Raw genomic sequence first — 57,671 nt, 5'->3', positions numbered from 1 at the left:
TACATTAAGAATAAAAGACGCTAACCGGGATGCTTTAGTAAAGCATTTAAGTGAACAAGGTATTCCTTGTGGGGTATATTACCCCATCCCACTTCATAAGCAAAAGGCATATTTAGATGAAAGATATAATGAGGCTGATTTTGAAGTTACCAATCAACTGGTAAAAGAGGTTATTTCATTACCTATGCATACAGAGTTAGATGACGAACAAATAGAATTTATTACTTCAACAATTATCAATTATATCAATGGATAAAATATTAGTAACAGGCGGATTAGGATTTATAGGATCTCACACAGTTGTTGAATTACAAAATGAAGGTTTCGAAGTTATTATAATTGATGACTTATCAAACTCCTCAATTAATGTATTAGATGGGATTACTGCCATAACAGGAAAAACCCCAATCTTTGAAAAATTGGATTTAAAAGACAAAGCGAGAGTTGAATCTTTTTTTGCAAAACATGATGATATAAAAGGCGTTATTCATTTCGCTGCTAGTAAAGCGGTTGGAGAAAGTGTGCAAGAGCCCCTGCTTTATTATGAAAATAATATAGCAACTTTAGTTTATATTCTTAAAGAATTAAAAAAAATGCCTGAAGCTAATTTTATTTTTAGTTCATCTTGTACCGTTTATGGTCAAGCCGATGAGCTACCTATAACAGAAAATGCACCGGTTAAAAAAGCAGAATCGCCTTATGGAAACACGAAACAAATTGGTGAAGAAATAATAAAAGATACCTGTAAAATAGCTCCAAAATTAAAGGCTATTTCTCTGCGCTATTTTAATCCTGTTGGTGCCCACGAATCTGTAAATATTGGAGAATTACCAATAGGGGTTCCACAAAACTTAGTACCATTTATTACACAAACTGCTATTGGTTTAAGAGAGCAATTATCAGTTTTTGGGGATGACTATCCTACTCAAGATGGTACCTGTGTAAGAGATTATATTCACGTTGTTGATGTTGCAAAAGCGCACGTGGTAGCCTTGGAACGCTTATTAAAAAACGAAAACAAAAGTAACTATGAAACGTTTAATCTAGGAACTGGGAAAGGTAGTTCGGTTTTAGAAGTGATTCAATCTTTTGAAAAAGTTTCGGGTAAAAAATTGAATTATAAAATTGTGGGTAGGAGAGAAGGTGATGTGATTTCAGCTTATGCAGATACTACAAAAGCCAACAAAGAGTTGGGTTGGAAAACAAAATTATCTTTAGATGATGCTATGCTATCTGCATGGAAATGGGAACAAAAGGTAAGATATTCCACAGAATAAGTTTTAAAAATCAAGAATTCTTAAAATTATTTTAGCTTATTTTTTGTTCAATATTTTTTTTCTTTTTGAAGCTGCTAATAAAAAGTATAATCATTCCAGTGGTTACAAATACATCAGCCATATTAAAGATACCGGTTTTAAAAACACCTCCTAAATCAATAAAAAAGAAATCGGTAACCGAACCATAAACTATTCTGTCAAATACATTCGCAATTCCCCCGCCAATAATACTTGCAAAAGCAAAGAGCGACCAATTATCTAAGGATTTATCTTTTAAAATATGATATAAAACAAACCCTAAAACTAAAATAGGGAGTATAAGTAATAAAATGGTTCGTAAAGGTTCTCCAAGGTCGCTTCCCATCCCCAGAAAAGCACCTTCGTTTTCAACATTCATCATAATAAAGGCATCGCCAATCAATGGGATACGTTCACTAGCTCTAGTCTCTGTTTGTCCTATAACACAGGCTCTAACAATCACTTTTGAGATTTGATCAATAGCTATTGTTAAAATAATAACTAGTGTTATAAAAACGCAGCGTTTAGATAGCTTCATTTAACTATTTGCATTTAAAGTTGCTGAAGCTGTTTGCGCTTCTCTATTAATTTTCTTAATAAGGCCTTGCAATACATTTCCTGGACCAACTTCAGTAAATAAACTAGCACCATCTTTAATCATTTGTTGTACGGACTGTGTCCATTTTACAGGTGCAGTTAATTGTAAAATTAAATTTGATTTTATTGCCATTTCATCAATGACTGCATTTGCCGTAACATTTTGATAAATAGGGCAATTTGGTTTGCTAAATATTGTATTTTCAATAGCTGCTGCCAATTCTTCGCGGGCCGGTTCCATCAATGGGGAATGAAAAGCACCACCTACGGGTAATACCAAAGCACGACGAGCCCCTTCTTCTTTCAATGTCTCACAAGCTTTATTAATGGCCTCAACTTCACCCGATATAACCAATTGTCCTGGGCAATTATAATTTGCTGCTACCACAATCCCTTCGGTCATAGCACATATTTTTTCAACGATATCATCATCCAAACCCAAAACAGCAGCCATAGTACTGGGTTGTAATTCGCAGGCTTTTTGCATGGCTAAAGCACGTTGAGATACTAATTTTAAACCATCTTCAAAATTTAAAACTCCATTGGCAACTAAAGCAGAAAATTCACCAAGTGAATGTCCTGCTACCATATCTGGTTTAAAACTATTTCCTAAGGTTTTAGCTAATATGACAGAATGTAAAAAGATAGCTGGCTGTGTTACCTTGGTTTCCTTTAAGTCCTCAGCAGACCCTTCAAACATAATATCCGTAATGGTAAACCCCAGAATATCGTTGGCTTGTTCAAATAATTCTTGTGCTAGGGGCGAGTTTTCATAGAGGTCTAAACCCATTCCTGAGAATTGAGCACCTTGACCCGGAAAAATATATGCGTGCATGTTATTTAGTTTTTGATGCTGCAAAAATAGTTATTTTATAAGAATAAATATTGCTTCACTTTAGAAACAAAATAAAGATTACAAATTACCTGTAGCGGCTTCAGCACAACGTTCCCCATCCATAGCTGCTGAAACAATACCTCCTGCATAGCCACCACCCTCGCCACTAGGATATAAGTTTGAAATTTGTGGGTGTTCTAAAGTGTTTGTTCTAGGAATACAAACTGGTGATGAGGTTCTGGATTCTACGCCTACAATATTTGCTTCTTCGGTGTAATATCCTTTCATTTTTTGTCCGAATGCTTGAAAACCCTTTCGCAATCTGCTTCCTATAAGTTTTGGTAAAAGTGAATGAAGTGGTGCCGAATTCAAACCAGGTTGATAAGAAGTTGGATTCAAAACAATAGATAATTTGCCTTCAACAAAATCGGTTAAACGCTGTGCTGGGGCTGTTTGATTTCTTCCACCCGAAGTGAATGCCAATTTTTCTAAATCTTTTTGATATTCCAATGCTTTTAAAACTCCAAAATGCTCATACTTTGGTAAATCTTTATGAACATCAATTTCTACAACAATGCCAGAATTGGCATAAAAATTATTACGCTTTGATGGCGACATACCGTTAACCACTACCTCGCCATTGGCTGTTGCCGCAGGCACTATGAAACCACCAGGGCACATACAAAAGGAGTAAACACCTCTATCATTTACCTGTTGCACCAAACTGTAAGATGCTGCTGGTAATAAGTCGTTTCGATTGCCAGTACAATGATATTGTATGGAATCTATGATGTGCTGAGGATGTTCCACTCGTACACCCATAGCGAACGATTTTGCTTCCAAAGTAATTTGTTTTTTGTAAAGCAAGTAAAAAATATCACGAGCTGAATGGCCAGTAGCTAAAATGACTTTTTCTACTGATATTTCATTTTCATTATTAAGTTGAATAGCTTTAATTTTATTATTTTTTATAATAAAATCGGTGACCCTGGTTTCAAAATAGACGTCGCCACCATATTTTAAAATAGTCTCACGAATATTTTGCACCACCTTCGGTAGTTTATTTGTACCAATATGTGGATGTGCATCAATTAAAATTTGTTCGGTAGCACCATGAAACACAAGGTTTTCAAAAATTCGACGAACATCACCACGTTTTAAACTTCGTGTGTAAAGTTTTCCATCACTATAAGTGCCAGCACCTCCTTCTCCAAAACAATAATTGGAATCTTCGTTAACTATATGGTCTTGATTGATGGCTTTTAAATCCCGTCGGCGGTCTTGTACATTTTTACCGCGCTCCAAGACTATAGGTTTAAACCCGAGTTCAATACATCGTAAAGCAGCAAACATGCCTGCAGGTCCAAATCCAACAATATGGATAGGTTTAGCTTTGGAAACATCTTTGTAATCAAATGTGTATTCGGAAGTTTTTGGAATCGGTTCTTTTATAAAAACGGCAACTTTGTAATTTAAAATAATGTTTGGTTTACGAGCATCAATAGATTTTCTAAGAACTTTAACTCCAGTAATATCTTTTTGGTCAATAGCTAATTTTAAGGCTGATTTTAAAACCAGAATATCACCGATTTCTTCCTCCTTAAGTGTAATACGAAGTTGTATTTCTTTTACCATTTGGCAAAATTAGGAAATTTAACAATAGAAATTGTTGAGTCTTTATTTTAGGGGTATGGACAAACCAATAGCAAATGCACCAGCATATTGTTCAATTGTCGGTTGGAAATAATAAGTTAATCCAACTTCAAAGTTATGATCCCGGCCTAGTTCTAATCCTAAAGAGAACGGAATGTGATAAATTATTCCACTTTTAGTAATATTGGAAAGCTCTGATAATGTCTCAAAATTTCCTATGGAGGAACCTATTCCTATTTCGGCAAAAGGCGCTATCCATGGAATGGGTGCTTTTATTCGAGCTTTTCCTCCAATTAAAAAAGCTCTTGAAGTCGCCTTGTAAGGTGTTGGGTTCTGGTTGATGTCTTTTCCGTTTGATTTCGTTAAAATCAATCCGCTGTAAGGTCTTAGGTCAAGCCAAGTTGCAATAACGAGTACAAACTCTCCTTGAAGATAAAGGCCAGAATCAATTACGTCAATACCGCCATAATAAGGGGTGCTCAATCCGTAACCAATATTAGCACTAATTGATTTTTTCTTTACGAATTGAGCTTCAATTTGAAAAGATGTTAACCATAAAATTATAAAAACTAAAATTTTCTTCATTATTGTTTTCTCTCGTAGGTAATAAACGAAAATTCATAATCATGATGTTCGTCTTTTTTATGAAATGCGTTGGCAGTTTCTGTCCAAACTTTGGTATCAATTTCAGGGAAAAAAGTATCGGCTTCAAAATTATGGTGAACACGTGTTAATTCAATTTTATCTGCAACGTCCATGGCTTGTTTATATATTTCACCACCGCCAATAATGAAGGGTTGCGTATCATTTTTTGAGGCATCAATGGCATCTGCAAGGGTGTTGACAACAACCACACCATCTGGTACTTTATAATGTTTCTGTCTTGTGATTACAATATGGGTTCTATTTGGTAGTGGTTTAGGGAAACTTTCAAATGTTTTACGTCCCATGATAATATGATGTCCATTCGTTAAGTTTTTAAAGCGTTTTAAATCGTCACTTAAATGCCAGATGAGTTGGTTGCCTTTTCCAATCGCATGGTTTTCTGCTGCAGCCACAATAATAGTAAGTTCACTTTTATTCTTTTCGCTTTTTGCTTTATTGTAAGCTTGGGTTTGTGCTAAAAGTTTTTCTTCTCTTACAAACCCATCCTTAAGTTTTTCAATGCGTTCTTGTTGTTTTGAAACCAGTTTTTCCAATTGTTGTTTTTCCCAAGCTTTTCCCATGAATTTATGAGTGATAAACACATTAAAAACATGATATACTAGTAAAAAAAGCCATATAAGAACTGCGAATAAAAACCAATCATAACCAAAAAATTTAAAATCTTCTCCAATACCCAAAAGCGTATTGGCTATTATTAAAAAAATGGCTCCAATTAAAAATATCACAAAATGTATATACAAACGTTTTTTTTGTTTAATACGTTTTTGCGCATTTTGAATGAGCTCTAATTGATCTTTATCTATTTGTGGCGTTGATTTCTTTTTTCCAAACATAGGTGTAAAATAACGGGTATAAAGTTAAGGCTTTTATTATGATAATTTAACATTAGGTTTTGGGATTATTATACTCCATTCACGCAATCGATTTCGTTTAAAACTAATTGATTATCAGATATAAACGTAATAATTTGTGTTGATAATATAATAAATATTATGCTAAAATTTTTATCAACTATAAATAATTGTTTATGGAAATTATGAAATTGATAATTTTTTTAAAGTATAGGTCATTTTTATGGGTACATGCAAATTACTTTATAAATTTGTAACGAAAAACAACACTTAAAATTAAAAATTATGTCTATTAAAAAACAATATTTAAAAAGTAAACCAGTGTGTAAAGTAACCTTTTCTTTACCCGCTGAAGACGCAAAAAAAGTATCTGTTGTAGGAAGTTTTAATGAATGGAATGCAAAAAAAGCACCACTTAAAAAACTGAAGAATGGAACTTTTAAAGGAACTTTTGATCTAGAAACAGGAAGCTCTTACGAGTTTAAGTATCTTGTAGATGGTGTTTATGTTAATGATGATGCTGCCGATGGTTATGCATGGAATGATTTTGCAGGAGCTGAAAATAGCGTAGTAAACGTATAATTAAGACTCAAAAAAATTGAAAAAGCACTTTCTTATAAGAAAGTGCTTTTTTTATATGGCCACTACGCCTTTAATATGTGGATGAGGGTTATAATCTAATAGAGTGAAATCATCGAAAGTGAAATCAAAAATATCTTTTACATCAGGATTTAATAGCATTTTAGGAAGCGGCCTAATGTCTCTGGATAGTTGAAGTTCCAATTGCTCATAATGATTGCTGTAAATATGAGCATCACCAAAAGTATGAATAAATTCACCTGCTTCGTATCCACAAACTTGGGCCATCATCATGGTAAATAAAGCATAAGAAGCAATATTAAAAGGCACTCCTAAAAATATATCGGCACTTCGTTGGTATAATTGGCAAGACAATTTTCCATTAGCTACATAAAACTGAAAAAAAGCATGGCAAGGTGGAAGCGCCGCTTTTCCATTTGCTACGTTTTCACTAAAAGATTTTGAAGTATCTGGTAAAACCGATGGATTCCAAGCCGACACCAACATTCTGCGACTATCTGGATTGTTTTTTAAAGTATGAATAACTTCTTTAATTTGGTCAATATCGTCGCTGTTCCAATTACGCCATTGGTGTCCATAAACGGGGCCTAAATCACCATTTTTATCAGCCCATTCATTCCAAATACGTACACCATTTTCAGTTAAGTATTTTATATTGGTATCGCCTTTTAAAAACCAAAGGAGTTCATAAATTATAGATTTTAGATGAAGCTTTTTTGTGGTTACCATGGGGAAACCTTCACTTAAATCAAATCGCATTTGATATCCAAAAACACTTTTTGTCCCTGTTCCTGTTCTATCGCTTTTTTCGTTACCGTATTCTAAAACGTGTTTTACTAAATCGTGATATTGTTGCATTTCATATTCAATTTCAATCAGCTAAAAATAAAAAATAAGGGTTGAATGTTAACAATTCAACCCTATATTTATTTAAAAGTTATTAACGGTTTTTAACCTATAATCATACCAGCTATTGTAGCAGATATCAAAGATGAAATGGTACCACCAATTAAGGCTTTGATTCCAAACTTTGATAAGGTTTTACGTTGTCCAGGAGCTAATGAACCAATACCACCAATTTGAATACCAATGGATGCAAAATTAGCAAATCCACAAAGCATATAGGTAGCCATTATTACAGATTTTTCGTACGTTAAGTGAATAGAGCTCCCTACATTTTTTAAGTCTGCCAATTGTATGTAGCCTATAAATTCGCTAGCTGCCAATTTAATGCCTAAAAGTTGTCCCATAAGTGCCATATCTTCTTTGGCAATACCAATAAGCCACATAAGAGGTGCAAAAGAATAACCCAATATAAGCTCTAATGATAAACTTTTATAGGTTGTATTATTGGCTATCCATGTATTTAGATTTGATACATCTCCAACCCAACCTAAAATACCATTAAACATGGCTATAAAGGCCACAAAAACCAACAACATGGCGCCAACATTTACGGCAAGTCTTAAACCTTCCGTTGTCCCATTTGCTATGGCATCTAAAAAGTTTGATCCAATTTTTTCTTGGGATACAGTCACATCTGTATTGATGGATTCTGTTTGTGGATATAATATTTTGGAAATCACAATAGCACCAGGAGCTGCCATTACAGATGCTGCTAAAAGGTGTTTTGCATAAAACAATCTTAAAACAGGATCGTCTCCACCAAGAAATCCTATATAAGCAGCTAAAACAGCACCGGCTACGGTAGCCATACCACCAATCATTACCAACAACATTTCGGACTTATTCATTTTCTCTAAATAAGCCTTTATTAATAGCGGAGCTTCGGTTTGTCCTAAAAAGATATTTCCTGCAACACTTAAACTTTCTGCTCCAGAAATTTTTAAAGCTTTGGATAATAACCAAGCCATGGCTTTTACTACTTTTTGAATAATACCTAGGTAAAATAAAACAGAAGTTAAGGCCGAAAAGAAAATAATTGTTGGTAATACTTGAAAAGCAAATATGTAGCCAAAGGTATCCATATCAACTACCAACCCTTCAAATAAAAATTTACTTCCAGCTCTAGTAAATTCTAGAACTTGAATAAATAAATTCCCAACAAATTCAAAAATATTTTTTATAAAATCCACTTTTAAAACACCAATAGCTATTATTAATTGGAATGCTAATCCAATACCCACTATTTTCCAATTAATGGCTTTTTTATTACCGCTGAAAAGAAATGCTATAAATACAAGGGAGATCATTCCTAAAACGCCTCGCCATAAACTGTCTATTGAAAACCCTTGGCTAGGAATGATGGTATTTTCTGTTGGTGTTTCTGTATGGATTGTAAATGTTTCTTGAATTAAAACATTGGGGTTATCTATCTTAATTGAATCGACTATTTCTGCTTCAAGTACTGAATTTTTTTGAACTGTATTTAATGGACTTGAATTGTCTAAATTTTGTGCTGATGTTATGGATGTGAAAAGGAAAAATAGTGCAGCACAAGACAAAAACAGTTTTCTCATAGTATATAATAGGTATTATTCTCTTTTGGAGATTTCATCTCGAATACGTGCTGCTTTTTCATAGTTTTCATTAGCAACTGCTTCATCCAGAAGGGTATGAAGTTCATCTAAGGTTTTTCCTTTAAAATTTTCGGCTGGTTTATTGGGTTCAAGCTCGTTGGCTACCAACTCATCCATCAAAATACTGTCTTGCGTTTCTTCATCTTCTTCTTTCTTTTTCGGATTTACTTTTAAATAAATACCTGCTTTGTCAAGAATATTTTTGTAAGTGAAAATGGGTGCTTGAAAACGCAGTGCTAAGGCGATGGCATCACTGGTTCTAGCATCAATAATTTCTTCAATTTTATCGCGCTCACAAATTAAACTGGAATAGAAAACACCATCAACCAACTTATGAATGATAACTTGCTTTACTACGATGTCAAATCTATCTGCAAAATTTTTAAATAAATCATGGGTTAGCGGTCTTGGCGGACTAATTTCTTTTTCTAAAGCTATTGCTATGGACTGTGCTTCGAAAGCACCTATAACTATGGGAAGTTTTCTATCGCCGTCAACCTCGTTCAAAATCAAGGCATAAGCACCATTTTGGGTTTGGCTGTAGGATATTCCTTTTATATTTAATCTTACTAAACTCATAAATTTATAAAACGCAAAGAACTGTTTAAATTAGGACTTTACCAACTGCATGATACAGTTTTAAGATAAAATGCTAATTTAAGCAGTTCAACACTACGATACAATTTATAAAAAATAATTTTATTGTTGTGCTTTAAACACTTTTAATTTTTCAATAAGTTTTGGTACCACTTCAAAAGCATCGCCAACCACACCATAATCGGCCGCTTTAAAGAAAGGAGCCTCAGGATCTGTATTGATTACTACTTTTACTTTGGATGCGTTAATACCAGCTAAATGTTGAATAGCACCGGAAATACCTACAGCTATATAAAGGTTTGATGCAACAGGTTTTCCTGTTTGCCCAACATGTTCGCTATGGGGTCTCCAACCTAAATCAGACACCGGTTTTGAACATGCGGTAGCTGCTCCTAAAACATTTGCTAATTCTTCTATCATGCCCCAGTTTTCTGGTCCTTTCAATCCACGACCTGCTGAAACCACAATTTCAGCATCGGCAATGGTAACAGTATTTGCTGCTTTATCAACTGAATCTACAGTAACCCCTAATTCCGGAATTGAAGGTGAAAAGTCTTCGGTTGACACACTACTCGTACTTTCAACTAATCCGAAAGAATTATTAGAAACACCAATAATTTTAATGTCAGTATTAATTTGTGTGTTTTCAAAAGCCTTATTTGTAAATGCTGAGCGTTTTACAATAAATGGGCTAGTACTTGAAGGTTGCGCAACCACATTCGAAGCGTAACCTGCGTTTAAGCCTATTGCTATAAATGGAGCTAAATATTTACAGTTGGCACTAGAGCTAATAACCACCACTTTAGAGCCTTCACTTTCTGCAGCTTGATTTATTACAGCTGCATAAGCATTAGCATTAAATTTATCTAACTGGGTGTTTTTTACGTTTAGAACTTTATCAACACCGTAATTCCCTAGAGCAGAAGTATCATTGGTATTTATTGCAATAGCTGTTACGGTTGTTCCTAACTGGTTGGCAACCGCTTTGGCGTATGATGCCACTTCAAAAGCAACTTTTTTAAAGGTTCCTTGTTCCGATTCTGTATATACTAAAACTGACATATATAATTATTTAAATCACTTTAGCTTCGTTATGAAGCAAATTTATTAATTCATCTAAATTCTCTGGTGACACTAAGGTTACTGCGCCTTTTGGTGCAGGTTTTTCAAATGAAACGGAAGTTGTTTCTGCATTGGTAACAATAGGCTCAACAACTGTTAGAGGTTTTTGGCGAGCCATCATAATGCCTCTCATGTTCGGGATGCGTAAATCGCTTTCCTCAACCAAACCTTTTTGTCCACCAATAACTAATGGTAAAGATGTAGAAACGGTTTCTTTACCGCCATCAATTTCTCGAATTGCTTTTGCGGAAGTACCTTCAACTTCAAGGCTTATACAGTTATTGACGAAATTTGCACCTACTAAAGCGGCAACCATTCCAGGAACCATGCCACCGTTATAATCGATAGATTCACGACCTGCAATTATCAAATCATATCCACCATCTTTTACAATATTTGCCAGTTGTTTAGCAACTGAAAAACCATCGGTTGCTGGAGTATTCACTCGGATAGCAGCATCAGCACCTATGGCCAATGCTTTACGTAAGGTAGGTTCTGTTTCAGAGCCACCAACATTTACAACCGTTACATGAGCACCTTGTTTTTCCTTAAACCACATTGCTCTTGTTAAGCCAAATTCATCATTAGGATTGATAACAAATTGGACCCCATTAGTATCAAACTTGGTGTCATTATCAGAAAAATTGATTTTTGATGTAGTGTCTGGAACATGACTAATACACACTAATATTTTCATTTTAATAGGTTTTTGAGTGTCAATTTTTTTTGTGGCTACGAAGTTAATTATTTTATTTCTAAAAATACTATGCACGCATAATAAATTTTAAAAAAATCTTTTCCAAGTGTATACCATTTATTGTTATTTTTGCTACTCGAAATAAAATAACATAAATGAAGACAATTCAATTTAGAGAAGCTATTTGCGAAGCGATGAGTGAAGAAATGCGCAGAGATGAAAGCATTTATTTGATGGGAGAGGAGGTAGCTGAATATAACGGTGCCTACAAAGCATCTAAAGGAATGTTAGATGAATTTGGACCTAAACGTGTCATTGATACCCCCATTGCTGAACTTGGTTTTGCTGGAATTGCAATTGGTTCGACTATGACCGGTAACAGGCCAATTGTAGAATACATGACTTTTAACTTTTCTCTTGTTGGAATTGATCAAATTATTAACAATGCTGCAAAAATCAGGCAGATGTCTGGTGGGCAGTTTAATTGTCCTATTGTCTTCCGAGGTCCAACAGCATCTGCTGGTCAGTTGGGTGCAACCCACTCACAAGCTTTTGAAAACTGGTTTGCTAATACACCGGGTTTAAAAGTGGTTGTTCCTTCAAATCCTTATGATGCAAAAGGGTTATTAAAAGCAGCTATTCGTGACAACGATCCAGTTATTTTTATGGAAAGTGAGCAAATGTATGGAGATAAAGGCGAAGTCCCCGAAGGTGAATATATCTTACCATTAGGTGTTGCCGATATTAAGCGTGAGGGAACAGATGTAACCATTGTTTCCTTTGGAAAAATAATTAAAGAAGCCTATAAAGCAGCTGATGAATTGGAGAAAGAAGGTATTTCTTGCGAAATCATTGATTTACGCACTGTTCGCCCCATGGATAAAAAAGCAATCTTGGAATCGGTTAAAAAAACAAATCGATTAGTGGTGTTGGAAGAAGCTTGGCCTTTTGGAAATGTTGCAACAGAGATTACTTATATTGTTCAAAACGAAGCATTTGATTATCTAGATGCACCCATCATAAAAATAAATACCGCCGATACCCCAGCACCATATTCCCCCGTTTTATTGGAAGAATGGTTGCCAAATAGCAACGATGTTATCAAGGCTGTTAAGAAAGTGATGTATAAATAATTCGTAATTAATTACGTTATATAAACTTCATTAGCTCAATTGTTGATGAAGTTTTTTTGTATTATGAACAAAACACTACTTATTGCCCTTTTTTTACTCGGAATTTCCCCCACATTCTCACAAACCAAAGTAAGTGGGTATGTTTTTGATGAATTTGATGAGCCTGTTTCATTCGCTAATGTTATTTTTAAAGGTTCAACCCAAGGCACTATTACCGATGAAAATGGACGATTTTACTTGGAATCTAACGAAACTTGGGATGCACTTACTGTATCCTTTATCGGGTATGAAACTTTAAATATTCATTTAGATAAAAAAGTAAACTATAACTTAAAATTTATTCTAAAAGAAGAAGCGTCTCAACTCGATCAGGTTTTTATTGTATCTGGTAAACAGCCAAAAAAAAATAATCCCGCTATCGATTTATTGAGGAAAATTTGGGCTAATAAGCGTAGTAATGGGTTGAAACAGTTCAAACAATATGAATATGATAAATATGAAAAAGTAGAATTCGATATCAACACCATCGATAGTGCCCTTATAAAAAGCAAACTTTTTAGAGGTATGGAGTTTGTTTTTAATCAAGTGGATACCTCGCGCGTTACAGGCAAAACCTATTTACCCATGTTTATTAATGAAGCAGTTTCCAAAGTTTACGGCGATAATATTCTAAACAAAGAAAAGGAAGATTTAAAAGGAAATAAAAATTCAGGGTTTAGCGACAATCAAGTGATTATTGATTTTGTTGACGATTTGTATTCCGATTTTAATGTTTATGATAACTATTTAAAATTCTTCGATAAAAGTTTCGTTAGCCCACTTTCCAGAACCGGTATAAACACCTATAACTATGTTTTAAAGGACAGCGCCTTTATTGATAAAAAATGGTGCTATAATATCATTTATTACCCAAGGAGAAAAAACGAGCTTACTTTTAAAGGCGATTTTTGGGTGGCCGACACCACCTACGCCATCAAAGAAATTAATATGCAAGCCTCTAAAAGTGCCAATATAAACTGGGTAAAGGAAATATACATAGAACAAGAATTTGAAGTGCTTAACGATTCCTTATTTCTTGTAAAAAGAGATTACATGATGAGTGATTTTGCTTTTAGTAAAAAAGAACAATCCAGGGGTATTTATGGAAAACGAACTACACTTTACAACAATTATAAATTTGATATTGAAAAGGACAAAAAGTTTTATGAAACTGAAGTCTATGCCTATAACAAAGATGTTTATGATCGAGACGAAAACTTTTGGGCAGAAAACCGCTTAGAAGAACTTAATAAAGATGAACAAGGTGTTTATAAAATGCTAGATACCTTAAAAACGGTTAAAAAATTTAAGCGGCTTTACAACTTGGGCAGTATTCTGTCATCAGGATATATCGAATTTAACACCTTGCCACTTGATTATGGACCCATTTTTTCAACATTTGGTTTCAATGAAGTAGAGGGTTTACGTTTACGAACCGGAGGAAGAACATATTTTGGAAGAAATGACCTTTGGCGATTAGAAGGGTTTTTGGCCTATGGGTTTAGAGACGATAAATTTAAATATGGGATTTCAGGTAAATGGTTACTCGATAAAAAAAGCCGATTGATTATTTCTGGAGGGAATAGGCGTGACGTGGAGCAAATAGGCGCAAGTTTAACAACCTCTACAGATGTTTTAGGGAGAAGTTTAGCTTCTTCTGCAGTTGTTGGCACAGGAGCAAATGACAAGTTAACATCCATAAATTTAACAAGTTTGTCTATTGAAGCAGAACCATGGCGAAATGTTATTTTCAGATTAGGTGGAAATTATAGAACGTTGGAATCTGCATCGCCTACTTTTAGTTTGGATTATAATACACCAACTGGAACCGAGTCTGAAATCAAGCAATTTGAAACGTCATTATCAGTTTCATATTTTCCAAAACGTAAAATGACGGGTTTTGGAGTAGAGCGTTTGAATGCCAATGATGATTTTGCACGATTATTTGCACAAGTATCAAAAGGAGATAAAAACCTTTTTGAAAGTGATTTTGATTACACTAAAGTTCAGTTTTCTTATATCCAGCCTTGGCAAGTTGGAGGTTTTGGTAGATTAACTACAACCGTTGAAGCTGGTAAAACCTTTGGTGAAGTGCCGCTTGGCTTGTTAAGTGTTATCCCAGGAAACCAAACCTATTTTTCAATTTACAACACGTTTTCTCAATTGGATTTTTATGAATTTGTATCTGATACTTATACGTCATTTCATATGGAACATAATTTTAATGGGCGCTTTTTCTCAAGAATTCCGTTTTTAAGAAAATTAAATCTAAGGGAAATTGTTAGTATCCGTGGAGTTTGGGGAGATATTTCACAGGAAAACATCAATCTTAGCAATACAGGTCTCCCTAATGCGATTCCGTTGATAGCGCCTTCAAATAAACCTTACTACGAATACAGTTTTGGTGTGGGCAATATTTTTAAGGTATTAAGATTAGATTTCAATTTTAGAGGAAATTATAAAGATGCTATACTTTATCCTAACGCAAGAAAATTTGGAATTACAGGAAGTTTTGGTTTTTATTTTTAAGAATTTCACAAAAAATAAAAAGGGCTTTTTAAAAAGCCCTTTTTTGTGATTTTAATACAAATCATTTGATTTGTATTATTTCTTTTCTCGTAATTTTTTTACACCAAAAGCAGTAGCCCCTAACAATAAAGCTGAAAGACCACCATCTAACGGTACAGAATCATTATTTCTGTTCCCATTGGCTCTTCCGTTGTTTGTAGTGTTGCCTTGATTTCCATATGGGTTATTCCCATATCCATTACCTTGATTGCCACCGCCAGCATTACCATTGTTATTGTTATTTACTGGTGCAGAATTGTTTCGGTGAACATGACTGTTCCCTTGCAAAGCATTTACGTTTAAGCTAAACGTAAATACTAAAATTGTAGCTAATAAGCTAAATTGTTTATAATTGTTTTTACTTCTTTTTTTCATCTTAGATGCATTATTAAGTTAAGCAAAATTATTGTGGTTACATATGATTATTTTTTATTTTCGATGTAATACATTTTAAAACTTTGAAGTGATTTTAAACCAATTTATTTGGATTTAGTATTGTCCATTATTTCTTGTTGCCTCATGGGCATGACATCTATAATGTTAAACAGGTCTATACAAGAAAGGAATCTTTTTTGCTTTAATTTAATGCCACCGTCTAATCCAATTAACACAATTGAAAAAGTGCTGTTTTTATCTTTAAAATTAACGAAAGAATTGGGTGTTTTTTCCCATTTCAGGTTTGTAAATCCGGTTCTAAAACTATCTTTTGCAATTTGGTAAATAATTAATTTTCTATTCTTTAGCCCTTTTTCATTTTTCTTTAATTCATCAATTTGTTTTTTGAAATTAGGGGCGTTAATATCTTGAGTAAAAACCAATAAAACCCTGTTTTTCCAGCGGTGGTCTGTTATTTCTTGAGACATCATAATACCTGTTTTTAAAGCTAAAAGTATTAAAGCTATTATTTTAATTCTTTTTATTCTTGAAAGCATCGAATTCACTTGGGGTGTCTTCTTTAGGGAAACTGTTATTGTTCATATTGGTATCAGCAAACTCAAAATTAGGGTCTAAATTTACTTTACTAACTTCTTTTTCTTTTATAAAAGTATGAGTGATTTCATATTCATTTCGTCTCCAAACCTCTGCTGGTAAAGTATCAATTTCTGTTGAACCATCTGTAAACACCCATTCTACAGTCACAGGCATTACTAAACCTCCAAGATTTTTTACGGTGATTTCATATATATTTTTACCCGATAATTGTTTTCTAATCTCAGGTTCATCAATTCTTGATAAAAACTGACCATAGGCAGCATCTGGGGTTGAGGTCATGGTGATTACCTCAGGACCATTGGAAAAATCTTTTGCCTCAGCATTTGTATTATTGCTATTAGCCGTTATTTTTATTTTTGAGGATTTATTTTGGTCTTCAATATTAGTGTTCTCTTCAAATACCTTAAACCATTTTACATTACTAAGTTCCATATCTACATTATCGGTTGTAAAAAACCAGCCTCTAATAAACCAATCCAAATCGGTGGCTGTGGCGTCTTCTAACGTTCTAAACAAATCGGCAGGATTAGGGTGCTTATATTTCCATCGGTTGGCATATTCTTTAAAAGCTTCATCAAAAAGTTCTTTGCCAATTATCGAATTTCGAAGCATTTGCAAACCAACAGTCGGTTTCATATAAAAATTAGCGCCAAATTGATTTAATAATTCATTATCTGAAGTCGTCATTATAGGACGTAAAATATTTTTATCACCACTCATGAACGGCACAATGCTTTTTGGTGTCGTATAATTAAAATTGGGGTAGCGTTCTTCTACGGTACGTTGGTGTAAAAAAGTATTCAAGCCTTCATCCATCCACATCCATTTCCGTTCATCGGAGCTTACAATCATAGGAAACCAATTGTGACCTACTTCATGTATAATAGTTCCTATCATGCCTGCTTTTGCACCATCACTTATTTTGCCGTCTTTATTAGGGCGTCCTCCATTAAAACTAATCATTGGGAATTCCATACCAATATTGGAAGTATTTACGGAAATAGCCACTGGATAGGGGTAATCAAATGTGGCATCGGAGTAAACTTCTAAAGCGTGCATAATGGCTTTTGTGGATTCTTCTTTCCAAACAGGAAGTCCTTCCTTAGGGTAAAAAGACATGGCCATGACTGTATTGGTTGGAAGTTTTACCGCTTGGGCGTCCCACATAAATTTTCTGGATGAGGCAAATGCAAAATCACGAACATTGGTGGCGCTAAACTTCCAGGTTTTTGGTTTGGTTGCTTTTTGCTTTTCGTTGGCTTGAGCTTCTTCTTTTGTAATAATCATTACAGGTTTGTCAAATGATTTTTTTGCTTCAGTTAATCGTTTGCGTTGTGTTTTTGCTAAAACGGATTCTTCATTTTGGAGCGTTCCAGTAGATGCTATAATATGGTCTTCGGGAACAGTAATTTCAACTTCGTAATCACCAAATTCCAGTGCAAATTCTCCCAATTTTTGAAATTGCTGATTTTGCCAACCCTCCGTATCATTATAAACGGCCATTCTTGGAAACCAATGCGCAATAAGGTAAACGGTGTTTTTATCTTCAGGAAAATATTCGTAACCTTCTCTCGATAATAAAAACATACTTCTATCAGTTATGGCATAAGACCATGAAATGGACAATGAAGTTGTTTCTCCTGATTTTAAAACGGAATTCAATTTTACTTTCATCATGGTGTTATTAACCAAGGTTTTTAGGTTATTTCCATTGCCATCTTTCACATATTTAATAGTATAACCAGCGGGGAAATTGATGGCTCTGGTTAAAAATTGCATTTGGCGGGTGGTTATGGAATCTTTTATCGCATTATTAATAGCACCAAAATCTTCATTTCCTTTTTTATTTACATTTTGTTCGAGTTGTATCCAAACATAATTTAAATCATCTGGCGAATTATTAAAATAGATTATGGTTTCTTCTCCTAAAAGGATGTTGTTTTTTTCATCAAGTGTCGCTTTTATTTTATAATTGGCACGTTGCTGCCAATAATCCCTTCCTGGAGCGCCGCTGGCTGTTCGGTAGGTGTTAGGAGGCGCAATCATATTGTCGATGGGTTCAAATTTACCTTGCCAAGGTTTAGTTTGAGAGTAGGTGGAAAAGTATGTAAAAAGACCTATTATTACTAATATATGAAAACGCATATTTTAATTATTTATTTGAGTTAGTCATGCACAATATAATAAATAATCGAGGCATTTTTTGTTAAATTCTTAATAATGCTTTTACCGTGTTTAAACTTTCTTGGAATACTTTAAAAAAAGTTGTTTTTGTTGCTTTAAGGATAAGCGTTCAGTACATTTGCACAATAAATATCATAGCAATATCCTTGATGAATAGGCTAAAAATAATTGATAATGAGCGAAAAGAAAATTAAGAAAGTAACTTTTGATGTGTTGATTGAAATACCCAAAGGGAGCAGAAATAAATATGAATATGATTTTACCTTACATAAAATCCGTTTTGATAGAACCTTATTTTCATCCATGATGTATCCAGGGGACTATGGTTTTATTCCTGAAACTTTAGCATTAGACCACGATCCTTTAGATGTTTTAGTGCTTTCAACAGAGCCCTCTTATCCCATGGTCGTTATGGAAGTGAGACCCATAGGGGTTTTCCACATGACTGATGAAAAAGGGCCTGATGAAAAAATTATTTGTGTTCCTGTTTCAGACCCTGTATGGAGTAAAAGAAGTGATATTTCAGATTTAAATCCACATCGACTGAAAGAAATTGAACACTTCTTTCAAGTTTATAAAGATTTGGAAAAGAAAAAAGTTGATGTTGGTGGTTGGGGAAATGCTCAAGAAGCTATTGATATTTATCATAAATGTGTGCAACGCTACGATGAGAGCGAACATAAGAAAAAGAGAACCTTTACAATCTAAATTATTGGATTGATAATTATTAGGCAAAAAAATGAACCATCTTTAACCAAAGGTGGTTTTTTTTATCACTTTAATTTTCCTATTTTTAGCCCCGTTAAAAAAATAATTAATTTAAACTAACTAATTTAATATGGAATTAATCGTAAAGTTTTTGCCTGCCTTTGGTGTTTTGGCGCTATTGTATGTTTTTATAAAAAGCGGCTGGGTAGCAAAGCAAGAAGTAGGGGATGCTAAAATGGCAAGAATTGCTAAAAATATTGCCGATGGAGCAATGTCTTTTTTAAAAGCAGAGTATAAAATTTTATCTGTTTTTGTTATAGCTGTTGCTATTTTGTTGTATTTCAAAGGAAGCAATGAAGTTGGCTCAAACGGCATGGTAGCGCTATCATTTATAGTAGGGGCTATTTGTTCGGCTTTAGCAGGTTTTATCGGTATGCGAGTAGCTACAAAAGCAAACGTAAGAACCACGCAAGCTGCCAAAACATCCTTAGGAAAAGCTTTAGAAGTAGCTTTTGCTGGTGGGGCCGTAATGGGTCTTGGTGTTGTAGGTTTAGGTGTTTTAGGCTTAAGTGGCCTATTTGCCATATATCAAAATATTTGGCCTGGTGCAGATAATTTAGGATTGGTTCTAAACGTGCTTTCAGGGTTTTCATTAGGAGCTTCTTCAATTGCACTTTTCGCTCGTGTTGGGGGTGGTATTTATACCAAAGCGGCTGATGTTGGAGCTGATTTAGTTGGTAAAGTAGAGGCCGGTATTCCTGAAGACCATCCTTTAAATCCTGCAACTATTGCAGATAATGTTGGTGATAATGTTGGAGATGTTGCTGGTATGGGTGCCGATTTATTTGAATCGTACGTAGGTTCTATAATTGGTACTATGGTATTAGGAGCTTTTATTATAACTCCAGATTTTGCTGGTTTAGGAGCTGTTTATTTACCTTTGGTTTTAGCGGCAGTTGGTATCATAATGTCTATAGTTGGAACCTTTTTTGTTAGAGTAAAAGATGGAGGAAATCCACAAACAGCTTTAAACATTGGTGAATTCGGTTCTGCAGGATTAATGGTAATTGCATCTTATTTTATTATAAATGCCTTGATTCCTGAAAGCGTAGAAGGATTGCCTAGTGGTGCTATGGGGATTTTCTGGGCTACTTTAGCTGGTCTAATTGCTGGTTTAGGTGTTGGTAAAATTACGGAATATTATACAGGTACTGGCACAAAACCGGTTAGCTCCATAGTACGTCAATCTGAAACAGGAGCAGCTACGAATATCATTGCAGGGTTAGGTGTTGGTATGATGTCTACAATGATTCCAATTCTATTAATAGCGGCCGCTATTTTAGTTTCTCACCATTTTGCTGGCTTATATGGTATTGCCATAGCTGCTGTGGGAATGTTGGCTAATACTGGTATTCAGTTAGCTGTTGATGCTTACGGTCCTATTTCAGACAATGCGGGTGGTATTGCTGAAATGGCTGAGTGTGATCCAGAAGTACGAGAACGTACTGATAAATTAGATGCTGTAGGTAATACAACTGCCGCTATTGGAAAAGGATTTGCAATAGCTTCAGCTGCTTTAACGGCTTTAGCATTATTTTCAGCTTTTATGAAAGTTGCTAATGTTTCTTCTATTGATGTTTCAAAACCAACGGTTATGGCTGGTTTACTAGTAGGTGGGATGTTACCATTTGTGTTTTCAGCATTATCTATGAATGCTGTTGGTAGAGCTGCGATGGCAATGATTGAAGAAGTACGTCGTCAATTTAAAGACATTCCACAATTAAAGGCTGCTTTAGAGGTTATGCGCAAGTATAATTCTGATATGAGTAAAGCTTCAAAGGAAGATAGAGCTATATTTGATGCTGCAGATGGTTATGCAGAATATGGTAAATGTGTAGATATTTCAACAAAAGCATCCATTAAAGAAATGGTATTGCCTGGTTTATTAGCCATTGCTGTTCCTGTTGCTGTGGGATTTATAGGAGGTGCTGAAATGTTAGGAGGTTTACTAGCAGGAGTAACTACTTGTGGTGTGCTTATGGCTATTTTTCAGTCTAATGCTGGAGGTGCTTGGGATAATGCTAAAAAAATGATAGAGGCCGATGGTCGTAAGGGAACAGATGCTCATAAAGCCGCAGTGGTTGGTGATACCGTTGGTGATCCTTTTAAAGATACATCAGGACCCTCATTGAATATTTTATTAAAATTAATGTCGGTTGTTGCATTGGTTATTGCGCCAAGTATTGCGCTATCATCTGATGCTGTTACTGCTTATGTTTCTGAAGGACTTAATAACGAAGTTGTAAACAATATTTCAAAAGAGGTAAAGGTGGAAATGACCAAAAATGAAGATGGTACGGTTAAGGCTATTGTTACAATCTTATCTAATGAAAATGGTGAGAAATTTACTAGTTACAAAACTTTTGAAGGTTCTGAAGAAGAGGTTAAAGCTAGAGTTCAGGCTTTAGAAAACGAAACAAAAGACTCTAGTATAACGGGACAAAGAGTCGTTGAAGAGGAGTTGTAAACTAACGTATGCAATCTTTATAAATATAAAAAACCACGTTTATAAACGTGGTTTTTTTGTACTTTTAATTCAAGTTTAAAAACATTTTATGTTTAAAAAGGATCCTCTTCAAATAATTACATTTCAAACCTATGGAACTTCTAATCATTTATACTTAAGAGGAAGAGCCATTGAAGACGAGAGTATTGATTTAGAACAAAAAGGAGCTTTTAAATTACTTTTTAATGCGTGGAAACGTTTTGAAACCGATGAGATTAAGCATACAAGAATTAAAGTTAAAGTAGGAAAGGATAAGTTTTTTTATACCCATACCGATAATAGAGGGTATTTCATTTTTGACGATAAAGTAAATAATCTTCAAAATTATTCAAATAATGAAGGTTGGATACCTTTAGAATTCTCATTCGATATTGATAATTTAAAAAGCCCTATTCAATCTGGAAATATATTTGAAGGAGAAATGCTTATTCCTTCACATAATGCAAGATTTGGAGTTATAAGTGATATTGATGACACTATTTTGCATACAGGACTGGTATCCATACTAAAATGGCGTGTAGTATTTAATACTCTTTTAACTTCAGCAGGCAAAAGAATTCCTTTAGATGGGGCGCCTCAATTTTATAATTTACTGCATAAAGGTAAAGGCGGTAATGAATCTAATCCTATTTTTTACGTAAGCCATAGTCCTTGGAATTTATATCGTTATCTCAAGTATTTTTTAAAAAAAAATAATTTTCCGAAAGGGCCAATTATTTTAAGGAGTTTTCCTATTCCTTTTTCAAAAAAACCTAATGGCCACTTACCGCAAAAGCAAAAAGAAATCATAAATCTTTTAAATACCTATCCTAAATTGAATTTTATATTGATTGGCGATAGTGGTGAATACGACCCTTATATTTACATGAATGTAGCTATGGATTATCCTGGAAGAATCATGGCTATTTACTTGATAAACGTAAATCACAAAAGGAAAATGCGTCGTGTAAAAATGTTATATGAAAATTATAAAACAACTCCAGTTTTATTGGTGGATAATAGCAAAGAGGCCATAAACCACGCAAAAGAATATGGCTTTATAGCTAAAATAGACCATTAATTTCGGCATCAATAGTATTTATAATATTCCCTAAATCTTCTGGATTATCAACAAAATCAAGTTTATCAACATCAATAATCAACAATTTTCCTTTGTTGTAACCATGTATCCAAGCTTCATATCGCTCGTTCAACCTGCTTAAATAATCAATACTGATGGAGTTTTCATACTCCCTACCACGTTTGTGAATTTGGGATACTAAATTAGGAATGGAACTTCGTAAATAAATCAAAACATCAGGACCTTGTACTAAGGATTCCATCAAATCGAACAGCGATTTATAATTTTCATAGTCTCGATTGGTCATTAAACCCATGGCATGCAGGTTAGGTGCAAAAATATGGGCATCTTCGTATATGGTTCGGTCTTGGATGATGTCTTTACCACTTTCACGTATTTGCAGAACTTGACGAAACCTACTGTTTAAGAAATAAACTTGCAGATTAAAACTCCAACGTTCCATTTGATTGTAAAAATCATCTAAATAAGGATTGTCAACAACATCTTCAAGTTGGGCTTCCCATTTATAATGTTTTGCCAATAATTTGGTGAGAGTTGTTTTTCCAGCGCCAATGTTTCCGGCAATAGCAATATGCATAGTTTATTTGATTTTTAATTGGAGTTGTTGCAAGATTTCTTGGTTGTAAATATACAAGGTTTCATTGGTTACAAAAAACTGATTTATCAACAAATTTGGCATTTTAATTGGTACTGGGACCGCGCTACTTCTTTTTAAATAAAGTAAGTTATTATCCCTTTTCAGGATGATATTTTCATTACTTTCAACCAATGTAGAATAGCCTTCGTTTTTTATTTTCAATACCAAACTGCCAAAGTAATTATACATGTACAAATACTTTTCGGTAAGCAACCAACAATAATTGTAATTACTTTTTAAATCTAAAACGGGGCTTTGCACAGGTACAGTTAGTGCGCGTGTAGTTTGCGTTTTATAATCAAAAAGTTCTAGTTTTTGTAAATCTTGATTAAAAACCCATAATGTGTTGTCAAAACCTGTTGAAATATGGGTGATGTTTTTATAGGGTGTTATGGCGTTGAAATCGATTTTAAAAATTTCAGCAAGTCTATTATCAAGAATAATAACAGTATTGAAATCTTTATAAAACAAGTTGATTTTAAGTGGATTGAATGCATTCGCTGAATGAAGCCTTCCTAGTTGAATATTGTTATAAGTAATGGTTCTGTCCAACGTTTTTTTGTTAAAAACATCATTTTCAATGTAGTAAATCGTACCGAAATTATCTATGTTTACAACGGTTTCAACTTTTAAAGGAGTTTCTTTAACAAAAGAAGTTTCAATGGTTTCTTGACCAAATATAGAACAGGATAATGCTAAAAACAGATAAAAAGTATGTTTCATTGTATTTTGAAAAATACAAAAATCAAACCAATTTCAACAAATTAGTTTGTATCCAAAACCTCTTACGTTAATAATTTCAATATTTGGGTCTTGTTTAAGTTTTTTTCTAAGCTTGGTAATAAACACATCCATACTTCTGGCATTGAAAAAGTCATCGCTACCCCAAAGTTTATTTAGAATTAACGATCTATCTAAAACCTTATTTTTGTTTTTTATTAGATGGAATAACAAATGTGCTTCACGATGGGTTAATGGCATACCATCACTATTTTTAAATTGAAGTATTTGTTTTGGAAAATTAAAGGTATATTCTCCAATTTTCATGACGCTGGAATGTTTTTGTTCAATAGTTCGGTTTAATAAATTGTTGATTCTAACAATCAATTCCTCCATGCTAAAGGGTTTTTTCAAATAGTCATTTCCGCCTACTGTAAAGCCTTCAACAACATCTTGGGTTTGCGATTTTGCAGTTAAAAAAATGATGGGAATGGTGTCATCTATGTTTCGAATTTCTTTTGCTAAAGTAAAACCGTCTTTTTTAGGCATCATCACATCTAGCACCAATAATTCTGGGTTTTCCAATTGATAGTTTTTTAATGCGATATCGCCATTTTCACAAAGTGTGACCTTAAAGTTTCTGGTTTCCAAACTTTCTTTAATAATTTGCCCCAAAGCAGGCTCGTCTTCTGCCAATAATATTTTAGTAGGATTAGTCATTAGGAAGTGAAATTTTAAAGGTTGTGAGTTTGGTTTTTAAGTCAAGTGCTATGTTGCCACCATGTTTTTCAATAATAGATTTGGTGTAATACAGCCCAATGCCAAAACCTTTTACATCATGGGTGTTACCTTTTGGGATGCGATAAAACTTTTGAAAAATACGGTTTTTATTGGTTTTGTTCAAAGAGTTTCCATTATCAGAAATTAATATTTCAACGGTGTTTCCTTTTAAAAAAAACTCCAATGAAATTTGATCGCCACCATATTTTACGGCGTTATCTAAAACATTGTTTATGGCATTTTCAAAATGGAAAACATCAATATGCAACGAAACATTTTCTAAATCAATATTTGATGTGAAAGTCTTTTCTCGATGTTGCATTTTATATCTATTTACCATAGATTCGAGGAACTCAACTATATTTATGGCTTCCTTATTCAATTCCAAAGCTTCACTATCCAATGTAGCAGTTTCCAACAATTTTTCAACCATAATATTTAATTTAGAAAGCTGGTTAGAAGACATCTCGATATATTTTTTTGTCTTTTCCTTATCGTCTATCACGTTAAAATCGCTTATACTCTCCATAGCAACGCCAATTGTAGCAATAGGAGTTTTAAATTCGTGTGTGATATTGCTTATTAAATCGTTTTTTAATTCGCCCAGTTGTTTTTGTTTTTGAATGATTTTTAAAAGATAAAACAAACAACCTATAACGGCTAAAACCAGTAAAGAGGAAATGAATATCCCAAAGAAAATACGTTTAAATACAGCAGTACTTATATTTTTAAAATAAATTTGTAGAGAACTGTTTTTGGGTAGAAAAGTTGACTTTGATGTGGCGCTAAGTAAATTGTATTTTTTATCCTCAATGGTGTCATTATTTTTAGTTTTACTCCTAAGTGATTCTGGAAATTTTTGTTTTGGTTTTTTGTAATCTAAAAAGTAATCTATCATTAAATTTTTTCGGGACAAATCAATTTTCAGTAAGCTATCAATTTGATTCACATTTAATGAATCATTGTTAATGGAAAAAACCACTTTAGTAGTTAATAATTTTATATCGTTAAAATAAGTACTATCTGGCTTGTCAATAAATTTTAGGTTATTATTTGAATCTTTTTTGGGAAGCCACCCATGAGCTTCGTTGTTTTCTAATAATAATGAATCGGCTTTTTTACCCCTAAAAATTTTTAAACCTTTTATTTTGGAGGGTTTTATTGAATCTAAGGTTTTAAATTTTTTATTGGACTCATCAATAGATTTTGATATGTTTTCCAAAAAGCCATCTTCTCCTAAAATATTATTTTTTGCTGAACCTTCAAATGTAAAACCCAAGGTGGTTTTTTCGGCTAATCCAGCATAATAATCATCTACAACTTTATCTAAACTTATTTGTACATCTTTGACCAATTGTTGTTTGTTGAAAATGTAATTCTTATAATTCCAGTAAATTTGAATGCCAATGGTACAGAGGATGACAAAGAGGATAAGATATAATATGTATTTGAATTTCAAGTCATTCATATTTCAAAAGTAAATGTTAGAATAATACAAAACTAATTGGTTAACACACGTTAACACTAGTTAACCTAAATCTTTCAAAGGGCCTTTTATATTTGTAGTATTATAACAACAAAAATTATATAAAAATGAAAAATGTATTTACAATTTTAGGTCTTTTAATAGCCACAGTTAGCTTTGGGCAATCGGCAAAGTCAACTGAAGACATGTCTGTAAGTGATATCAAAATTAATAGTTTGAAAATTTCTGTTGAAGTTGATTCTGCTGAAGATTTAGAATCTTCTTTTCTTGTTGAAGACATCGAGAAACTTCTTGATAATATGAATGAGGACGAGCCCGTTGAATTTGAAATTAAGTGTAATGGAGCACAGATGTCAAACGGGGTAAAAAGTTCGTTATCTTACAAGTTTAAAGGAAATAGTAAAGACAAAAAGAACTTTTTACAGCGTGTTATAAAAATTAAAAAATCTGCTATTAACTACTATAAAAATAAAAAACAATGAATTTCTTTTTAAAAACAATCGGGTTGTTAACGGTTTTAATAATCTCGAACGGCCTTTTCGCGCAAGATTTCCAAGGTATTGCTACCTATAAATCTCATCGCAAGGTAGATTTGAAAATGGATGATAAAAATACTAACTCTGAAATGCAAAAGCAAATTCAGGAACAGTTAAAAAAACAATTTCAACAAGAATACACTTTAGAGTTTAATAAAAACGAATCCATTTATAAGCGTGTTGAAAAGTTGGATAAACCCTCAATACCTAATTCTTCTGGTATAACAATTAAAATATCACAGAGCTCGGATATTATGTACAAGAATATACAAGACCATCGATATACTAATAAAACAGAAATATCGGGTAAAATATTCTTAGTAAAGGATTCTCTAAAAAACAAAAAATGGCAACTTTTAAATGAAACAAAATATATTGGTGAATATGCCTGTTTTAAAGCTGTTTTTGAAGAAGAGTATACAACAAAGACAATTACTTCGGATGGCAAATTTGAAGATGTAACCAAAGAAAAAACCACAACTGTTTGGTACACGCCACAAATTCCTGTGAGTCATGGGCCAGAAGATTATTTTGGATTACCAGGTTTGATATTAGAAGTTAACGACGGCGAATTAACCTTAATATGTAGTAAAATTGTTATTAACCCTAAGGAAACGTTTGAGATTAAAGAACCTGAAAAAGGAAAAGAAGTATCTCAAAAAGAATTTAATGATATACAGGAGAGGAAAAATAAAGAAATGATGGAACAATTCCAATCCAGAAGAGGAAGTCGAGAAGGCGAAACGTTTATGATAAGAGTTGGAAGTTAATATTTAAGAATTATTTAACGTTTAAATCGTTAAACGAAATAGAGTATTAAAAGTCTAATGGTATTTAAGACATGCATTGGTGTCCTTTTGTTAAATATTCTATGAAAAATCCTTTTATTAAATTCTATAGCGTTTGTATTCTGGTTTTAATTTCCATTTTTTCATTTGCCCAAAATGACTTTCAAGGAAAAGCTTATTATTCATCCAAAACGATCATGGACATGAGCCGTTTTAATAGAACAGGAGGCCAAATGAGTGAGCAACGAAGAAAGGAAATAGAAGAAAGAATGAAACCGTTTTTAGAAAAATCTTATATTTTATTATTTAATAAGGAAGAGTCTGTATTTAAGGAAGAGGAAAAACTAAGCGCACCAATGGTGGGAAGTAGAGGACGTGGCTTTGGATTTGTAAATAGTTTTTCAAGCGGACCACAGTACAAAAATATTAAGTCTAAAACCTTTATTCAAGATCAAGAATTTTTTGGAAAACAATTTTTAATAAAGGAAGAATTGCAATCGTATAACTGGAAAATGGAAAGCGAGTCCAAGCAAATTGGAAATTATACAGCATTTAAGGCTACGGTTATGATTCCTATTAAACAATTAAACTGGATGCGCGTTAATCCTCCCTTAAGAAATGATAACGGAAATAAAAATACAGATGAAACTTTAACAAAAGAGGAGTTAATTGAGGAGCCTCAAATAGCTGAGGTAGTGGCTTGGTATACTCCTATGATTCCAATAAATTAGGGGCCTAGTGAGTATTGGGGATTACCTGGTCTGATTTTAGAATTAAATGCAGGGGATACTGTTATGCTTTGTACAAAAATAATCATGAATCCTAATGATAAGCAAGAAATAAAGACTCCAGAAAAGGGTAAGGTAGTATCAAAAGAAGAATACAACCTTCTTATTTCTGAGAAAATGGAAGAATATAGAAATAATAGGGTTAGAAATGGAATTAATCCAAGATAAACACTATTTTGTTTAATTTTTATATATATTTGTTAAACAAAACAAATTAAATCAAACTTATGAAAACTTTAATTCCAAATGTAACTACCATATTATTTCTTTGGTTTCTTTCGCTGTCAATTTCTGCACAAGACTTTCAAGGAAAAGCCTATTACTTTTCTAAAACACCTATGGACCTTGGTTCATGGGGAGCTAGAATGAGTGAAGCGCAAAAAAAGCAGATTGAAGCACGTTTAAAAAACAGATTGGAAAAGACCTATATTTTAACATTCAACAAAGAAGAGTCTCTTTACAAAGAAGATGAGAAGTTGGATGCTATTTCTGGTGCAACTGATTCTTGGGGTAAAAATTTTACCCCTGGAGAGCTTTATAAAAATATCAAGTCTAATGAGTTTGCTCAAAATCAAGAATTTTACGGAAAACAATTTTTAATCAAAGAAAGTTTATCACCTCTCGATTGGAAAATGGGAACCGAGTCAAAACAAATTGGGCAATATACTTGTTTTAAAGCAACATGTAAAAGACCTGTTACGGACACGTCTTGGTGGAATTTTTCTTGGGGAGAATTATCAAATAATAATGCGGAGAAAAAAGTTGATACTACGGAATCTAGCGATTCAACTAGCACAAAATTGGCATCTACAGAGGAAGAAGTTGAAATGATTGAAGTAGAAGCATGGTATACGCCAATGGTTCCTATTAGTCAAGGACCTAGCGATTATTGGGGGCTACCGGGTTTAATCCTAGAGGTAAGTGTTGGTAACACCACATTGCTATGTTCTAAAATTGTTTTAAATCCAGAGGAAAAAAACAAAATAGAAGCTCCAGACAAGGGTAAATTAGTTACAAAGAAAGAATACAAAGCAATAATTACTGGTAAAATGCAAGAAATGAGAGATAATAGAGGTAGAAGATCAAACAGGTCTTAACCATATAATCTCTTCCATCACCAAACTATATCCAAACTAAAAAAATGAAAAAATTAATTTTTGTCTTACTACTTTTTGTAGTTAATATCGCTCTTGCCCAGATAAAATTACAAGGAGTCGTAAAAGATAGTATTGGAGAACCTTTGGAGTTGGCAAATGTAATCGCCATAAATAAAGTAACTAGTGCTCTTGAATCATATGGTATAACAAATGATAAAGGAAAATATATTTTATCGTTAGGAAAAAATACCGAATACAAATTACAAGTAAGTTATATTGGTATGAAAACTTTTGAAGAGTTTATTACCACTAGTGAAGATAACATAGATAAAGATATTACCCTCAAAGCAGACAATGCATTGGATGCCGTAGAGTTAGTTTATGAAATGCCTGTAACAGTAAAAGGGGACACTTTAATTTACAATGCAGATTCTTTTAAAAACGGATCTGAACGTAAGTTAGAAGATATTATTGAAAAACTTCCAGGTGTTGAGATTAATGAAAATGGACAAATAGAAGTGGAAGGAAAAGTGGTAAATAAATTAATGGTTAATGGTAAGGACTTTTTTGATGGAGATACAAAGCTGGCAACCAAAAATATTCCATCCAGCGCCGTAGATAAAATACAAGTATTACGAAATTATTCAGAGGTGGGCCAATTAAGTGCTGTAACTAATAACCAAGATAATGTAGCAATGAATATTAAACTAAAAGAAGGGAAAGAAAGCTTCTGGTTTGGAAATGTTACAGTTGGTGCTGGTTCATCCCCCGATGAAGAACTCTATTTAGCCCAACCCAAGCTCTTTTATTACAGCCCAAAATTCAGTTTAAATTTTATTGGAGATTTAAACAACACAGGAGAAGTAGCCTTGTCAAGAAGAGATATTCGAGGTTTTGGTGGTGGTTTTAGAGTACCTAGTAATAATAGTGGTACGAGTATCGATTTAGGAGATAATAGTTTAGGGTTTTTAACCAGTCAAAATAATGCCATAAATGTAGAGAATAAGTTGGGAGCAACCAACTTTAGTTATTCGCCAAGTAAAGCTTTGGATATTAGTGGATTTTTAATATATAATAGCAGTCGTATAGACTCAAGACAAAGATCTTTCAAGCAATTTACTGATTCAGATTTAGGTATTCCAGATGAAACTACCGAGCGTACAAGTAATGAAGCCTCCAATCAAGGATTAATAAAATTAAGCGCTGTATATAAGCCAAACTTGAATAATCAATTAGATTATGATGTTTTAGGGAGAATTTCAAATGATTCACAAGATCAAAACTTTTTATCTTCAGTTTTAGGAAGTACCAATCAATTTGATGAAGTGAAGCCTTTTAGTATCAATCAAAATATAAATTATTATTATACCCTGAATGAAAATAATATTTTTGCTTTTGAAGCTCAGCATTTAATAAAAGACGAAGATCCATTTTATAATGCTTTACTCTTTAATGATCCAAATAACAATGATGAACTAGATCCCGATGATAGGGATGCTTACGATACCACTGCTGAAGCTTTAGGTTTTAATACATCTTTAAATAATTATGATTTAGTACAAAACAGACGGATTAAATCGAATCAATTAGATGCTAAGTTTGATTATTACAACATTCTTAACGATAAAAGTAATATCAATTTTACTTTAGGAACCATTTTAAGTAGTCAAGAATTTAACTCAAATATTTTTCAATTTCTTGAGGATGGCTCACAATTTAACCCAAACCCAACATTCAATAATGGGCGCGCTACTAATGACACCAAGTACAATTTTAGCGACTTCTATTTAGGTGTTCACTACACGTTAAAGCTTGGAAAATTTACCTTTAGGCCTGGATTTTCGGCACATGCTTATGGTAATAAAAATGCCCAATTTAATGAAGAATTTGTTGATAATTTTATAAGAATTTTGCCAGATTTTGAAACTCGAATCCAATTCAAAAAGAGCGAAAGTTTAACACTTAGGTATAATATGCGTAATCAATTTACCGATGTAACGCGACTGGCACAAGGCTTGGTTTTAAACAATTTTAATAGCATTCAGTTTGGTGAACCAGAATTACAAAACGCTTTATCTCACAACGTAAGTTTATTTTATAATAGTTTTAATTTGTTTAATTATACTAACGTATTTGCCAGACTCGCTTATGCAAAAAATATTGACCAAATTAGAGGTTTAACTAACTTTGAAAATGTTATTACTACAAGTACTTTTTTTAATTCAAATTTTGCTGATGAGAGTGTATCAGCAAATGGGCGCGTTCAACGCACGTTTGGTAAACTAAGAGCCAGCTTAAGTACTAATTATAATTACAGTAAAAACAACCAATTTATTCAAGGAAGGCAATCGGTAAATGAAAGATTTGTTCAAAATTATGTCCCAGGTTTAAGAACTAATTTTAAAGTTGCTCCAAATGTTAGTGTAAGGTATAATTACAGTATTAGTACGAATAACCAAGGAACCCGAAAAACCGTATTTTATACCAATGCACCATCTATTGATTTTGATGCTTACATTTGGAATTCTGTTACTTTTAGAACAGACTATGCCTACAATCGTCAAAAAGAAAAAGGAGGTGAAGTTCAATCTTTTGAGACATGGAATGCTTCATTGTCTTACAGAAAAGATAGAGATGCAAAATGGGAATACGAAATTTTGGCTACCAATTTGTTAGATATAGATTCGAGAATTAATAACAGTGCCAATAATCTTTCAGTTTCAACATCAGAAACTTTTATTCAACCTCGTTTTGTTACCTTCAGAGTTAGGTATGAGCTATAATTTTTTTATGTTTCATTTAACGTTAATAGCGTAAGAAATCGATTTAAAGTTTTATTTCTAAGGTTAAACGATAATAAATCAAAAAGACCGCAATTAAGCGGTCTTTTTTTATCATGAAAATTTTGGTTTTATAAGCCAAAAGCATCTTTTACGGTTTCAACATAATCCAATTTTTCCCAAGTAAACAGCTCTACGTCAAGGGTTGTAGTTTCGCCATTTGGTTGAGTAAATGTTTTGGTAACCGTTTCGTTTTTTCGCCCCATATGACCGTAAGCAGCAGTTTCACTATACATAGGCGAACGCAATTTTAAACGCTCTTCAATGGCAAATGGTCGCATGTCAAAAATCTCCGAAACCTTTTGAGCAATTTCACCATCGGTCATATTAAAAGGGCAAGTACCATAGGTATCAACAAAAATCCCCATGGGCTCCACTACACCAATAGCATAACTTACTTGTACCAAAATTTCATCAGCAACACCTGCAGCTACTAAATTTTTGGCAATATGGCGTGTGGCATATGCCGCACTTCTGTCTACCTTACTTGGGTCTTTTCCCGAGAAAGCACCACCACCATGGGCACCTTTGCCACCATATGTGTCTACAATTATTTTACGACCAGTTAACCCAGTATCGCCATGTGGACCACCAATAACAAACTTACCAGTTGGGTTAATGTGGTATTTAATTTCGTTATTGAAAAGTTTTTGAATATTTTCAGGAAGTTTAGAAACCACTCGAGGTATTAAAATTTCTTTCACATCCTTTCTTATTTTTTCCAACATCGTCATATCATCTGCGAATTCATCATGTTGAGTTGATACTACAATGGCATCAATACGCTGAGGAATATTATCATCACTATATTCAATGGTTACCTGACTTTTACTATCTGGTCTTAAATAGGTGATGTCCTTATTTTCTCTACGTAAATGGGCGAGTTCAATTAAAATTCTATGCGATAAATCAAGTGCTAAAGGCATAAAATTTTCAGTTTCGTTCGTGGCATAGCCAAACATCATACCTTGGTCTCCAGCACCTTGTTCTTCTTTATTCCCTCGGTCTACACCTTGATTGATATCTTCAGATTGTTCATGTATTGCAGAAAGCACACCACAAGAATTGCCATCAAACATATATTCACCCTTCGTATAACCAATCTTGTTTATGGTATCCCTAGCAATTTTTTGAACGTCCAAATAAGTATGCGATTTCACCTCGCCAGCAAGCACTACTTGGCCAGTGGTAACTAGTGTTTCGCAGGCTACTTTCGATTCTTTGTCAAAAGCTAAAAAGTTATCAATTAAAGCATCACTAATCTGGTCTGCTACTTTGTCTGGATGTCCTTCCGAAACACTTTCCGAAGTAAATAAATAAGCCATTTTTTTTAATTTATTGTAGATTTGATGGATTAACGTCGAAGGAAGTTTTCACTGCCTTTAGCATTTTTTTTAATACTAGGCTTGTTTCAGTATCTTTTATTTGTAAGATAATTTACCCAATATTAAGAGGTTGCAATCAGTCAAATCTTTCCTCTGTTATTTGTGTCGACAAAAATAAAAAAATAAAAGAAAATGATAGTTTATTTTTGTGTTTTTATAAAAAGTAATGGCTGTTAATATTTATTTCGAAATCATATTTAATGAAAAAATTGAAAATAAATAATTAATATCTTTCCTTTAATCGTCATTGTGCTTATTTCACGGTAGCATCTTATGGTTTATTAGGATCTAAATAATTTTTAACTTACCCAAAACTTAAGTTTTTTTATGTATTATTTTTTGTTTTTGAACATCATATAAAAAATGGTTTAAAATACTGATTAACAGATTTTTGTATAAAAATTTGTTACTATGAATTTAACCTTAATAAATTTAGCATTGTTATTATAAAAGTCTAATAATTTAATTTCGAAAATTGTTTGGGTCTGTTTTTATAAAAATTTAATAAAAACCACAAAAAATCTAAAATATTAATATAAACGAAATAAAGTACTGAATTATTTGCATTAAAAATGAAGGAACTTAACAAATACAGTAAAAGATTAACACAAGATCAATCACAGCCAGCTTCACAAGCCATGTTATATGCAGCGGGATTTTCCGATGAGGATATGAAAAAGGCTCAAGTAGGTATAGCCAGTACAGGATTTGATGGTAATCCTTGTAACATGCACTTAAATAGATTAAAGGATGAGGTTAAAATTGAATGTAATATTGCTGGTCTAGTTGGTTTGGGTTTTAATACTATAGGTGTATCAGACGGGATTTCTATGGGAACTTCCGGAATGAATTATTCTTTAGCATCTCGAGATATTATTGCAGACTCTATTGAAACAGTCATGAATGCTCAAAGTTATGATGCTCTCATAGCGGTAGTTGGCTGTGATAAAAATATGCCAGGAGCTGTTATGGCTATGTTACGTTTAAACCGTCCTTCCATTATGATGTATGGTGGTGCAACGGCTTCAGGAAATTATAAAGGTAGAAAATTAAACATTGTTTCAGCTTTTGAAGCATTAGGGCAAAAAGTGGCTGGTGAGATTGATGAAGAGGAATATAAAGAAATCATAAAAAGAGCCATTCCTGGCGCAGGAGCCTGTGGCGGTATGTATACGGCGAATACCATGGCTTCAGCTATTGAATGTATGGGTTTTGCATTGCCTTATAATTCATCAATTCCTGCCGAAAATCCAAATAAATTATCCGAAAGCGAAAGAACAGCCATAGCGATTAAAAATTTATTGGAACTAGATTTAAAGCCTTTAGATATCATTTCAAAAAAATCAATTGAAAATGCTATTGCCATTGTAAATGCCTTAGGGGGCTCAACCAATGCAGTATTGCATTTCTTAGCTATTGCTCATGCTGCAGATATTGAGTTTACTTTAGAGGATTTTCAAAGGGTTAGTGACAGAACGCCTTTAATTGCAGATTTAAAACCTAGTGGAAAATACCTTATGGAAGATGTTCATTGTATCGGCGGAACACCTGCCGTTATGAAATACTTATTGGATAATGGCTATTTACATGGAGATTGCATGACCGTTACCGGTAAAACACTAGCTGAAAATTTAAAAGAGGTAGAGCCACTAAAGTTTGATAATGATCAAGAGATAATTTATCCAAAGGATAAAGCATTAAAATCATCAGGAAACTTACAAATTCTTTACGGGAACTTAGCAACTGAAGGCGCTGTAGCAAAAATATCAGGAAATGAAGGTCTGGTTTTTGAGGGTAAGGCAGTTGTTTATGATGGCGAGCAAGCTGCCAATACAGGGATTTCAAATGGAGAAGTAGAAAAAGGAGATGTAGTTGTCATTCGTTATGTGGGTCCAAAAGGAGGACCAGGTATGCCAGAAATGTTAAAACCAACCTCTTTAATTATGGGTGCAGGTTTGGGTAAATCAGTGGCATTAATAACAGATGGGCGTTTTTCAGGAGGAACACATGGATTTGTTGTTGGCCATATTACGCCCGAGGCACAAACGGGTGGTAATATAGCCCTTTTAAAAACCGGTGATAAAATTAGAATTAGCGCAGAGGATAATTCCATTAACGTTTTAATTTCAGATGAAGAATTAAAGGAAAGAAAAGCCAAATGGGTTGAGCCCGAATTAAAACATAAAAAAGGCATTCTTTATAAATATGCAAAATCAGTAGCATCGGCCTCCAAAGGTTGTGTTACGGATGCATTCTAGATAAATACAATATTACCCAAATCAAAGGGTCTGAATAGGAATACGCATGAATACACAAACAGCAAATAAAACCAAAGAAATGGTTAACAAAACAGAACGCATTACAGGTAGTGAAGCTATTATAAGATGTTTGATAGAAGAAGGCGTGGATATTCTTTATGGATATCCAGGAGGGGCAATAATGCCAGTTTATGATGAACTTTACAAGTATCAAGATAGAATACATCATGTCTTAACACGTCATGAGCAAGGTGCAACACATGCAGCTCAAGGATATGCTCGTATTTCTGGAAAAGTAGGTGTGGCCATGGCAACTTCTGGTCCAGGGGCTACCAATTTAATAACAGGAATAGCTGATGCGCAAATAGACTCTACACCTATGGTATGTATTACTGGACAAGTATTTTCACATTTGTTGGGAAGTGATGCATTTCAAGAAACCGATATTGTAGGCATATCTACACCAGTCACAAAATGGAACCATCAAGTCACTAAAGCTTCAGAAATCCCTGAGGTTTTGGCTAAAGCATTCTACATTGCTAAAAGTGGACGACCAGGACCTGTTTTAGTTGATATTACCAAAGATGCCCAAGTATCTGAACTAGATTTTAAATATGAAAAATGTAAGGGCATCCGTAGTTATATTCCTGTACCAAAAACCAAACCTGAAAAGGTAAAAGCAGCCGCCGATTTGATTAATTCTGCTAAAAAACCTATGATTGTTTGGGGTCAAGGCGTTATTCTTGGCGAAGCTGAAAACGAATTGAAAGCGGTTATTGAAAAAGCGGGTATTCCATCTGCGTGGACCATCCTTGGGGCTTCAGCTTTACCAACCTCACATCCATTAAATATTGGTATGGTTGGTATGCATGGTAATTATGCACCTAATAAATTAACAAATGAATGTGATGTTCTAATTGCTATTGGTATGCGTTTTGATGACCGAGTAACTGGTAATTTAGCTACCTATGCAAAACAAGCTAAAATCATTCATTTTGATATAGATCCTGCAGAGATTGATAAAAATGTAAAAACGGATATTGCGGTTATAGGAGATGCCAAAGATAGCTTGGCGCAACTATTACCATTACTTAATAAAAATTCACACGAATCTTGGTTACAGGAGTTTAGGGATTTGTATACTATTGAATTTGAAAAAGTCATTAAAAATGATATTTCTCCAACCAAAGAAGGGTTGACCATGGGAGAGGTTTTAAAACAAATTAATATTGAAACTAAAGGAGATGCGGCTATTGTGTCCGATGTAGGACAGCATCAAATGATTGCTTGCCGTTATGCCGATTTTAATATTACCAAAAGTAATATTACATCGGGTGGTTTGGGTACGATGGGTTTTGCACTTCCTGCGGCTATTGGTGCTAAAATGGCAGCTCCAGACCGAGAAGTGGTGGCTATTATTGGCGATGGCGGTTATCAAATGACCATTCAAGAACTCGGAACCATATTTCAGCAAAAAGTACCGGTTAAAATTGTGGTTTTAAACAATGAGTTTTTAGGAATGGTACGCCAGTGGCAACAATTGTTTTTTGATAAGCGCTACGCATCCACTGAAATGACAAATCCAAACTTTGTTGCTATTGCAGAGGGCTATTACATAAAAGCTAGAAAAGTTACTAAACGTGAGGAATTAGCGGAGGCTGTAAAAGAAATGATAGCATCTAAAGAATCCTATTTCTTAGAAGTTTGTGTTGAAAAAGAGGATAATGTATTCCCAATGATTCCAGCTGGGGCATCAGTTTCAGATATAAGATTAAGTTAAGAAAAACAGAAATGAACGAAGATATAAAAACATTTACCATATCTATTTACACTGAGAACAATATCGGTTTGCTAAATAGAGTATCTGCTATTTTTCAGCGCAGACACATTAATATTGAAAGCTTGACAACCTCGCAATCTGAAATTGAAGGAGTAAACAGGTTTGTAATTGTGGTAAACATTACCGAGTCCCAAGCTAAGAAAATTGTAGGGCAGTTTGAAAAGCAGGTAGAGGTCATCAAAGCTTATTATCATACAGATGATGAAACCATTTATACCGAATCTTGCATGTTCAAAATAAAATCATCTTTACTTTTTGAGGAACCTCAAATTCAAAATATAATTAAAGAAAGCAATACCAGAATTGTAACTGTAAACAAAGAGTTTTTTGTACTTGAAAAGTCAGGTAGACGAAACGAAATAGAATCATTAAGAAGAGATTTAAACGTTTTCGGTATCATGCAATTTGTGCGTGCCGGTCGTATTGCAGTAACCAAAGATGAAATGAAAATAACCGAAATGCTAGTAGCATTTAATAACCAATAATAACTAAAAATTAAAAATGGGAAATTATTTTAACACACTATCGTTAAGAGATAAATTAAACCAATTATCGAAGTGTAGATTTATGGACGCTTCAGAATTTGAAGATGGAGTCAATGCTTTAAAAGGAAAGAAAATTGTCATAGTAGGATGTGGTGCTCAAGGCCTAAACCAAGGCTTAAATATGAGAGATTCTGGATTAGATATCTCTTACACCTTACGCGCAGAGGCTATTGCAGAAAAGCGCAAATCTTATATAAATGCTACAGAAAACGGATTTAATGTAGGGACTTATGAAGCATTGATTCCAACTGCGGATTTAGTTTTAAACTTAACCCCAGATAAACAACATACTAGTGTTATCAATGCGGTTATGCCCTTAATGAAAAAAGGAGCCACATTAAGTTATTCACATGGTTTTAATATTGTTGAGGAAGGCATGCAAATCCGTAAAGATTTAACCGTTATTATGGTGGCTCCAAAATGTCCAGGAACTGAAGTTAGAGAAGAATATAAAAGAGGTTTTGGTGTACCAACATTAATAGCGGTGCATGAAGAAAACGATCCTGAAGGAAAAGGTTGGGCACAAGCAAAAGCATATGCAGCAGCCACTGGAGGTGATAGAGCGGGCGTTTTAGCATCGTCTTTCGTAGCTGAGGTAAAGTCTGATTTAATGGGAGAGCAAACTATATTGTGTGGGTTGTTACAAACAGGATCTATCCTATGTTTTGATAAAATGATTGAAAAAGGTATCGACCCAGGCTATGCTTCAAAATTAATTCAATATGGTTGGGAAACCGTTACAGAAGGTCTTAAATACGGTGGTATAACCAATATGATGGACAGACTTTCAAATCCAGCAAAAATCAAAGCTTTCGAATTGTCTGAAGAATTAAAAGATATCATGCGTCCACTATTCCAAAAACATATGGATGACATTATGGAAGGAAACTTTTCCAAAGGGATGATGGAAGATTGGGCTAACGATGATAAAAAGTTATTGACTTGGAGAGCAGCAACTGCCGAAACTGCTTTTGAAAAAACTCCAGCCGGTAATGTTGATATCTCTGAACAAGAGTATTACGATAATGGTGTGTTAATGGTAGCCATGGTTAGAGCAGGGGTTGAGTTGGCTTTTGAAGCTATGACCGAATCTGGAATTATTGATGCTTCAGCGTATTACGAGTCCTTACACGAAACACCTCTTATTGCAAATACCATTGCCAGACGTAAATTGTATGAGATGAACAGTGTGATCTCTGATACTGCTGAATATGGTTGTTATTTATTCGACCATGCTTGTAAGCCTCTATTAGCAGATTTCATGAAGAAAATCGATACCGATGTTATTGGTAAAGCCTATGCGAAAGATAACGGTAAAGGTGTTGATAACGCAAAACTTATTGAAGTTAATAAAGCCTTAAGAGAACACCCTGTTGAAAAAATAGGAACTTTTTTAAGAGCTTCTATGACTGCCATGAAACCCATAGTTTAAAAAAACTTTTTTATGAATAAGGAAAAAGAAATATATTTTCCTAAACTAGATAAAATTAGAGTAGCTGCCGATACCATTAAAAAAGTATCGGCAGTTACGCCTTTAAGTTTAAGTCCTAGATATTCAAAACAATTTGGGTCTAATATTTTGTTTAAACGAGAAGATCTTCAGCAAGTAAGGTCTTACAAAATTAGAGGGGCATACAATAAAATAAGTTCCTTATCCAAAGAAGAAGCATCAAAAGGAGTGGTTTGTTCAAGTGCTGGTAACCATGCACAGGGAGTCGCTTTATCTTGTAATTTATTAAAGATTAAAGGCACCATCTTCATGCCAGCTCCCACACCAAACCAAAAAATTGAACAAGTAAAAATGTTTGGTGAAGATTATATTGATATTAAATTGGTTGGTGATACCTATGATGATGCCTACCATGCGGCTATGTTAGCATGTGAACAACAAAATCAGGTATTTATACACCCTTTTAATGATAAAAAAGTTATTGAAGGACAAGGAACTATTGGTCTCGAAATATTGGAACAAACCAATCATCCTATTGATTATGTTTTTTTAGCTGTGGGTGGTGGTGGTTTAGCCGCTGGATTATCAACTCTTTTTAAAAGTCTGTCCCCGAATACAAAAATTATAGGTGTGGAACCGGAGGGAGCACCATCCATGTCTGTTTCCATTAGAAATAATAAAAATACTGAGTTAGAGCATATCGAAAAATTTATTGATGGCGCTGCTGTAAAGCGTGTTGGGGATTTAACTTTCCCAATTTGTAAAGCAAACCTACATGATATGATTACAGTTCCTGAAGGTAAGGTATGTGAAACTATTTTAGAGCTTTACAATAAAGACGCCATTGTGGTAGAGCCAGCAGGGGCATTGAGTATATCTGCGCTAGACTTTTATGCTGAAGAAATAAAAGATAAAAACGTTGTTTGTATTGTAAGTGGAAGTAACAATGATATCACCCGTACACCAGAAATTAAAGAACGTGCTTTATTGTACGCTAATTTAAAGCATTATTTTATTGTGAATTTCCCACAGCGTGCCGGTGCTTTAAAGGAATTTGTAGTTGATATTTTAGGAAAAAATGATGATATCACTTATTTTCAATATGCTAAAAAAACAAACCGTGAAAATGGGTCAGCGGTGGTTGGAATTCAATTAAAATCTGCGAATGATTTACAACCACTCATTACAAAAATGAAAACCCATAATTTTTATGGAGATTACCTCAATAATAAACCCGATTTGTTTCAATTTTTGGTGTAAAATGCCCAATAATCAAATTTTATTTCTTTTGTTTTTTTTCGAAAACGTTTGAGTTTTCCACAATTTATTCTCCTTTTATAGTATTGTTAAGGATATGGCATTTTTTTATTCTCAGCTTACTGTTTGCTTCAATTTTAACTAAATAATAAGTATCTTAGCTTTAGTTACATACAACATCCAAACATATGAATTCCACAATAGTAGAAATCCCTCAACAGTATAAAATCACATCCCTTTTACATCAAAAAACCTATTTGGTTGATGGTGAATTAAAAACTTGGAATGGAGAAACCACCGAGGTTTACTCAACCATTTCCTCAACAGAAAATTATCAACCAACATTACTTGGAACCATTCCTAATTTGGGTGAAAATGAAGCCATGGAAACATTAAATTCTGCTTTAAATGCTTATGATAAAGGACAAGGCTTATGGCCAACCATGAAAGTTGAAGCCCGTATTAAATGCATGGAAAAGTTTGTTAAGCAAATGAAAACCAAGCGTGAGGAGGTTGTCAAGCTTTTAATGTGGGAAATTGGTAAAAACCTTCCAGATTCTGAGAAGGAATTTGATAGAACCGTTGATTATATTTATGATACCATAGAAGATTATAAACAGCTGGATAGAAATTCTGCAAAGTTTGAAAAGAATGATGGCGTATATGCCCACATTCGTAGAGGTCCACTGGGAACCGTATTGTGTTTAGGTCCATACAATTACCCACTGAATGAAACCTTTACGCTTTTAATTCCTGCTTTAATTATGGGCAATACGGTTGTTTTTAAACCGGCCAAACATGGAGTTTTATTAATTTCACCTTTAATGGAAGCGTTTCAAAGTAGCTTCCCAAAAGGTGTGGTAAATATCATTTATGGACGTGGCCGAGTTTTGGCCACACCCATTATGCAATCTGGCAAAATTGATGTTTTGGCTCTGATTGGTAATAGTAAGTCTGCGAACACTTTACAATCGGTTCATCCCAAAGGAAATAGATTGCGTATGGTTTTAGGGTTGGAAGCAAAAAACCCAGCCATTGTTTTACCAGATGCGGATTTAGATTTGGCTGTAAGCGAGTGTATTGCAGGAACCTTATCTTTTAACGGACAACGTTGTACAGCTTTAAAAGTGCTATATGTTCATGATTCTCTAGTCGACGAATTTAATAAGCGCTTTTCAGCTAAAGTAGATGCTCTTAAATTTGGAAATCCATGGGAAGAAGGCGTGAAATTAACACCACTTCCTGAATCAGATAAACCTGCATATATTCAAGAGTTGATTGACGATGCTAAAGAAAAAGGAGCTAATATTCTAAATGAAAAAGGAGGTAAAACATCAGAAAACTTTATTTTTCCAGCAGTATTGTATCCCGTAAGTAAGGATATGAGAGTTTATCAAGAAGAACAATTTGGGCCTGTCGTTCCAATTATATCTTTTAAAAATATAGATGAACCTTTAGATGATATGGCAGAATCTAACTATGGGCAACAAGTAAGTTTGTTTGGCAAAAATGTAAACACATTAGCGCCTTTAATTGATACATTAGTTAACTTAGTTTGTAGAGTAAATTTAAACAGTTCTTGTCAACGTGGTCCCGATGTATACCCTTTCACAGGAAGGAAAGATTCTGCTTATGGCACATTAAGTGTGCATGATGCTTTAAGATCATTTTCAATAAGAACATTTGTGGCTTCTAAAGATAATGAGTACAATAAAGCCATATTAAATGAACTTCTTGACAAAAAAATATCTAACTTTATAAGCACTGATTATATATTATAACATTAAAACATTTTAACATGAAAATTATTAGAACTCAATTACTATACCTTTTATTAGCAACGTTAATTTTTAATTGTGGTGGTAAAAAAGAGGAAAAGAAAGAGGGGTTTACTTATGAAAAAAGCAATGAACCTGAAAAGGCAGATGTAGATGAGGATGTTAATGTTGCTAACATTGTTATTACGGGTAATGATTTAATGCAATTTAATATCAAAGAAATTAAAGTTAAAGCAGGTCAAAACGTAAAATTAACTTTAAGACATATTGGAAAACTTGATGTAAACGTTATGGGGCATAATGTAGTTATTTTAAAACAAGGTGTAAATCTTACTGAATTTGCTGCCAAAGCTGCTGTTGAAAGAGATAATAAATACATACCAAAAGCAACTCAAGATGTTATTGCTCATACAGATCTTATTGGTGGAGGACAAGTAACATCTATTGAGTTTGATGCTCCAGAACCAGGAGTATATGATTTTTTATGTAGTTTTCCAGGTCATTCAGGTTTAATGAAAGGAAAATTTATTGTGGAATAAACTTAAAAAATTTATTTAAAGAGCCTCAAAAGCATTATGTTTTTGAGGCTTTTATTTTTTTAGATCTTGTAATTCAGTTTTAATAAAGTACCTCTCGGGAGCACTGGAACCACAACAAAGCTAGCATCCGGGTTGGCCTGAATAAACTCTGGGGTAGCACCATTGGCATTAGCGCCAAAACTGTTTTCCCCAAAAAAATTAGCTAAGCCTTCAGAGTTAAAAAGATTGTTGACTAATAAATTTGCCGATAATTTTTCATTTATTTCATATCCAAGACCTAAATTAAAAATGCTATATGCTGGAAGTTTAAATCCGTTAGCAACATTTCCCTCACGTTTTCCCATAAATTGCCATTTAAAAAACGCACTTATTTTATTTTTTTGATATTCATTACTGAAGTTAAACATTAATCTAGGATTAAAAGGTAGTGTGTTTCCTGAGAAATCTTCAATAGTATCATCACTGATATCAACAGATTCTGCGGCATTATAAATTTTCCATTCTGTTGCTTTTGGTTTTTGTATAATACCATTAAAACGAAAAGCAAAATTTTCGATTGGTGTAAAAACACTTTCCCATTCTAGGCCAATTGTTCTGGAAGTGTTAAATTGAATAGGAGTGTAAAAAACACTATTATTGTCAGAATCAAATTCAAAATTAGCGATTCCGATATTATTTAATTCACTCCAAAAAGCGGTTGTTGTAAATGAAAAATCTTTAAGGTTATATTTAGAGCCTATTTCCAATTGAGTTATTTTTTGAACAGCTCCTTCTTGATTTATTGGAACATTTGAAAAATTATTAAAATAATAGTTTAGTTCAGGAGCCTTATTTCCTTGTGAAAACCTAGTGAAAATTGCAGCTTCTTCATTTATCTTATAGTTTATACCTCCTGAAAAAGATACATAGTTGTAGGTGTAGTTAAAGTTGTCTTTTTGCCCAGTTGAAGCTAAAATACCATTATCATATGCGGTATTATTATTTCCATCGAAACCTCCATTTTGTGCAAACGGTGCGAAACGATCTTTACTTCCTTTATGTTTAATGGACTCATATCGAACACCTAAATCCAGGTGGATATTATCAGAAATTTTCCATCTGTCATTAATAAAAGTAGCAAGTTGACTTACTTTTGCTTCAGCATTAACAAAAAACAATCCCCCATAATTACTCAAACCGTTTGCATCAGACAAAGCAATTACAGGGTCTCCAGGATTCTCAAGGGTAACTTGTAACATTCTGGGGTTGGGTTCATAAGTTACATAAGCAAAAGTGCCTTGAGTGAACATAGATGTATCTGACAAGCCTAAAGAAAAGCCAGTTGTTATATCGTGGTTTTTGTACTCTTTTCTTAAGGTAAATTGGTTCATTAATTCATCGGCCGTATTGTCTTTATACCAAGCTGAGGTTCCCATTATGGCATCATTTGGTAAGGTTCCTTGTCCTAGGTATTGTATAGATTGGCCTGATAAAATGCCTGAATTATTTATTCTAGCCAATTCTTCACCAGATTGTGTGTCTCGAAAAACAACCTGTCCTATTGGAAAATCTGCGCCACTAATAAAATAAGCCAAGGGATTATTAAGAGAAACAAACGCATTACTTATTGAGGTTTGCCAGTTGGCATTTTTAGCTGAAACTTTTATGTTATTTTTTATAGACCAGTTGTTTCCTAAATCTTGGGAAACATCAAAACCAAAGGCAAGGTCTCTTGCATAGACACCTTGAGAGGGATCAAAACTATTTGTGCTTCCATTGTTTAAGGATCTTCCATCAGGAATATTTCCCGAAAAACCAGGCATTAATAAAGATGTCGAATTAAAATCTTGACCAAAAGCAGGAGTAGGGTTATCCCAATTAGTAGCGGCAACACCCGTCCATCTATTGGTATAATCATCTAAAATTTTGCCATAAAACTTTAGGTAGCCTCTTTCATTTTTTTTAATAACATTAAATCTAAATTGCCCACCTTTACTAAAAGTGAAATTTGTATTTCTTGCACCTTCATCATGTCTGTAATGTCCACCAGCATTTATATACCAATTATTTCCTAATGAACCGCCAAAATTAGCATCAACTTTAAATAGTGCGTTTTCCTCACCTTGTAATCCACCAGATATTTGAACTTCTCCTCCAAAATCATCACGAATACCATGAGATATAAAGTTAAAAATCCCACCAGGTGCATTAAGTGCTGTAATTGATGAACTTCCACCCCTTATGGCTTCAACGGTTTTAGTTGTTAAATCCACGCGATGGAATAGATCTGGACTATAATAGGAATGTTGAACTAAACTCACAGGAAGTCCATCCTCTTGAAGTGATACATAGTACCAACCCATATCATCCTCAGCAGATGCTGAAATACCTCTATTATAAACTTTTGTAAAAACTTCTCCTGCAGAGGCATCTATAAAAGTACCCGGAATATTTTGTAACAAACTTGCGGTTCCTTGAGGAAACGTTTGCTGAATAGTTTTTGAGTTTAGTACGCTAACTGATGTGGTTGATTCTAATTGTATTCTAGGGTCGAACGTACCAGTAACAACCACGCTTTGCAGGTTTAATAAATCTTCCTCTAGTATAAATGTATATGTTTCATTTATTTCTTTAACATCTATACTTTCATTTATTGTTTTATATCCTAAGTAGGTTATTTCTATGATATAATTTCCCTTAGGTAAATTTTGTATTTTAAAATCTCCATCAGAATTTGAAATGCTATAAAAACTTGTAGAAATTAAAGAAATTGCAGCTCCTTCAAGAGGTTGGTTCTTCATATTTTTCACATTTCCAGTCAAGGAAGATTGAGCTGATAAAAATAATGATGAAAACACAAAAATTAGAAATAGTAGTTTAACTTTATTCATAATAAAAATGGGGTAATAAACTGTTAAAATTATTTACAAGTGGCAAATTTATAAAATATTATTAAGAAGTTAGCCATGCATCATTGACTCAAAAAATAAGTACTAAATCATAAATATCTTAGATTTATCAAAGTATTATTCTTAAAAGTGATAGTAGATTTATTAAATTTGGATATAAAACAAACTAAGATGAAGAAGTTTATAAATATTTTACTATTTGTATTATTTGCCTTGTTTGCAGTATTTCAATTAAATGACCCAGACCCTTTGCATTGGTTTTTGATTTATGGATGTGTAGCTTTGATTTCTTTTATTGCCATTTTCAAGAAATTACCAAAGCCTTTAATTTTAGTTGTAGTTTTAGGGATATTAATCTATTCTGAATTTTATGTTCAATATTTTTTTGAATGGTTACAAATTGAAAATAAATCAGAGGTTTTTGGTGAAATGATTTATGAAAAACCATACCTAGAGGGAACAAGAGAATTTTTGGGCTTAGTTCTAGCAGCCATAGCCTTAATGTTTCAATTAAAAAATTAAAAACGAGGCTAAGATTAAATTCCCAATGTCCAACCCTCTCGATATTTTCGCCTTACAAATTGATTAGCCGCTTCAAAATTTGTTATTTTCATATTGGCACCATCCCACAGTAATTTTTTTCGTCCAGGGTACACAAATCTATTATTATTAGTTTCTTCTCTAAGGTTATAACTTCTAATAGCGAGATTACCCATTAAAATAGATTCGGTTAAAGGTCCAGCAAAATCGAAAGAAGAGGTTAGTGCTTTATGAGCTTCACTTCCAAATCCTGCTTTACAGGCTTCCACCCATTGCATGTGGTGACCGTTTTCTGGTAATTTATTATCTTCTTTTGTTTCTTTATTTTCAGCAAGAATAAGTTCGCCAGAATTCAAATAAATTTTCGGTTTTCTGCCATAAGTGCCGCAAGTCATTATGCCTTTTTCGCCTATCATAATAACACCATTTGAACTGTCGTCATCACCAATAGGATGATCTGCTGGAATTAGGTCTGGATGAAATGGACGCAATCCGCCGTCAGTCCAATTTAGTTTCACGAAAGAAAGATTTTTTTCTGTAGCTTCAAATTTTAATTGTGTTCTTGATGATGGAGGACATGATTCAGGATAATAATCTGGTGTCCAATCTTGAGTGAATATGGAGCCTACACTACTTTCAACTTCAGTAGGGTAACCCAATCCTAAAACTCTGTAAGGGGGATCCATTAAATGACAGCCCATGTCACCAAGAGCACCAGTTCCAAAATTCCACCATCCACGCCATTTAAAAGGATGGTATAATGGATGATAATCTACCCACTTTGCAGGTCCTACCCATGTGTCCCAATCTAAATTATCTAAAATGCTGGGTTTGTCAGTGGGAGTTTTTATGCCTTGAGGCCAAACAGGTCTATTAGTCCAAACATCTACTTGGTTTACAGTACCAATAATTCCAGAATCAAACCAATCAATCATAGTCTGTACGCCCTTTCCTGAAGCACCTTGATTTCCCATTTGGGTAACAATTTGGTATTTATTCGCAGCCTCGGTAAGGACTCTGGCCTCATGAATATTATGTGTTAATGGTTTTTGTACATAAACATCTTTATTTAATTGCATAGCGGCTAGAGTTATTACCGCGTGGGTATGATCTGGTGTTGATACAGTAACAGCATCAATCTCATTCATATCTTCTAATAGTTTTCTGTAGTCTTTAAATTGTTTGGCTTTTGGAAATTGTGTAAAAGCATTAGCCGCTCTATTCCAGTCTACATCACAAATGGCTGCAATATTTGATGTACCGTTGTTCCAAACATTCATCATATCTGAATAGCCTTTCCCTCCCGCACCTATAACTGCAATGTTTAATTTATCACTAGGAGCTATAAACCCTTTTCCCATAACATGGCGCGGGATGATTGAAATCCCTATGGTTGCTAATGAAGTTTTTCTAATAAAGGATCGTCTGCCATTAGGATTGCTATTTTTTATCATGATTTATTTTTAAAAATTATCGGAAATTTTATAGGCTTCAATCACATTTAATTCACCTTTTATACCATTTATGGAGTTACCATGCTCCATTCCTAATAGACCTTTATATCCCCTGGAGTGAATAAATTTAAAAATATTATTGTAATTTATTTCGCCTGTTGTAGGTTCTTTACGACCAGGATTGTCGCCAATTTGGAAATAAGCAATTTCATCCCAACAACTATCGATATTTGGGATTAAGTTTCCTTCTTGTATTTGCTGGTGGTATATGTCGAATAGTATTTTGCACGAGGGCGAATTAACGGCTTTACATATTTGGAATGCTTGTGGGGAACGACTAAGAAACAAACCAGGATGGTTATGGAAGTTTAAGGGTTCTAATACCATGGTTAGTTCGTGCGGTTCTAAAATAGCAGAGGCTTGTTTTAATGTTTCGATAACATTTTGGGTTTGAAAGTCCATATTTAAACTTAAGTCAACAAACCCAGGAACAACAGTCATCCATTTGGCATTGATACGTTTTGCAACCTCTACTGATTCTTCAATCTCTTTTAAAAAAGCTTCGCGGATATCTATTTTACCAGTAGTAAGGGTAGGTTCTTTCCAATAAATGGTGTGTGCCACAAAAACACCCATTTTCATGCCTCTATCATGGATAGTTTTTGCAATTTCTTCTTGTGTTTTAATAGAACGATTCTTCATGTTGTTGTCTTCAAACGCTCTAAAACCTTGATCGGCCATGAAGTTTAATTGATTGATGGGGTCATCACCAGCATGATTTTTAAACATACCTAAATGAGGGGCGTAATTTAATTTGAAGCTGTAAGGGTTTAATGATTTTGGTTTTTTTATTAAAGATAATGCTTGTACAGACATACCTAAACCCATTATAGAGGCGGCGGTTCCTTTTTTTATGAATGATCGTCTTTGCATATTTAAAGAATCAAGTTTATAATTCCAAAATCTCAATATTTCTAAATTCAACAGGATGGCTTTCACTTTGTAATGAAATATAGCCACTAGTTAGTGATTGTCCTGCTTTAGCTTGAATATCTTCTGAAGAATCATCCAAAAACAGACCACCAATGGTTGGGTTAGAATATGAAATTACAGGTATTCCTTCAATATAATGTGTTATAGAACCATTATTAACAACTGCTTCTGCCATTATCCATTCTTCACCATAATAGGTTTTACAATTTGCAGTAATACAATGTTCTGTAATTAATTCTCCATTTATTTCAACATGAGTTCCTGGTGTGCAAATGTTTCCTGTTGGTCTTGGCTCATTTTCATTGAGGCCACCAAGCAGTTGAAATTCTAATGAAAGTGGAAATCCTTGATTTTTTAACATACTTTCTGGTGATTGACAATGTAACATGATACCACTATTTTTTGTTGCCCAAGCTTTCCCTCCTTTAACTTGATTGCCAACAAACCTATATTGCAGTCTTAATTTGTAATTGGAAAAAGGGGTTTTGTAAAAAATATGCCCATACTCATTAGTGAAGTTTTCATAATTATCGTAAGATACTTTTAGGACACCATTTTCAGCCCTAAAGGTTTCATTATAATTATCATTCAATTCAAAGCCATTGATTTTAACAAGCCAACCCTCCAAATTTTCCCCATTGAATAAAGATTGCCAATTTTCGGTAATTTTTTCTTGAGTAGTTTCGGTTTCAATATTTTTTTTCGAATTATTTTTACAACTAAAGCCTGTGGCTAAAGCTACTGCGATAATTATAATTGAATAATTTTTCATTTTACAGAGAATAAGATTTTCCACCCGTCAATTCTTGTAAATCTCCACAATAGTACTGCGAAGGAACAGGGTCATAAACCAATACGTTTTCTCCTATTTGCTCGGTTGTTAAGTAAGCATTGATGGTCATCCACTTTAAACCGTTTAAAAACTCAGATTTAGTCAATTCCAAGGATTCAAGATTAGCTTCTCTTTCCTCATCAATTTCGTCTTTAACTAGCATATGTTTGTCTAATAAAACTTTATAGTCTTCAATAGTAACTTTTTCAATGCTTTCCTCTGAATTTGGTTTTAACATTGTTATCAAATTAGAAAAGGCATTTTTATATTTAGCTTGATCTTCAGCATCAAGAACTTCATTCATATACTTATCAATAAATTGAGGTACGTTTAATTCTGTTGCTGATGGTAATCCTTCAGTTTTGGGTAAAATAATATCCGCTATTTTGGTTAAGGCTATGCCTTGGTCTTGGCTTAAAAACTCTGGAACCCAAGTTTTAACATCGCTTGTGCAACTTTGTAATAAACTAACTATGGTTGGGGTTGCAACAAAAAAGCCAGTTGCTAAACCTAAATTTTTTAATGCATCTCTTCTTTTCATCTGTTTATATTTAATGCTATTAGGTGTTATTTTTTTTAAGTTGTTCTGCGGCATGGTTTGCTGCTCTAGCTGTAAAAGCCATATAGCCCAAAGATGGGTTGTGGCAAGCGGCTGATGTCATAAAAGCACCATCGGTAACATATACATTGGTACAAGCATGTATTTGATTGTATTTATTTAAAACAGATGTTTTTGGATCATGTCCCATCCTAGCCGTTCCCATTTCATGTATACCGAGCCCCATTGCTCTTTTTTCGGCCAAATCATAACCTTCAACATCTTTAAATCCAGCCGCTTCTAGCATTTTAACGGCTTGCTCTCTCATGTCTTTACGCATTGCTAATTCATTTTCACCAAAATCGGCATCAAAGGTTACGGTTGGTAAACCCCATTCATCAAGCTTGTTATAATCTAAATACATTCTATTTTTATGGTCGGGTAAGGTCTCTCCAAAACCTAGTAGGTTTACATTCCATTCTCCAGGTTTTAAGATTTCTTCTTTTAACTTTGGACCATATTTTAATTCTGCAACCAATTCGGATATGTCTGATCTTGTTGCACCTCCCTGATACCCATAACCTCTCTTGAATTCTTTCACATCTGTTATTCCACCTAGATTTCTAAATCTTGGGATATACAAACCATTGGCCCTTCTTCCTTTATTGATTTTATCTTCAAACCCTTCAGCTTTAGCTCTAGCTCCAACATGAAAATGATGATCCATAATATTATGTCCCAATTCACCGCTGTCATTGCCTAAGCCATTGGGAAAACGTTCAGATTTTGATTGTAATAATATAGCGGCCGAGGCTATAGCAGATGCACATAAGAAAATTACTTTTGCTTTAAATTCAAAAACTTCTTTAGTTTCTGCATCAATTACTTTGACTCCAGTTGCTTTTTTTGTAGTGTCATCATAAATGATTTCATGGACAATGGAATTGGGTCTCAAGGTCATATTACCTGTGGCTTCAGCAACGGGCAGTGTAGATGAATTACTACTAAAGTAGGCACCAAAAGGGCAGCCTCTCGCACATCGGTTTCTATACTGGCAAGTGCTTCTTCCTAATCCTGGTTTTGAGCCTTCTGTTATATGAGCCGTCCTTCCAATGGTTAATAATCTACCGTCATCAAAACTTTCAGCTATTTTTGTTTTTAATTCTTCCTCTACGCAATTTAAATTCATTGGTTTGAGAAGTTTTTGATCTGGCAATTGTTTTAGACCTAAATTTTCTCCACTAACACCAATAAATTCTTCAACTTTATCATACCAAGGTTCAATATCTTTATATCGCACAGGCCAATCTACAGCAATACCTTCTTTAAGGTTAGCCTCAAAATCAATATCACTTAATCTATAACTTTGTCTACCCCACATCAATGAGCGACCACCAACATGATAACCTCTAATCCAGTCAAAACGTCTGTCTTCATTATATGGATGTTTCATATCGTCTACAAAAAAGTGTTCAGTTTCAGGTCTGGTCACATATCCTGTTCGGTGCTGTTTAGGCTTACGTTCTTTAACCTCTTTGGTGGCAACGTTACCATTAGGAAAATCCCAAGGATCCATATTGGCAGTTGGATAATCTTCAATATGTTTTACCATTCTTCCTCTTTCCAGAACAAGGGTTTTTAATCCATTTTCACAAAGTTCTTTGGCAGCCCATCCACCTGAGATACCCGTTCCAACAACAATGGCATCATATTCATTCAAAAGTTCAGATTTGTTATCCATTTTTTAAAAAGAAGTTAAATTTAGATGTTAGATTTAATTGTCTTAAAAAAGTTAAGTGCGACAAAATAGTAAAAGAAATTCATAACCTTTTTTTTCAATCTTGATATTATTGTTTAACAACAGCGAAAACGTTTTAGACAATCATTAATTGCTTTTTTTTATTAAGATGTTTAAATACGAGGTTAAAAATTAATACTTTTCAATAAATTTATATAATATTTTAAGAATATCGTTATGGCTTATCCAAAATTTCTAAAAATAGGTACTTTTGTTTTTATACTAAGTTCCGTGTTTATCTTTATTTCTTGTAAAAATGAATCAAAAAAGGAAAAAATGAATGAAGATAAAGCTTTGAAGATGGAATCTAATCCATTTTTTAAACTCTCATTAGCTCAATGGTCACTACACAGAACCTTTAATGATAAAGGTGTTAGCCCTTTTAAATTTGCTGAAATGGCCAAAGACATGGGCTTTGAGGGTATAGAGTATGTGAGTCAGATTTATTTAGATCAAATTAAGGAATTAGGTTTTGATAAAGTTATAGACTCTTTAAAAGTAATGAGTGACATAAACAGTATTACTAACGTTTTGATAATGGTCGACAATGAGGGAGATATAGCTAACCCCGATGAAGAAGCACGTAATAAAGCTGTTGAAAACCATATGAAGTGGGTTAATGCTGCTCAAAAGCTGGGTTGCCATTCTATTCGTGTAAATACATTTGGAACAAACGATTATGATGTATGGAAAGTTACAGTTGTTGATGGTTTGAAAAAATTATCAGAATATGCGACTACTAAAAATATTAATATTTTATGTGAAAATCATGGTTGGTTATCATCGGATGCCCCAAAATTAATGGAGGCCATTAAAGAAGTGAATATGAGTAATTGTGGCACATTGCCAGATTTTGGGAATTGGTGTATTAAACGTAAAGAAGGTGCTCAATGGGGAGAATGTGAAGAAGAATTCTCGGATAAATATAAAGGGATTCAAATGATGCTAACTAATGCGAAGGCTGTAAGTGCCAAATCTTACGATTTTGATGATATAGGAAATGAAACTACTTTAGATTATCCAAGAATTATAAGTATGGTTAAAGATTCCGGTTATGAAAGTTTTATTGGTGTGGAGTATGAAGGTAAGCGTTTAAATGAAAAAGATGGTATATTGGCTACGAAAGCCCTTTTATTAAACTCGGTAAAAGGTTTAAATTAAATAAATTCAGTAAAGATGAAAAAGTCAACACAATTTCAATTATCATTTATGATGTTCCTTGAATTTTTTATTTGGGGAGGCTGGTTTGTAACCCTTGGCTCTTTCATGGGTAACAATCTCAGTGCTACAGGTGCAGAAACAGGAATGGCATATTCCACACAATGTTGGGGAGCCATCATTGCACCTTTTATTATTGGCCTAATTGCTGACCGTTTTTTCAATGCTGAAAAAATTCTTGGAGTATTGCATTTAGCAGGTGCATTTTTAATGTATCAAATGTCGCAATCTACTGAGTTTGCAGTTTTTTATCCTTATGTTTTAAGTTATATGATTGTGTATATGCCAACATTGGCTTTGGTGAATTCAGTATCCTTCAATCAAATGAATGATCCATCAAAACAATTTCCAATGGTAAGAGTTTGGGGAACAATAGGCTGGATTTTGGCAGGATTGGTTATTAGTTTAGTTTTTAAATGGGATTCTATAGAAAATATTGGACAAGGGATGTTATCCAACACATTTACAATGGTTGCGATTGCTTCTGGTATTTTAGGAGTTTTTAGTTTTTTTTTACCAAAAACGCCACCAAAGGTTAATAAAGATGAAAAAGTTACAATAAGCGATATATTAGGTTTGGAGGCTTTGAAATTACTCAAGAATCGAAATTTTTTGGTATTTTTTGTGTCTTCTGTCTTAATATGCATTCCTTTGGCATTTTATTATCAAAATATAAGTCCCTTTTTAACTGAGTACAAAGTTGAAAACTCTACAGCTTGGGCATCATTGGGTCAAATGTCTGAAGTTGGTTTTATGTTGCTATTACCATTTTTCTTTAAAAAGTATGGTTTTAAAAGAACTATAATTTTTGGGATGTTAGCTTGGGGTATTCGGTATCTTTTGTTTGCATATGGAAATGCAGGGGATTTATTTTTTATGATAGTAATTGGAATCGCTTTGCATGGAATTTGTTATGATTTCTTCTTTGTTTCTGGTCAAATTTATACCGATTCTAAAGCAGGTGATAAAGCAAAAAGTGCTGCCCAAGGTTTAATTACTTTGGCAACTTATGGAATTGGTATGTTGGTGGGCTTTTGGGTTGCAGGACAAATTGTAGATAAAAATATTTTAGTTGATGGTTTACATAGCTGGCAAGATGTCTGGTTGTTCCCCGCATTATTTGCAGTTGGGGTATTAATTTTCTTTGCTTTTTTATTTAAGAATGAGAAAGTGGAATATAAAGACGCATAGAATAAATGAATAAGAAAATTAGATTAGGAATTTTAGGTGGAGGTGGAGATTCTCTTATAGGTGTATTGCATCGGGTGGCTTCTACAATGTATGATAAGTATCAAATTGTTGGAGGCGTTTTTAATCCAAATTGGGAAGATAATATTGGATTTGCCAATCAAATAGGATTACCAACAAATCGCATTTATAAAGATTTTGAATCTTTGGTTAATGAAGAATTAAAGCTTCCTGATACCGAGCGAATTCAAGTGATATCTATCTTAACACCCAATTTTTTGCATTTCCCCATGGCCAAAAAATTATTGGAGAACGGATTCCATGTCATTTGTGAGAAACCTATGACTACAACCTACGAGGAAGCTAAAATATTAAGTATTGCTTTAAAGAAGGCAAAAACCATTTTTGCGATTACTTATACATATACGGGTTATCCAATGATTCGGCAAATGAGAGAAATGATATTAAACGGGGAGTTAGGTAAAATTCAAAAGGTTGATGCACAATATTATCAAGGTTGGATAAACCCAATAATTCATGATAAAGAAAAACGCTCCACAACTTGGCGGTTAAATCCTGAAAAATCTGGCATTAGCTGTTGCATTGGAGATATTGGCACACATGCTTTTGATATGTTAGAATATGTGTCTGGACATAAAATTGAATCTGTTTTAGCGGATTTAAATTACTTATATTCTGATAATAAAATGGATATCGACGGTACGGTGTTATTACGTTGCAATAACAAAGTAAAAGGAGTTATCTGTACTAGTCAAATAGCAACAGGAGAAGAAAATAGTTTTATAATAAAAGTTTATGGCGATAAGGCAGGATTGAAATGGGAGCAAGAAAACCCCAACTACTTATATTTAATGGAAGAAGGTAAACCCTTACAAGTGCTTAAACCGGGTCACGCTTACAATTCTGAACTATCATTAGACGGTACTAAACTTCCTCCAGGACACCCTGAAGGGATTTTTGATTCGATGGGAAATATTTATAAAGGTGTAGCTAAAGCAATTAATAAAGAACCATATAACCATGGGGAATTCCCTACAATTATTGATGGTGTCAGGGGAATGAGTTTTATTGAAAAAGTAGTTGAATCTCACCAAAAAGGAAATATTTGGGTTAATATTTAAATTTTAGATTTATGAAAACTATAAAAGGACCAGCTGTATTTTTAGCACAATTCATGGATGATAAGGAGCCTTTTAATTCATTAGATGGATTATGTAAATGGGCCTCAGAATTAGGGTATAAAGGTATACAAATCCCAACTTTAGATAAATCAATTTTAGATTTAGATATTGCAGCTGATAGTCAAACATATTGTGATGAATTTAAAGGGAAAGTTAACAGTTACGGATTAGAAATTACAGAGCTATCCACCCATATTCAAGGGCAATTAGTAGCAGTTCATCCAGCACACGATATAATGTTTGATGTTTTTGCGCCAAACCACTTAAAAGGAAACTATGAAGCTCGAACTACTTGGGCAGTAGACCAAATGCATAAAGCCGGAAAAACAAGCAATCGCTTGGGTTTAAAAGCCCATGCTACGTTTTCAGGCTCTTTACTATGGCCTTATATGCACCCATGGCCACAGCAGCCTAAAGGATTGGTAGAGTTAGGTTTTAAAGAATTGGCTGAACGTTGGAAACCTATTTTAAATACCTTTGAAGAAGCAGGTGTTGCAGTTTGTTATGAGGTGCATCCGGTAGAAGATATTCATGATGGTGATACTTTTGAGCGTTTTCTTGAGGCAACTGGTAACCACAAAGCGGTAAACATTTTATACGATCCATCACATTTTGTTTTACAGCAGTTAGATTACATAAAGTATATAGACCATTATCACGAATTTATAAAAGCTTTTCATGTAAAGGATTCAGAATTTAATCCTACGGGCAAAAAAGGAACATTTGGTGGCTATAATGATTGGAAAGATAGAGCAGGGCGATATCGTTCTCCTGGAGATGGACAAGTGGATTTCAAGAAAGTATTTTCAAAATTAACCGAATACGGATGCGATGTATGGGCCGTTTTGGAGTGGGAATGTGTTATAAAAAGTCCTGAGCAGGGAGCACGAGAAGGAGTTAATTTTATTAATAACCATATTATTGAAGCGACCAATAAGCGATTTGATGATTTTGCTGGAGGGAGTGATACTGATGATAAGCACTTGAGAAGAATTTTAGGCATATAAACTATTTTAAAATGAAAAAAATATTAATATTCGTATTACTTGGTGTCACAATTTTTACATGTAAGGAAAATTCAAAACAAACGGAAGGTACTTTAGAGGAAATTGAAAAAGAAGTGAATTCTAAGGTGGAGTGGATAACCCTTTTTGATGGAACTTCACTCGAGAAATGGCGTGGTTATTTAACTGATGAGATGCATCCGGAGTGGACTATTGAAGATGGAACATTGGTTTTTAATCCTGGTGAAAATGGAGGAAAAAATATCATTACCAAAGACACCTTTACAAATTTTGAATTATCCATTGAATGGAAAATATCTGAGGGAGGAAATAGTGGAATTTTTTTCGGTGTATTTGAAGATCCAAGTTTAAATGAAGCCTACCAATCTGGTCCGGAAATCCAAGTATTGGATAATGAACGACATCCAGATGCCAAAGCTAATCCCAAATACCACCAAGCTGGCGCTTTGTATGATTTAGTTCAGCCTGAAAAAGATGTATGTCATCCAGCAGGTGAATGGAACTTATGTGTTTTAAAAGTCAACCATAAGACCAATGAAGGTGAAG

General features: G+C 33.8%; 49 protein-coding genes and 1 pseudogene (2 of these 50 cut by a window edge). 26 read left to right on the top strand and 24 right to left on the bottom strand.

Features of this window, described 5'->3' with window-relative positions:
- Nucleotides 1–256, top strand: the end of a protein-coding gene (locus ABD963_RS00735) for a DegT/DnrJ/EryC1/StrS family aminotransferase (RefSeq protein ID WP_345275025.1). The gene continues 899 nt to the left of window position 1, outside the view; the window shows 256 of its 1,155 coding nt (coding positions 900–1,155); its start codon lies off the left edge, out of view; the stop codon is at nucleotides 254–256.
- Nucleotides 249–1,277: a UDP-glucose 4-epimerase GalE gene (galE, locus tag ABD963_RS00730; protein WP_345275024.1), complete on the top strand. Its 1,029-nt coding sequence runs from the start codon at nucleotides 249–251 to the stop codon at nucleotides 1,275–1,277. The genes ABD963_RS00735 and galE overlap by 8 nt, the downstream gene beginning before the upstream one ends.
- Before the next feature lie 31 nt (nucleotides 1,278–1,308).
- Here the strand turns inward: galE and lspA are convergent, their stop codons facing one another.
- The 5 genes from lspA to ABD963_RS00705 all read right to left on the bottom strand — a co-directional run bounded on the left by lspA (nucleotide 1,309) and on the right by ABD963_RS00705 (nucleotide 5,879).
- Nucleotides 1,309–1,833, bottom strand: coding sequence for a signal peptidase II (gene lspA, locus ABD963_RS00725; protein ID WP_345275023.1), 525 nt, complete (start codon nucleotides 1,831–1,833; stop codon nucleotides 1,309–1,311).
- Nucleotides 1,834–2,727, bottom strand: a complete 894-nt coding sequence (fabD, locus tag ABD963_RS00720; RefSeq protein ID WP_345275022.1) for an ACP S-malonyltransferase — start codon at nucleotides 2,725–2,727, stop codon at nucleotides 1,834–1,836. It lies immediately after the preceding gene.
- Between the two features lie 78 nt (nucleotides 2,728–2,805).
- Nucleotides 2,806–4,362 (bottom strand): NAD(P)/FAD-dependent oxidoreductase, encoded by a 1,557-nt coding sequence (locus tag ABD963_RS00715; protein WP_345275021.1) that lies wholly within the window; start codon nucleotides 4,360–4,362, stop codon nucleotides 2,806–2,808.
- 42 nt (nucleotides 4,363–4,404) lie between these two features.
- Complete coding sequence (locus ABD963_RS00710; RefSeq protein WP_345275020.1) at nucleotides 4,405–4,965, bottom strand: hypothetical protein; 561 nt, start codon at nucleotides 4,963–4,965, stop codon at nucleotides 4,405–4,407.
- Nucleotides 4,965–5,879 carry a dihydrofolate reductase gene (locus tag ABD963_RS00705; protein ID WP_345275019.1) on the bottom strand — a complete coding sequence of 305 codons (915 nt, stop codon included), beginning with the start codon at nucleotides 5,877–5,879 and terminating at the stop codon, nucleotides 4,965–4,967. The genes ABD963_RS00710 and ABD963_RS00705 overlap by 1 nt, the downstream gene beginning before the upstream one ends.
- A 303-nt stretch (nucleotides 5,880–6,182) precedes the next feature.
- On the opposite strand from ABD963_RS00705, the gene ABD963_RS00700 reads away from it, so the two are divergent.
- Complete coding sequence (locus ABD963_RS00700; protein ID WP_345275018.1) at nucleotides 6,183–6,479, top strand: isoamylase early set domain-containing protein; 297 nt, start codon at nucleotides 6,183–6,185, stop codon at nucleotides 6,477–6,479.
- Between the two features lie 51 nt (nucleotides 6,480–6,530).
- On the opposite strand, the gene ABD963_RS00695 is transcribed toward ABD963_RS00700, so the two are convergent.
- The 5 genes from ABD963_RS00695 to ABD963_RS00675 form a co-directional block, all read right to left on the bottom strand.
- Nucleotides 6,531–7,355, bottom strand: a complete 825-nt coding sequence (locus tag ABD963_RS00695; protein ID WP_345275017.1) for a thymidylate synthase — start codon at nucleotides 7,353–7,355, stop codon at nucleotides 6,531–6,533.
- Nucleotides 7,356–7,447: 92 nt separating this feature from the next.
- On the bottom strand, nucleotides 7,448–8,977 hold the full coding sequence (locus ABD963_RS00690) for a NupC/NupG family nucleoside CNT transporter (RefSeq protein ID WP_345275016.1): 1,530 nt from the start codon (nucleotides 8,975–8,977) through the stop codon (nucleotides 7,448–7,450).
- A 15-nt stretch (nucleotides 8,978–8,992) separates the two neighbouring features.
- Entirely contained in the window at nucleotides 8,993–9,616 is a 624-nt protein-coding gene (locus ABD963_RS00685; RefSeq protein WP_345275015.1) for a bifunctional nuclease family protein, read from the bottom strand.
- 120 nt (nucleotides 9,617–9,736) lie between these two features.
- On the bottom strand, nucleotides 9,737–10,696 hold the full coding sequence (locus ABD963_RS00680; RefSeq protein WP_345275014.1) for an electron transfer flavoprotein subunit alpha/FixB family protein: 960 nt from the start codon (nucleotides 10,694–10,696) through the stop codon (nucleotides 9,737–9,739).
- 10 nt (nucleotides 10,697–10,706) lie between these two features.
- Complete coding sequence (locus ABD963_RS00675; RefSeq protein ID WP_345275013.1) at nucleotides 10,707–11,453, bottom strand: electron transfer flavoprotein subunit beta/FixA family protein; 747 nt, start codon at nucleotides 11,451–11,453, stop codon at nucleotides 10,707–10,709.
- Between the two features lie 155 nt (nucleotides 11,454–11,608).
- Between ABD963_RS00675 and ABD963_RS00670 the strand changes: the two genes are divergently transcribed.
- Together ABD963_RS00670 and ABD963_RS00665 are read left to right on the top strand one after the other, a co-directional pair.
- On the top strand, nucleotides 11,609–12,586 hold the full coding sequence (locus tag ABD963_RS00670; RefSeq protein ID WP_345275012.1) for a pyruvate dehydrogenase complex E1 component subunit beta: 978 nt from the start codon (nucleotides 11,609–11,611) through the stop codon (nucleotides 12,584–12,586).
- Nucleotides 12,587–12,649: 63 nt separating this feature from the next.
- Nucleotides 12,650–15,154, top strand: a complete 2,505-nt coding sequence (locus tag ABD963_RS00665) for a DUF5686 and carboxypeptidase-like regulatory domain-containing protein (RefSeq protein ID WP_345275011.1) — start codon at nucleotides 12,650–12,652, stop codon at nucleotides 15,152–15,154.
- Between the two features lie 75 nt (nucleotides 15,155–15,229).
- Here the strand turns inward: ABD963_RS00665 and ABD963_RS00660 are convergent, their stop codons facing one another.
- From ABD963_RS00660 to ABD963_RS00650, 3 genes are all read right to left on the bottom strand, one after another.
- Nucleotides 15,230–15,568 (bottom strand): PID-CTERM protein-sorting domain-containing protein, encoded by a 339-nt coding sequence (locus ABD963_RS00660; protein WP_345275010.1) that lies wholly within the window; start codon nucleotides 15,566–15,568, stop codon nucleotides 15,230–15,232.
- A gap of 104 nt (nucleotides 15,569–15,672) precedes the next feature.
- A complete protein-coding gene (locus ABD963_RS00655; RefSeq protein ID WP_345275009.1) occupies nucleotides 15,673–16,125 on the bottom strand; it encodes a DUF4174 domain-containing protein in 453 nt (150 codons plus the stop codon).
- Complete coding sequence (locus ABD963_RS00650; protein ID WP_345275008.1) at nucleotides 16,100–18,331, bottom strand: M1 family metallopeptidase; 2,232 nt, start codon at nucleotides 18,329–18,331, stop codon at nucleotides 16,100–16,102. Before ABD963_RS00650 ends, ABD963_RS00655 begins: the two co-directional genes overlap by 26 nt.
- A 213-nt stretch (nucleotides 18,332–18,544) precedes the next feature.
- Here ABD963_RS00650 and ABD963_RS00645 point away from each other — a divergent pair, with 213 nt between their 5' ends.
- The 3 genes from ABD963_RS00645 to ABD963_RS00635 all read left to right on the top strand — a co-directional run bounded on the left by ABD963_RS00645 (nucleotide 18,545) and on the right by ABD963_RS00635 (nucleotide 22,704).
- Nucleotides 18,545–19,078, top strand: coding sequence for an inorganic diphosphatase (locus tag ABD963_RS00645; protein ID WP_345275007.1), 534 nt, complete (start codon nucleotides 18,545–18,547; stop codon nucleotides 19,076–19,078).
- A gap of 130 nt (nucleotides 19,079–19,208) precedes the next feature.
- The gene (locus ABD963_RS00640; protein WP_345275006.1) at nucleotides 19,209–21,605 is read left to right on the top strand and encodes a sodium-translocating pyrophosphatase; all 2,397 of its coding nucleotides are present in this window, start codon (nucleotides 19,209–19,211) and stop codon (nucleotides 21,603–21,605) included.
- 88 nt (nucleotides 21,606–21,693) lie between these two features.
- Entirely contained in the window at nucleotides 21,694–22,704 is a 1,011-nt protein-coding gene (locus ABD963_RS00635) for an App1 family protein phosphatidate phosphatase (RefSeq protein ID WP_345275005.1), read from the top strand.
- Here ABD963_RS00635 and ABD963_RS00630 read toward each other — a convergent pair.
- From ABD963_RS00630 to ABD963_RS00615, 4 genes are read right to left on the bottom strand one after another with little or no spacing between them, the layout of a single operon-like run.
- The gene (locus ABD963_RS00630; RefSeq protein WP_345275004.1) at nucleotides 22,688–23,302 is read right to left on the bottom strand and encodes a deoxynucleoside kinase; all 615 of its coding nucleotides are present in this window, start codon (nucleotides 23,300–23,302) and stop codon (nucleotides 22,688–22,690) included. The genes ABD963_RS00635 and ABD963_RS00630 overlap by 17 nt on opposite strands.
- A 3-nt stretch (nucleotides 23,303–23,305) precedes the next feature.
- Nucleotides 23,306–24,085: a hypothetical protein gene (locus ABD963_RS00625; protein ID WP_345275003.1), complete on the bottom strand. Its 780-nt coding sequence runs from the start codon at nucleotides 24,083–24,085 to the stop codon at nucleotides 23,306–23,308.
- A gap of 33 nt (nucleotides 24,086–24,118) precedes the next feature.
- Nucleotides 24,119–24,802, bottom strand: coding sequence for a response regulator transcription factor (locus ABD963_RS00620; RefSeq protein ID WP_345275002.1), 684 nt, complete (start codon nucleotides 24,800–24,802; stop codon nucleotides 24,119–24,121).
- The gene (locus ABD963_RS00615) at nucleotides 24,795–26,330 is read right to left on the bottom strand and encodes a sensor histidine kinase (RefSeq protein ID WP_345275001.1); all 1,536 of its coding nucleotides are present in this window, start codon (nucleotides 26,328–26,330) and stop codon (nucleotides 24,795–24,797) included. Before ABD963_RS00615 ends, ABD963_RS00620 begins: the two co-directional genes overlap by 8 nt.
- A 125-nt stretch (nucleotides 26,331–26,455) precedes the next feature.
- On the opposite strand from ABD963_RS00615, the gene ABD963_RS00610 reads away from it, so the two are divergent.
- The 5 genes and pseudogenes from ABD963_RS00610 (at nucleotide 26,456) to ABD963_RS00590 (ending at nucleotide 32,340) form a co-directional block, all read left to right on the top strand.
- On the top strand, nucleotides 26,456–26,830 hold the full coding sequence (locus tag ABD963_RS00610; RefSeq protein ID WP_345275000.1) for a hypothetical protein: 375 nt from the start codon (nucleotides 26,456–26,458) through the stop codon (nucleotides 26,828–26,830).
- Nucleotides 26,827–27,654, top strand: a complete 828-nt coding sequence (locus tag ABD963_RS00605) for a GLPGLI family protein (RefSeq protein ID WP_345274999.1) — start codon at nucleotides 26,827–26,829, stop codon at nucleotides 27,652–27,654. Before ABD963_RS00610 ends, ABD963_RS00605 begins: the two co-directional genes overlap by 4 nt.
- Nucleotides 27,655–27,725: 71 nt before the next feature.
- Nucleotides 27,726–28,628, top strand: a pseudogene (locus ABD963_RS00600) (GLPGLI family protein).
- Nucleotides 28,629–28,687: 59 nt separating this feature from the next.
- On the top strand, nucleotides 28,688–29,557 hold the full coding sequence (locus tag ABD963_RS00595; RefSeq protein WP_345274998.1) for a GLPGLI family protein: 870 nt from the start codon (nucleotides 28,688–28,690) through the stop codon (nucleotides 29,555–29,557).
- Between the two features lie 44 nt (nucleotides 29,558–29,601).
- Complete coding sequence (locus ABD963_RS00590; protein WP_345274997.1) at nucleotides 29,602–32,340, top strand: carboxypeptidase-like regulatory domain-containing protein; 2,739 nt, start codon at nucleotides 29,602–29,604, stop codon at nucleotides 32,338–32,340.
- A 128-nt stretch (nucleotides 32,341–32,468) separates the two neighbouring features.
- On the opposite strand, the gene metK is transcribed toward ABD963_RS00590, so the two are convergent.
- On the bottom strand, nucleotides 32,469–33,722 hold the full coding sequence (gene metK, locus ABD963_RS00585) for a methionine adenosyltransferase (protein WP_345274996.1): 1,254 nt from the start codon (nucleotides 33,720–33,722) through the stop codon (nucleotides 32,469–32,471).
- Between the two features lie 632 nt (nucleotides 33,723–34,354).
- On the opposite strand from metK, the gene ilvD reads away from it, so the two are divergent.
- The 7 genes from ilvD (at nucleotide 34,355) to azu (ending at nucleotide 43,449) form a co-directional block, all read left to right on the top strand.
- A complete protein-coding gene (gene ilvD, locus ABD963_RS00580) occupies nucleotides 34,355–36,040 on the top strand; it encodes a dihydroxy-acid dehydratase (RefSeq protein WP_345274995.1) in 1,686 nt (561 codons plus the stop codon).
- A gap of 46 nt (nucleotides 36,041–36,086) precedes the next feature.
- The gene (gene ilvB, locus ABD963_RS00575) at nucleotides 36,087–37,820 is read left to right on the top strand and encodes a biosynthetic-type acetolactate synthase large subunit (RefSeq protein ID WP_345274994.1); all 1,734 of its coding nucleotides are present in this window, start codon (nucleotides 36,087–36,089) and stop codon (nucleotides 37,818–37,820) included.
- 11 nt (nucleotides 37,821–37,831) lie between these two features.
- Nucleotides 37,832–38,365 carry an acetolactate synthase small subunit gene (gene ilvN, locus ABD963_RS00570; protein WP_345274993.1) on the top strand — a complete coding sequence of 178 codons (534 nt, stop codon included), beginning with the start codon at nucleotides 37,832–37,834 and terminating at the stop codon, nucleotides 38,363–38,365.
- 16 nt (nucleotides 38,366–38,381) lie between these two features.
- Complete coding sequence (gene ilvC / locus ABD963_RS00565) at nucleotides 38,382–39,857, top strand: ketol-acid reductoisomerase (RefSeq protein ID WP_345274992.1); 1,476 nt, start codon at nucleotides 38,382–38,384, stop codon at nucleotides 39,855–39,857.
- 12 nt (nucleotides 39,858–39,869) lie between these two features.
- Nucleotides 39,870–41,135, top strand: coding sequence for a threonine ammonia-lyase IlvA (gene ilvA, locus ABD963_RS00560; protein ID WP_345274991.1), 1,266 nt, complete (start codon nucleotides 39,870–39,872; stop codon nucleotides 41,133–41,135).
- Nucleotides 41,136–41,320: 185 nt separating this feature from the next.
- Nucleotides 41,321–42,913, top strand: a complete 1,593-nt coding sequence (locus ABD963_RS00555; protein ID WP_345274990.1) for an NADP-dependent glyceraldehyde-3-phosphate dehydrogenase — start codon at nucleotides 41,321–41,323, stop codon at nucleotides 42,911–42,913.
- A gap of 17 nt (nucleotides 42,914–42,930) precedes the next feature.
- Nucleotides 42,931–43,449, top strand: a complete 519-nt coding sequence (gene azu, locus ABD963_RS00550) for an azurin (RefSeq protein WP_345274989.1) — start codon at nucleotides 42,931–42,933, stop codon at nucleotides 43,447–43,449.
- Nucleotides 43,450–43,508: 59 nt separating this feature from the next.
- Here the strand turns inward: azu and ABD963_RS00545 are convergent, their stop codons facing one another.
- Nucleotides 43,509–46,319 (bottom strand): TonB-dependent receptor, encoded by a 2,811-nt coding sequence (locus ABD963_RS00545; RefSeq protein WP_345274988.1) that lies wholly within the window; start codon nucleotides 46,317–46,319, stop codon nucleotides 43,509–43,511.
- Nucleotides 46,320–46,508: 189 nt separating this feature from the next.
- Here ABD963_RS00545 and ABD963_RS00540 point away from each other — a divergent pair, with 189 nt between their 5' ends.
- On the top strand, nucleotides 46,509–46,859 hold the full coding sequence (locus tag ABD963_RS00540; protein WP_345274987.1) for a transmembrane 220 family protein: 351 nt from the start codon (nucleotides 46,509–46,511) through the stop codon (nucleotides 46,857–46,859).
- A 14-nt stretch (nucleotides 46,860–46,873) separates the two neighbouring features.
- Here ABD963_RS00540 and ABD963_RS00535 read toward each other — a convergent pair whose 3' ends face one another.
- The 5 genes from ABD963_RS00535 to ABD963_RS00515 are packed head-to-tail and all read right to left on the bottom strand — an operon-like array spanning nucleotide 46,874 to nucleotide 52,435.
- Nucleotides 46,874–48,331, bottom strand: coding sequence for a Gfo/Idh/MocA family protein (locus tag ABD963_RS00535; protein WP_345274986.1), 1,458 nt, complete (start codon nucleotides 48,329–48,331; stop codon nucleotides 46,874–46,876).
- Between the two features lie 9 nt (nucleotides 48,332–48,340).
- Nucleotides 48,341–49,264 carry a hydroxypyruvate isomerase family protein gene (locus ABD963_RS00530; RefSeq protein WP_345274985.1) on the bottom strand — a complete coding sequence of 308 codons (924 nt, stop codon included), beginning with the start codon at nucleotides 49,262–49,264 and terminating at the stop codon, nucleotides 48,341–48,343.
- Nucleotides 49,265–49,280: 16 nt separating this feature from the next.
- Complete coding sequence (locus ABD963_RS00525) at nucleotides 49,281–50,096, bottom strand: 3-keto-disaccharide hydrolase (RefSeq protein WP_345274984.1); 816 nt, start codon at nucleotides 50,094–50,096, stop codon at nucleotides 49,281–49,283.
- A gap of 1 nt (nucleotide 50,097) precedes the next feature.
- Entirely contained in the window at nucleotides 50,098–50,697 is a 600-nt protein-coding gene (locus ABD963_RS00520; RefSeq protein WP_345274983.1) for a gluconate 2-dehydrogenase subunit 3 family protein, read from the bottom strand.
- 19 nt (nucleotides 50,698–50,716) lie between these two features.
- A complete protein-coding gene (locus tag ABD963_RS00515; RefSeq protein WP_345274982.1) occupies nucleotides 50,717–52,435 on the bottom strand; it encodes a GMC oxidoreductase in 1,719 nt (572 codons plus the stop codon).
- A gap of 333 nt (nucleotides 52,436–52,768) precedes the next feature.
- Here ABD963_RS00515 and ABD963_RS00510 point away from each other — a divergent pair, with 333 nt between their 5' ends.
- The 5 genes in view from ABD963_RS00510 to ABD963_RS00490 are tightly spaced (at most 15 nt apart) and all read left to right on the top strand, a layout consistent with a single transcriptional unit that may run on beyond the window.
- A complete protein-coding gene (locus ABD963_RS00510) occupies nucleotides 52,769–53,653 on the top strand; it encodes a sugar phosphate isomerase/epimerase family protein (RefSeq protein ID WP_345274981.1) in 885 nt (294 codons plus the stop codon).
- Nucleotides 53,654–53,668: 15 nt separating this feature from the next.
- Complete coding sequence (locus tag ABD963_RS00505) at nucleotides 53,669–54,901, top strand: nucleoside permease (RefSeq protein ID WP_345274980.1); 1,233 nt, start codon at nucleotides 53,669–53,671, stop codon at nucleotides 54,899–54,901.
- Between the two features lie 5 nt (nucleotides 54,902–54,906).
- The gene (locus tag ABD963_RS00500) at nucleotides 54,907–56,040 is read left to right on the top strand and encodes a Gfo/Idh/MocA family protein (protein ID WP_345274979.1); all 1,134 of its coding nucleotides are present in this window, start codon (nucleotides 54,907–54,909) and stop codon (nucleotides 56,038–56,040) included.
- Nucleotides 56,041–56,051: 11 nt separating this feature from the next.
- Nucleotides 56,052–57,107: a sugar phosphate isomerase/epimerase family protein gene (locus ABD963_RS00495; RefSeq protein ID WP_345274978.1), complete on the top strand. Its 1,056-nt coding sequence runs from the start codon at nucleotides 56,052–56,054 to the stop codon at nucleotides 57,105–57,107.
- Between the two features lie 11 nt (nucleotides 57,108–57,118).
- Nucleotides 57,119–57,671, top strand: partial view of a 3-keto-disaccharide hydrolase gene (locus tag ABD963_RS00490; RefSeq protein ID WP_345274977.1) — the 5' portion only. 182 nt of this gene lie beyond the right edge of the window; 553 of the gene's 735 nt are visible here — the first part of the coding sequence; the start codon lies at nucleotides 57,119–57,121; its stop codon lies off the right edge, out of view.

It is taken from the genome of Litoribaculum gwangyangense (assembly GCF_039543505.1).
Lineage (GTDB): Bacteria > Bacteroidota > Bacteroidia > Flavobacteriales > Flavobacteriaceae > Litoribaculum > Litoribaculum gwangyangense.
This window is presented reverse-complemented; position numbering and strand designations above follow the sequence as displayed.

What these genes read in the sequence shown, in the direction of transcription:
- galE (WP_345275024.1), top strand. Translation starts at nt 249, where the DNA reads ATGGATAAAATATTAGTAACAGGCGGATTAGGATTTATAGGATCTCAC.
- lspA (WP_345275023.1), bottom strand. Translation starts at nt 1,833, where the DNA reads ATGAAGCTATCTAAACGCTGCGTTTTTATAACACTAGTTATTATTTTA.
- fabD (WP_345275022.1), bottom strand. Translation starts at nt 2,727, where the DNA reads ATGCACGCATATATTTTTCCGGGTCAAGGTGCTCAATTCTCAGGAATG.
- ABD963_RS00715 (WP_345275021.1), bottom strand. Translation starts at nt 4,362, where the DNA reads ATGGTAAAAGAAATACAACTTCGTATTACACTTAAGGAGGAAGAAATC.
- ABD963_RS00710 (WP_345275020.1), bottom strand. Translation starts at nt 4,965, where the DNA reads ATGAAGAAAATTTTAGTTTTTATAATTTTATGGTTAACATCTTTTCAA.
- ABD963_RS00705 (WP_345275019.1), bottom strand. Translation starts at nt 5,879, where the DNA reads ATGTTTGGAAAAAAGAAATCAACGCCACAAATAGATAAAGATCAATTA.
- ABD963_RS00700 (WP_345275018.1), top strand. Translation starts at nt 6,183, where the DNA reads ATGTCTATTAAAAAACAATATTTAAAAAGTAAACCAGTGTGTAAAGTA.
- ABD963_RS00695 (WP_345275017.1), bottom strand. Translation starts at nt 7,355, where the DNA reads ATGCAACAATATCACGATTTAGTAAAACACGTTTTAGAATACGGTAAC.
- ABD963_RS00690 (WP_345275016.1), bottom strand. Translation starts at nt 8,977, where the DNA reads ATGAGAAAACTGTTTTTGTCTTGTGCTGCACTATTTTTCCTTTTCACA.
- ABD963_RS00685 (WP_345275015.1), bottom strand. Translation starts at nt 9,616, where the DNA reads ATGAGTTTAGTAAGATTAAATATAAAAGGAATATCCTACAGCCAAACC.
- ABD963_RS00680 (WP_345275014.1), bottom strand. Translation starts at nt 10,696, where the DNA reads ATGTCAGTTTTAGTATATACAGAATCGGAACAAGGAACCTTTAAAAAA.
- ABD963_RS00675 (WP_345275013.1), bottom strand. Translation starts at nt 11,453, where the DNA reads ATGAAAATATTAGTGTGTATTAGTCATGTTCCAGACACTACATCAAAA.
- ABD963_RS00670 (WP_345275012.1), top strand. Translation starts at nt 11,609, where the DNA reads ATGAAGACAATTCAATTTAGAGAAGCTATTTGCGAAGCGATGAGTGAA.
- ABD963_RS00665 (WP_345275011.1), top strand. Translation starts at nt 12,650, where the DNA reads ATGAACAAAACACTACTTATTGCCCTTTTTTTACTCGGAATTTCCCCC.
- ABD963_RS00660 (WP_345275010.1), bottom strand. Translation starts at nt 15,568, where the DNA reads ATGAAAAAAAGAAGTAAAAACAATTATAAACAATTTAGCTTATTAGCT.
- ABD963_RS00655 (WP_345275009.1), bottom strand. Translation starts at nt 16,125, where the DNA reads ATGCTTTCAAGAATAAAAAGAATTAAAATAATAGCTTTAATACTTTTA.
- ABD963_RS00650 (WP_345275008.1), bottom strand. Translation starts at nt 18,331, where the DNA reads ATGCGTTTTCATATATTAGTAATAATAGGTCTTTTTACATACTTTTCC.
- ABD963_RS00645 (WP_345275007.1), top strand. Translation starts at nt 18,545, where the DNA reads ATGAGCGAAAAGAAAATTAAGAAAGTAACTTTTGATGTGTTGATTGAA.
- ABD963_RS00640 (WP_345275006.1), top strand. Translation starts at nt 19,209, where the DNA reads ATGGAATTAATCGTAAAGTTTTTGCCTGCCTTTGGTGTTTTGGCGCTA.
- ABD963_RS00635 (WP_345275005.1), top strand. Translation starts at nt 21,694, where the DNA reads ATGTTTAAAAAGGATCCTCTTCAAATAATTACATTTCAAACCTATGGA.
- ABD963_RS00630 (WP_345275004.1), bottom strand. Translation starts at nt 23,302, where the DNA reads ATGCATATTGCTATTGCCGGAAACATTGGCGCTGGAAAAACAACTCTC.
- ABD963_RS00625 (WP_345275003.1), bottom strand. Translation starts at nt 24,085, where the DNA reads ATGAAACATACTTTTTATCTGTTTTTAGCATTATCCTGTTCTATATTT.
- ABD963_RS00620 (WP_345275002.1), bottom strand. Translation starts at nt 24,802, where the DNA reads ATGACTAATCCTACTAAAATATTATTGGCAGAAGACGAGCCTGCTTTG.
- ABD963_RS00615 (WP_345275001.1), bottom strand. Translation starts at nt 26,330, where the DNA reads ATGAATGACTTGAAATTCAAATACATATTATATCTTATCCTCTTTGTC.
- ABD963_RS00610 (WP_345275000.1), top strand. Translation starts at nt 26,456, where the DNA reads ATGAAAAATGTATTTACAATTTTAGGTCTTTTAATAGCCACAGTTAGC.
- ABD963_RS00605 (WP_345274999.1), top strand. Translation starts at nt 26,827, where the DNA reads ATGAATTTCTTTTTAAAAACAATCGGGTTGTTAACGGTTTTAATAATC.
- ABD963_RS00595 (WP_345274998.1), top strand. Translation starts at nt 28,688, where the DNA reads ATGAAAACTTTAATTCCAAATGTAACTACCATATTATTTCTTTGGTTT.
- ABD963_RS00590 (WP_345274997.1), top strand. Translation starts at nt 29,602, where the DNA reads ATGAAAAAATTAATTTTTGTCTTACTACTTTTTGTAGTTAATATCGCT.
- metK (WP_345274996.1), bottom strand. Translation starts at nt 33,722, where the DNA reads ATGGCTTATTTATTTACTTCGGAAAGTGTTTCGGAAGGACATCCAGAC.
- ilvD (WP_345274995.1), top strand. Translation starts at nt 34,355, where the DNA reads ATGAAGGAACTTAACAAATACAGTAAAAGATTAACACAAGATCAATCA.
- ilvB (WP_345274994.1), top strand. Translation starts at nt 36,087, where the DNA reads ATGAATACACAAACAGCAAATAAAACCAAAGAAATGGTTAACAAAACA.
- ilvN (WP_345274993.1), top strand. Translation starts at nt 37,832, where the DNA reads ATGAACGAAGATATAAAAACATTTACCATATCTATTTACACTGAGAAC.
- ilvC (WP_345274992.1), top strand. Translation starts at nt 38,382, where the DNA reads ATGGGAAATTATTTTAACACACTATCGTTAAGAGATAAATTAAACCAA.
- ilvA (WP_345274991.1), top strand. Translation starts at nt 39,870, where the DNA reads ATGAATAAGGAAAAAGAAATATATTTTCCTAAACTAGATAAAATTAGA.
- ABD963_RS00555 (WP_345274990.1), top strand. Translation starts at nt 41,321, where the DNA reads ATGAATTCCACAATAGTAGAAATCCCTCAACAGTATAAAATCACATCC.
- azu (WP_345274989.1), top strand. Translation starts at nt 42,931, where the DNA reads ATGAAAATTATTAGAACTCAATTACTATACCTTTTATTAGCAACGTTA.
- ABD963_RS00545 (WP_345274988.1), bottom strand. Translation starts at nt 46,319, where the DNA reads ATGAATAAAGTTAAACTACTATTTCTAATTTTTGTGTTTTCATCATTA.
- ABD963_RS00540 (WP_345274987.1), top strand. Translation starts at nt 46,509, where the DNA reads ATGAAGAAGTTTATAAATATTTTACTATTTGTATTATTTGCCTTGTTT.
- ABD963_RS00535 (WP_345274986.1), bottom strand. Translation starts at nt 48,331, where the DNA reads ATGATAAAAAATAGCAATCCTAATGGCAGACGATCCTTTATTAGAAAA.
- ABD963_RS00530 (WP_345274985.1), bottom strand. Translation starts at nt 49,264, where the DNA reads ATGCAAAGACGATCATTCATAAAAAAAGGAACCGCCGCCTCTATAATG.
- ABD963_RS00525 (WP_345274984.1), bottom strand. Translation starts at nt 50,096, where the DNA reads ATGAAAAATTATTCAATTATAATTATCGCAGTAGCTTTAGCCACAGGC.
- ABD963_RS00520 (WP_345274983.1), bottom strand. Translation starts at nt 50,697, where the DNA reads ATGAAAAGAAGAGATGCATTAAAAAATTTAGGTTTAGCAACTGGCTTT.
- ABD963_RS00515 (WP_345274982.1), bottom strand. Translation starts at nt 52,435, where the DNA reads ATGGATAACAAATCTGAACTTTTGAATGAATATGATGCCATTGTTGTT.
- ABD963_RS00510 (WP_345274981.1), top strand. Translation starts at nt 52,769, where the DNA reads ATGAATGAAGATAAAGCTTTGAAGATGGAATCTAATCCATTTTTTAAA.
- ABD963_RS00505 (WP_345274980.1), top strand. Translation starts at nt 53,669, where the DNA reads ATGAAAAAGTCAACACAATTTCAATTATCATTTATGATGTTCCTTGAA.
- ABD963_RS00500 (WP_345274979.1), top strand. Translation starts at nt 54,907, where the DNA reads ATGAATAAGAAAATTAGATTAGGAATTTTAGGTGGAGGTGGAGATTCT.
- ABD963_RS00495 (WP_345274978.1), top strand. Translation starts at nt 56,052, where the DNA reads ATGAAAACTATAAAAGGACCAGCTGTATTTTTAGCACAATTCATGGAT.